55 protein-coding genes and 2 tRNA genes (2 of these 57 running past the window's edge) are annotated in these 55,564 nt (G+C 70.9%); 22 read left to right on the forward strand and 35 right to left on the reverse strand.

Going from position 1 to position 55,564, the window contains the following annotated elements; genetic code table 11:
• The 3 genes in view from ACWD4O_RS17530 to ACWD4O_RS17540 are tightly spaced (at most 49 nt apart) and all read right to left on the reverse strand, a layout consistent with a single transcriptional unit that may run on beyond the window.
• On the reverse strand, positions 1-860 hold the 5' portion of the coding sequence (locus tag ACWD4O_RS17530) for an ABC transporter ATP-binding protein (RefSeq protein ID WP_451280693.1). It extends 208 nt beyond the left edge of the window; the window shows 860 of its 1,068 coding nt (coding positions 1-860); the start codon lies at positions 858-860; its stop codon lies beyond the left edge, outside the window.
• Between the two features lie 5 nt (positions 861-865).
• Positions 866-1,630: an ABC transporter permease gene (locus tag ACWD4O_RS17535; RefSeq protein WP_451280872.1), complete on the reverse strand. Its 765-nt coding sequence runs from the start codon at positions 1,628-1,630 to the stop codon at positions 866-868.
• 49 nt (positions 1,631-1,679) lie between these two features.
• Positions 1,680-2,480, reverse strand: a complete 801-nt coding sequence (locus tag ACWD4O_RS17540; RefSeq protein ID WP_451280694.1) for an ABC transporter permease — start codon at positions 2,478-2,480, stop codon at positions 1,680-1,682.
• 242 nt (positions 2,481-2,722) lie between these two features.
• Between ACWD4O_RS17540 and ACWD4O_RS17545 the strand changes: the two genes are divergently transcribed.
• On the forward strand, positions 2,723-5,122 hold the full coding sequence (locus ACWD4O_RS17545) for a transglycosylase domain-containing protein (RefSeq protein WP_451280695.1): 2,400 nt from the start codon (positions 2,723-2,725) through the stop codon (positions 5,120-5,122).
• A gap of 22 nt (positions 5,123-5,144) precedes the next feature.
• Here ACWD4O_RS17545 and ACWD4O_RS17550 read toward each other — a convergent pair whose 3' ends face one another.
• The 3 genes from ACWD4O_RS17550 to ACWD4O_RS17560 form a co-directional block, all read right to left on the reverse strand.
• The gene (locus ACWD4O_RS17550; RefSeq protein WP_451280696.1) at positions 5,145-5,465 is read right to left on the reverse strand and encodes a DMT family transporter; all 321 of its coding nucleotides are present in this window, start codon (positions 5,463-5,465) and stop codon (positions 5,145-5,147) included.
• 181 nt (positions 5,466-5,646) lie between these two features.
• Complete coding sequence (locus ACWD4O_RS17555) at positions 5,647-5,949, reverse strand: GroES family chaperonin (RefSeq protein WP_398425392.1); 303 nt, start codon at positions 5,947-5,949, stop codon at positions 5,647-5,649.
• A 97-nt stretch (positions 5,950-6,046) separates the two neighbouring features.
• Positions 6,047-6,376: a DUF3618 domain-containing protein gene (locus ACWD4O_RS17560; RefSeq protein WP_451280697.1), complete on the reverse strand. Its 330-nt coding sequence runs from the start codon at positions 6,374-6,376 to the stop codon at positions 6,047-6,049.
• Between the two features lie 105 nt (positions 6,377-6,481).
• Here ACWD4O_RS17560 and bcp point away from each other — a divergent pair, with 105 nt between their 5' ends.
• Both bcp and ACWD4O_RS17570 read left to right on the forward strand, forming a co-directional pair.
• Entirely contained in the window at positions 6,482-6,949 is a 468-nt protein-coding gene (gene bcp, locus ACWD4O_RS17565; protein ID WP_363171421.1) for a thioredoxin-dependent thiol peroxidase, read from the forward strand.
• 121 nt (positions 6,950-7,070) lie between these two features.
• Positions 7,071-7,154 (forward strand) — tRNA-Leu (locus ACWD4O_RS17570).
• Positions 7,155-7,209: 55 nt separating this feature from the next.
• Here the strand turns inward: ACWD4O_RS17570 and rdgB are convergent.
• The 4 genes from rdgB to ACWD4O_RS17590 form a co-directional block, all read right to left on the reverse strand.
• Positions 7,210-7,812 (reverse strand): RdgB/HAM1 family non-canonical purine NTP pyrophosphatase, encoded by a 603-nt coding sequence (rdgB, locus tag ACWD4O_RS17575; RefSeq protein ID WP_451280700.1) that lies wholly within the window; start codon positions 7,810-7,812, stop codon positions 7,210-7,212.
• 48 nt (positions 7,813-7,860) lie between these two features.
• Positions 7,861-8,277: a hypothetical protein gene (locus ACWD4O_RS17580; RefSeq protein ID WP_451280702.1), complete on the reverse strand. Its 417-nt coding sequence runs from the start codon at positions 8,275-8,277 to the stop codon at positions 7,861-7,863.
• 89 nt (positions 8,278-8,366) lie between these two features.
• Positions 8,367-9,104 carry a ribonuclease PH gene (rph, locus tag ACWD4O_RS17585; RefSeq protein ID WP_451280703.1) on the reverse strand — a complete coding sequence of 246 codons (738 nt, stop codon included), beginning with the start codon at positions 9,102-9,104 and terminating at the stop codon, positions 8,367-8,369.
• A 77-nt stretch (positions 9,105-9,181) separates the two neighbouring features.
• Positions 9,182-9,451: a glucose PTS transporter subunit EIIB gene (locus tag ACWD4O_RS17590; RefSeq protein ID WP_450945637.1), complete on the reverse strand. Its 270-nt coding sequence runs from the start codon at positions 9,449-9,451 to the stop codon at positions 9,182-9,184.
• A 98-nt stretch (positions 9,452-9,549) separates the two neighbouring features.
• Here ACWD4O_RS17590 and ACWD4O_RS17595 point away from each other — a divergent pair, with 98 nt between their 5' ends.
• Both ACWD4O_RS17595 and ACWD4O_RS17600 read left to right on the forward strand, forming a co-directional pair.
• Positions 9,550-10,848 (forward strand): PTS transporter subunit EIIC, encoded by a 1,299-nt coding sequence (locus ACWD4O_RS17595; RefSeq protein ID WP_451280705.1) that lies wholly within the window; start codon positions 9,550-9,552, stop codon positions 10,846-10,848.
• Between the two features lie 125 nt (positions 10,849-10,973).
• The gene (locus ACWD4O_RS17600; protein WP_451280707.1) at positions 10,974-12,224 is read left to right on the forward strand and encodes a PTS transporter subunit EIIC; all 1,251 of its coding nucleotides are present in this window, start codon (positions 10,974-10,976) and stop codon (positions 12,222-12,224) included.
• Between the two features lie 85 nt (positions 12,225-12,309).
• On the opposite strand, the gene ACWD4O_RS17605 is transcribed toward ACWD4O_RS17600, so the two are convergent.
• On the reverse strand, positions 12,310-13,062 hold the full coding sequence (locus tag ACWD4O_RS17605; RefSeq protein ID WP_451280709.1) for an MBL fold metallo-hydrolase: 753 nt from the start codon (positions 13,060-13,062) through the stop codon (positions 12,310-12,312).
• A 217-nt stretch (positions 13,063-13,279) separates the two neighbouring features.
• On the opposite strand from ACWD4O_RS17605, the gene ACWD4O_RS17610 reads away from it, so the two are divergent.
• Positions 13,280-13,750, forward strand: coding sequence for a type II toxin-antitoxin system PemK/MazF family toxin (locus ACWD4O_RS17610; RefSeq protein WP_451280711.1), 471 nt, complete (start codon positions 13,280-13,282; stop codon positions 13,748-13,750).
• A 93-nt stretch (positions 13,751-13,843) separates the two neighbouring features.
• Here ACWD4O_RS17610 and ACWD4O_RS17615 read toward each other — a convergent pair whose 3' ends face one another.
• The 6 genes from ACWD4O_RS17615 to ACWD4O_RS17640 form a co-directional block, all read right to left on the reverse strand.
• The gene (locus tag ACWD4O_RS17615) at positions 13,844-14,794 is read right to left on the reverse strand and encodes a PLP-dependent cysteine synthase family protein (RefSeq protein ID WP_351911753.1); all 951 of its coding nucleotides are present in this window, start codon (positions 14,792-14,794) and stop codon (positions 13,844-13,846) included.
• Between the two features lie 7 nt (positions 14,795-14,801).
• The gene (locus ACWD4O_RS17620) at positions 14,802-15,080 is read right to left on the reverse strand and encodes a MoaD/ThiS family protein (RefSeq protein ID WP_351911825.1); all 279 of its coding nucleotides are present in this window, start codon (positions 15,078-15,080) and stop codon (positions 14,802-14,804) included.
• A gap of 93 nt (positions 15,081-15,173) precedes the next feature.
• Complete coding sequence (locus ACWD4O_RS17625) at positions 15,174-15,269, reverse strand: putative leader peptide (RefSeq protein WP_351911754.1); 96 nt, start codon at positions 15,267-15,269, stop codon at positions 15,174-15,176.
• Between the two features lie 82 nt (positions 15,270-15,351).
• Positions 15,352-16,383 (reverse strand): LacI family DNA-binding transcriptional regulator, encoded by a 1,032-nt coding sequence (locus ACWD4O_RS17630; RefSeq protein WP_451280714.1) that lies wholly within the window; start codon positions 16,381-16,383, stop codon positions 15,352-15,354.
• A 58-nt stretch (positions 16,384-16,441) separates the two neighbouring features.
• Complete coding sequence (locus tag ACWD4O_RS17635; protein ID WP_451280716.1) at positions 16,442-17,026, reverse strand: nicotinamidase; 585 nt, start codon at positions 17,024-17,026, stop codon at positions 16,442-16,444.
• A gap of 93 nt (positions 17,027-17,119) precedes the next feature.
• A complete protein-coding gene (locus tag ACWD4O_RS17640) occupies positions 17,120-18,454 on the reverse strand; it encodes a nicotinate phosphoribosyltransferase (protein ID WP_451280718.1) in 1,335 nt (444 codons plus the stop codon).
• Between the two features lie 57 nt (positions 18,455-18,511).
• Here ACWD4O_RS17640 and clpS point away from each other — a divergent pair, with 57 nt between their 5' ends.
• The 4 genes from clpS (at position 18,512) to ACWD4O_RS17660 (ending at position 21,783) form a co-directional block, all read left to right on the forward strand.
• Positions 18,512-18,829, forward strand: a complete 318-nt coding sequence (gene clpS / locus ACWD4O_RS17645; protein WP_450945922.1) for an ATP-dependent Clp protease adapter ClpS — start codon at positions 18,512-18,514, stop codon at positions 18,827-18,829.
• Between the two features lie 33 nt (positions 18,830-18,862).
• Complete coding sequence (locus ACWD4O_RS17650; RefSeq protein WP_451280720.1) at positions 18,863-19,471, forward strand: DUF2017 domain-containing protein; 609 nt, start codon at positions 18,863-18,865, stop codon at positions 19,469-19,471.
• Between the two features lie 276 nt (positions 19,472-19,747).
• The gene (locus ACWD4O_RS17655) at positions 19,748-21,199 is read left to right on the forward strand and encodes an amino acid permease (protein WP_451280722.1); all 1,452 of its coding nucleotides are present in this window, start codon (positions 19,748-19,750) and stop codon (positions 21,197-21,199) included.
• Positions 21,200-21,360: 161 nt separating this feature from the next.
• Complete coding sequence (locus ACWD4O_RS17660) at positions 21,361-21,783, forward strand: Mov34/MPN/PAD-1 family protein (protein ID WP_451280724.1); 423 nt, start codon at positions 21,361-21,363, stop codon at positions 21,781-21,783.
• 49 nt (positions 21,784-21,832) lie between these two features.
• On the opposite strand, the gene ACWD4O_RS17665 is transcribed toward ACWD4O_RS17660, so the two are convergent.
• Entirely contained in the window at positions 21,833-22,186 is a 354-nt protein-coding gene (locus ACWD4O_RS17665) for a hypothetical protein (protein WP_451280725.1), read from the reverse strand.
• Between the two features lie 121 nt (positions 22,187-22,307).
• On the reverse strand, positions 22,308-24,659 hold the full coding sequence (locus ACWD4O_RS17670) for an immune inhibitor A domain-containing protein (protein WP_451280727.1): 2,352 nt from the start codon (positions 24,657-24,659) through the stop codon (positions 22,308-22,310).
• A gap of 355 nt (positions 24,660-25,014) precedes the next feature.
• Here ACWD4O_RS17670 and ACWD4O_RS17675 point away from each other — a divergent pair, with 355 nt between their 5' ends.
• A complete protein-coding gene (locus ACWD4O_RS17675; RefSeq protein WP_451280729.1) occupies positions 25,015-25,365 on the forward strand; it encodes a hypothetical protein in 351 nt (116 codons plus the stop codon).
• A 103-nt stretch (positions 25,366-25,468) separates the two neighbouring features.
• On the opposite strand, the gene ACWD4O_RS17680 is transcribed toward ACWD4O_RS17675, so the two are convergent.
• Together ACWD4O_RS17680 and ACWD4O_RS17685 are read right to left on the reverse strand one after the other, a co-directional pair.
• On the reverse strand, positions 25,469-26,146 hold the full coding sequence (locus tag ACWD4O_RS17680) for an RDD family protein (RefSeq protein WP_451280731.1): 678 nt from the start codon (positions 26,144-26,146) through the stop codon (positions 25,469-25,471).
• 82 nt (positions 26,147-26,228) lie between these two features.
• A complete protein-coding gene (locus tag ACWD4O_RS17685) occupies positions 26,229-27,764 on the reverse strand; it encodes an RDD family protein (RefSeq protein ID WP_451280733.1) in 1,536 nt (511 codons plus the stop codon).
• Positions 27,765-28,049: 285 nt separating this feature from the next.
• Here ACWD4O_RS17685 and ACWD4O_RS17690 point away from each other — a divergent pair, with 285 nt between their 5' ends.
• Positions 28,050-28,526 (forward strand): SsgA family sporulation/cell division regulator, encoded by a 477-nt coding sequence (locus ACWD4O_RS17690; RefSeq protein WP_451280735.1) that lies wholly within the window; start codon positions 28,050-28,052, stop codon positions 28,524-28,526.
• Between the two features lie 24 nt (positions 28,527-28,550).
• Here ACWD4O_RS17690 and ACWD4O_RS17695 read toward each other — a convergent pair whose 3' ends face one another.
• On the reverse strand, positions 28,551-29,921 hold the full coding sequence (locus ACWD4O_RS17695) for an FAD-binding oxidoreductase (protein ID WP_451280737.1): 1,371 nt from the start codon (positions 29,919-29,921) through the stop codon (positions 28,551-28,553).
• A 98-nt stretch (positions 29,922-30,019) separates the two neighbouring features.
• On the opposite strand from ACWD4O_RS17695, the gene ACWD4O_RS17700 reads away from it, so the two are divergent.
• Entirely contained in the window at positions 30,020-31,441 is a 1,422-nt protein-coding gene (locus ACWD4O_RS17700) for a tetratricopeptide repeat protein (RefSeq protein WP_451280738.1), read from the forward strand.
• Between the two features lie 26 nt (positions 31,442-31,467).
• Here the strand turns inward: ACWD4O_RS17700 and hppD are convergent, their stop codons facing one another.
• Positions 31,468-32,613 carry a 4-hydroxyphenylpyruvate dioxygenase gene (hppD, locus tag ACWD4O_RS17705; RefSeq protein WP_451280739.1) on the reverse strand — a complete coding sequence of 382 codons (1,146 nt, stop codon included), beginning with the start codon at positions 32,611-32,613 and terminating at the stop codon, positions 31,468-31,470.
• Between the two features lie 126 nt (positions 32,614-32,739).
• Between hppD and ACWD4O_RS17710 the strand changes: the two genes are divergently transcribed.
• From ACWD4O_RS17710 to ACWD4O_RS17730, 5 genes are all read left to right on the forward strand, one after another.
• Positions 32,740-33,216: an Lrp/AsnC family transcriptional regulator gene (locus ACWD4O_RS17710; RefSeq protein WP_451280741.1), complete on the forward strand. Its 477-nt coding sequence runs from the start codon at positions 32,740-32,742 to the stop codon at positions 33,214-33,216.
• 39 nt (positions 33,217-33,255) lie between these two features.
• Entirely contained in the window at positions 33,256-33,903 is a 648-nt protein-coding gene (locus tag ACWD4O_RS17715; protein ID WP_451280743.1) for an ABC transporter permease, read from the forward strand.
• Complete coding sequence (locus ACWD4O_RS17720) at positions 33,896-35,140, forward strand: betaine/proline/choline family ABC transporter ATP-binding protein (protein ID WP_451280745.1); 1,245 nt, start codon at positions 33,896-33,898, stop codon at positions 35,138-35,140. The genes ACWD4O_RS17715 and ACWD4O_RS17720 overlap by 8 nt, the downstream gene beginning before the upstream one ends.
• 77 nt (positions 35,141-35,217) lie before the next feature.
• Complete coding sequence (locus tag ACWD4O_RS17725; RefSeq protein ID WP_451280874.1) at positions 35,218-36,003, forward strand: ABC transporter permease; 786 nt, start codon at positions 35,218-35,220, stop codon at positions 36,001-36,003.
• Between the two features lie 65 nt (positions 36,004-36,068).
• Positions 36,069-36,950 (forward strand): glycine betaine ABC transporter substrate-binding protein, encoded by an 882-nt coding sequence (locus ACWD4O_RS17730; RefSeq protein ID WP_451280875.1) that lies wholly within the window; start codon positions 36,069-36,071, stop codon positions 36,948-36,950.
• Between the two features lie 39 nt (positions 36,951-36,989).
• Here ACWD4O_RS17730 and ACWD4O_RS17735 read toward each other — a convergent pair whose 3' ends face one another.
• From ACWD4O_RS17735 to ACWD4O_RS17760, 6 genes are all read right to left on the reverse strand, one after another.
• Positions 36,990-37,781, reverse strand: coding sequence for a YlbL family protein (locus tag ACWD4O_RS17735; RefSeq protein ID WP_451280747.1), 792 nt, complete (start codon positions 37,779-37,781; stop codon positions 36,990-36,992).
• 89 nt (positions 37,782-37,870) lie between these two features.
• Positions 37,871-38,521 (reverse strand): IclR family transcriptional regulator, encoded by a 651-nt coding sequence (locus ACWD4O_RS17740; protein ID WP_351911782.1) that lies wholly within the window; start codon positions 38,519-38,521, stop codon positions 37,871-37,873.
• Between the two features lie 308 nt (positions 38,522-38,829).
• Positions 38,830-40,626: a DEAD/DEAH box helicase gene (locus ACWD4O_RS17745; protein WP_451280749.1), complete on the reverse strand. Its 1,797-nt coding sequence runs from the start codon at positions 40,624-40,626 to the stop codon at positions 38,830-38,832.
• Between the two features lie 133 nt (positions 40,627-40,759).
• On the reverse strand, positions 40,760-41,131 hold the full coding sequence (locus ACWD4O_RS17750) for a type II toxin-antitoxin system death-on-curing family toxin (protein ID WP_451280751.1): 372 nt from the start codon (positions 41,129-41,131) through the stop codon (positions 40,760-40,762).
• The gene (locus ACWD4O_RS17755; protein WP_371660291.1) at positions 41,128-41,325 is read right to left on the reverse strand and encodes a hypothetical protein; all 198 of its coding nucleotides are present in this window, start codon (positions 41,323-41,325) and stop codon (positions 41,128-41,130) included. The genes ACWD4O_RS17750 and ACWD4O_RS17755 overlap by 4 nt, the downstream gene beginning before the upstream one ends.
• Before the next feature lie 32 nt (positions 41,326-41,357).
• Complete coding sequence (locus tag ACWD4O_RS17760; protein WP_451280753.1) at positions 41,358-42,818, reverse strand: MFS transporter; 1,461 nt, start codon at positions 42,816-42,818, stop codon at positions 41,358-41,360.
• Positions 42,819-43,080: 262 nt separating this feature from the next.
• On the opposite strand from ACWD4O_RS17760, the gene ACWD4O_RS17765 reads away from it, so the two are divergent.
• The 4 genes from ACWD4O_RS17765 to ACWD4O_RS17780 all read left to right on the forward strand — a co-directional run bounded on the left by ACWD4O_RS17765 (position 43,081) and on the right by ACWD4O_RS17780 (position 47,818).
• Positions 43,081-43,152 (forward strand) — tRNA-Cys (locus ACWD4O_RS17765).
• A gap of 202 nt (positions 43,153-43,354) precedes the next feature.
• Positions 43,355-43,903 (forward strand): hypothetical protein, encoded by a 549-nt coding sequence (locus tag ACWD4O_RS17770; RefSeq protein ID WP_451280754.1) that lies wholly within the window; start codon positions 43,355-43,357, stop codon positions 43,901-43,903.
• A complete protein-coding gene (locus ACWD4O_RS17775) occupies positions 43,900-45,174 on the forward strand; it encodes a hypothetical protein (protein WP_451280756.1) in 1,275 nt (424 codons plus the stop codon). Before ACWD4O_RS17770 ends, ACWD4O_RS17775 begins: the two co-directional genes overlap by 4 nt.
• A gap of 265 nt (positions 45,175-45,439) precedes the next feature.
• A complete protein-coding gene (locus ACWD4O_RS17780) occupies positions 45,440-47,818 on the forward strand; it encodes an endonuclease/exonuclease/phosphatase family protein (protein WP_451280877.1) in 2,379 nt (792 codons plus the stop codon).
• 92 nt (positions 47,819-47,910) lie between these two features.
• Here the strand turns inward: ACWD4O_RS17780 and ACWD4O_RS17785 are convergent, their stop codons facing one another.
• The 6 genes from ACWD4O_RS17785 to ACWD4O_RS17810 all read right to left on the reverse strand — a co-directional run.
• Positions 47,911-49,185: an SUKH-4 family immunity protein gene (locus tag ACWD4O_RS17785; protein ID WP_451280758.1), complete on the reverse strand. Its 1,275-nt coding sequence runs from the start codon at positions 49,183-49,185 to the stop codon at positions 47,911-47,913.
• 227 nt (positions 49,186-49,412) lie between these two features.
• Positions 49,413-49,577, reverse strand: a complete 165-nt coding sequence (locus tag ACWD4O_RS17790) for a hypothetical protein (RefSeq protein WP_451280759.1) — start codon at positions 49,575-49,577, stop codon at positions 49,413-49,415.
• Positions 49,574-51,883, reverse strand: a complete 2,310-nt coding sequence (locus tag ACWD4O_RS17795) for a xanthine dehydrogenase family protein molybdopterin-binding subunit (RefSeq protein ID WP_451280761.1) — start codon at positions 51,881-51,883, stop codon at positions 49,574-49,576. The genes ACWD4O_RS17790 and ACWD4O_RS17795 overlap by 4 nt, the downstream gene beginning before the upstream one ends.
• The gene (locus ACWD4O_RS17800) at positions 51,880-53,652 is read right to left on the reverse strand and encodes a 2Fe-2S iron-sulfur cluster-binding protein (protein ID WP_451280763.1); all 1,773 of its coding nucleotides are present in this window, start codon (positions 53,650-53,652) and stop codon (positions 51,880-51,882) included. The genes ACWD4O_RS17795 and ACWD4O_RS17800 overlap by 4 nt, the downstream gene beginning before the upstream one ends.
• Positions 53,649-54,542 carry an FAD binding domain-containing protein gene (locus ACWD4O_RS17805; RefSeq protein ID WP_451280765.1) on the reverse strand — a complete coding sequence of 298 codons (894 nt, stop codon included), beginning with the start codon at positions 54,540-54,542 and terminating at the stop codon, positions 53,649-53,651. Before ACWD4O_RS17805 ends, ACWD4O_RS17800 begins: the two co-directional genes overlap by 4 nt.
• 236 nt (positions 54,543-54,778) lie before the next feature.
• Positions 54,779-55,564, reverse strand: the 3' end of a protein-coding gene (locus tag ACWD4O_RS17810) for a beta-N-acetylhexosaminidase (RefSeq protein ID WP_451280767.1). Its footprint extends 858 nt past the window's final position; the window shows 786 of its 1,644 coding nt (coding positions 859-1,644); its start codon lies beyond the right edge, outside the window; the stop codon is at positions 54,779-54,781.

The following is a 55,564-nucleotide window of genomic DNA, read 5'->3' on the forward strand; positions in this document are numbered from 1 at the left end:
ACCTTCACCACCCGCGCCGCCTCCCCCACATCGATCGGCGGCAGCTCCCGCTCCAGGTCCACCACCAGCGTCCGCTCGCCGTCGCCCGCCTCGTGCAGCCCGGCCAGCGCGCCGTCGTAGACGAGCCGCCCGTGGTCGATGACCATCACCCGGGAGCAGAGCTGCTCGATGTCCTGGAGGTCGTGCGTGGTGAGCAGCACCGTCGTGCCGCGCTCGGCGTTCAGCTCCCGCAGGAACTCCCGCACCCGCGCCTTGGAGACGACGTCCAGACCGATCGTCGGCTCGTCGAGGTAGAGCACCTCGGGATCGTGCAGCAGGGCCGCCGCGATGTCGCCGCGCATCCGCTGACCGAGCGAGAGCTGACGGACCGGGACGTCCAACAGGGCTCCGAGGCCGAGGAGTTCGACCAGGCTGTCGAGGTTCTCCCGGTAACGGGCCGCCGGGATGCGGTACATGCGGTGCATCAGCCGGTAGGAGTCGATCAGGGGCAGATCCCACCACAGGGTCGTGCGCTGACCGAACACCACCCCGATGCGGTGCGCCAGCCGCGTCCGCTCGCGGGAGGGGTCGATGCCGGCCACCCGCAGCCGGCCGCCGCTCGGGGTCAGGATCCCCGTCAGCATCTTGATCGTCGTCGACTTCCCGGCGCCGTTCGGACCGATGTAGCCGACCATCTCACCGCGCGCCACCGTGAAGGAGATCGCGTCGACCGCCCGCACCTGCCGCAGCTCCCGCTTCAGGAAGCCGGCCTTCTTCCGCACGTCGAAGACCTTCTCGACGCGGTCCAGCTCGATGAAAGCGTCCGTGGCGCCCGTACCGTCCGCAGCCGCCGCCGTGTCCATGGTGTCCCTGCCGCCCATCGTGGCTAACTCCCCGTACTCCGATACGACCTGAGCCCCGTCCGCCAGGCCAGTCCCGCCGCCGCACAGCACGCGGCCGCCACCAGCGGCGGAGTGAACGCCGCCCACTCCGGCAGCCCCAACGGGTACGGCCGCCCCAACACATAGGCCGCGGGCACCCAGTTGACGAAAGCCAGCGGAAACACGAAGGTCACCCCCCGCACCAGCTCCTTGCCGAAGACCGTCGGCGGATACTGCAACAGCGTCTGGCCGCCGTACGTGAACGCCGACTGCACCTCCGACGCGTCCTGCGCCACGAACTGGAAGGCCGCGCCCGCCACCAGCACCGCGGAGAAGATCACCCCGCCGCAGACCAGCGTCACCGGCACCAGCAGCGCCTTCACCGGCGTCCACGCCACGTCCATCGTCACCAGCGCATAGCCCAGCACCAGAGCGCCCTGCATGATCCGGCTGACCCGGCGCAACGCGAACCGGTCCGCCGCGACCTGGGCCAGCAGCGGCGCCGGCCGCACCAGCAGCGTGTCCAGCGTGCCGTCACGCACGCGCGTGCCCAGCCGGCCCGCCGACCCGATCGCCAGGTCCGCCAGCCCGAACGACATCGCCGACAGCCCGTACAGGAACGCGATCTCGGGCAGCGTGTACCCGCCGAGCGTGTCCACCTGCGAGAACATCAGCAAGATCGCGACAAAGTCCAGACCGGTCACCAGCAGCCCGCCCACCACGGTCATCACGAAGGACACCCGGTAGGTCAACGTCGACCGGATCCACATCCCGGCGATCAGCCGATAGGCCCGCAACCCCTCCGCCAGCCGCCCGCTCTCACCCACCCTGGACCACCACCCGCCGCGTCGCCGCCCCCTGCAGCACCCGCCCCACCGCCAGCAGCACCACCGCCCACACCGCCTGGAACGCGAACGCGGGCAGCGGATCGGCCTCGCCCATCAGCACATCGGCCGGCATCTGCAACAGCGCCGCCCACGGCAGCAACGCCACGATGTCCCCGTACGGCTGCGGAAACGCGTTCAGCGGCAGCGCCATCCCCGAACAGAACATGCCCGTCACCATCAACACCTGCAGCGCGCCCGTGCCGTCCAGCAGCCAGAACCCGCTCAACGCCACCAGGAACCGGATGCCGTAACTGACCAGCATCGCGAGCGCGACCGCCACCAGGAACGCCAGCCAGGTCACCGGATCGTCCGGCAGCGCCGTGGGAAAGACCAGCGCCCCGAACACGAACGGGATCACCCCGCGCCCCAGCAACTGGAACAACGCCCGCCCCATGTCGCTCGCCAGCCACCACACCTGAAGGTCGGCGGGCCGGTACAGGTCGATGGCGATCTCACCCGTGCGGATGCGCGCCATGAGGTCGGCCTCGAAGCCGCCGCCCTGGATCGCCAGCGTCGCGAAAAGCGCCTGCCCCAGCCACACATAGGTGACCGCCTGCGCCTGGTCGTAGCCCCCCAGGTGCGGCCGCTCGTCCCACAACGCCAGGTATGTGTAGACGAGGATCAGGCCGAAAACGGTGTTCGTGAACACACCGGCGGCCGTGGCCACCCGGTAGGTCGCGTACCTTCTGAAACCCCCCGCCGCGACGGCCGCGTACAACCGCGCCGATCCCAAGGCAACCGTCCCTTCTCGCCCGCTGGGCACCCCTGGCACCCGCACGACACCGAAGCGCAGGAGCCTAGTGCGCCGGTCCGGGCGCGTGCCATGCGTTTTCCGCCGCAACACGCGCCGATTGTCGGGAACGGAACGCTTGGTGCGAGAGTCTTCAAGAGGGGGCGCAGAACGCGTACGCGAAGTATGGGAACGAACGACGACGTACGGAAACGTACGGTGCGAAACAGGAGTCCGAGCAACACATGAGTGACGAGCCACAGCCGCAGCAGCCGACCGAGGGCTCAGCACCCGGAAAGCCGGAGGCCTCAGACGGGGGGAGCACCGCAGTGGGGAAACGACCGCGACGCACCGGCTGGCGCCGGCTCCTGCCCACCTGGCGGATGGTGCTCGGCATGTTCGTCCTCGGCGCCGCCGTGCTCGCCGGCCTGTTCTTCCTCGGCTACTCGATGGTCAAGATCCCGCCGGCCAACGCGCTCGCCACCAAGCAGTCCAACGTCTACCTCTACGCCGACGGCACCGAGATCGCCCGCGACGGCACCGTCAACCGTGAGAACGTCGACCTCGCGCAGATCTCCAAGGACGCCCAGCACGCCGTCCTGGCCGCCGAGGACCGCGACTTCTACACCGAGTCCGCGATCGACCCCAAGGCGATGCTCCGGGCCGGCTGGAACACCGCCACCGGCAAGGGCAAGCAGTCCGGCTCCACCATCACCCAGCAGTACGTGAAGAACTACTACCTCGCGCAGGAGCAGACCGTCACCCGCAAGGTGAAGGAGTTCTTCATCTCGATCAAGCTGGACCGCGAGAAGTCCAAGGACGACATCCTCGAGGGCTACCTCAACACCAGCTACTTCGGCCGCAACGCCTACGGCATGCAGGCCGCGGCCAAGGCCTACTACGGCGCCGACGCCTCGAAGCTCACCCCCGCCCAGGGCGCCTACCTCGCCGCGCTCGTCAACGCGCCCAGCGAGTACGACATCATCGCCCACCCCGAGAACAAGGCGGCCGCCGAGGCCCGCTGGAACTACGTCCTCGACGGCATGGTCACCAAGGGCTGGCTCAGCCAGGCCAAGCGCACCGGCATGGCGTTCCCGGCGGTCAAGGAGACCTCCGGCGCCGACACCGGCATGTCCGGGCAGCGCGGCTACCTCGTCACGGCGATCAAGGACTACCTGAAGAACAACAAGATCGTCACCTCGGACGAGCTGGAGGCGGGCGGCTACCGCATCACCACCACCCTGGAGAAGGCCAAGCAGGACGCCTTCGTCGACGCCGTCGACGACCAGCTCATGTCCAAGCTCGACACCAAGAAGCGCAAGGTCGACTCGTACGTCCGCGCGGGCGGCGCCGCCGTCGACCCCAAGACCGGCAAGATCCTCGCCATGTACGGCGGCATCGACTACGTCAAGCAGTACACCAACAACGCCACCCGCCAGGACTTCCAGGTCGGCTCCACGTTCAAGCCGTTCGTCTTCACCTCGGCCGTCGAGAACGACTCCACCACCCAGGACAACCGCCAGATCACCCCCAACACGATCTACGACGGCACCAACAAGCGTCCCGTGCAGGGCTGGACCGGCAGCGTCTACGACCCCGAGAACGAGGACTACGTCAACTACGGCGACATCAGCGTGCGCACCGCCACCGACAAGTCCGTGAACTCGGTGTACGCGCAGATGGCCGTCGACGTCGGCCCCGCGAAGGTCAAGCAGACCGCGATCGAGCTCGGCCTGCCGACCGACACCCCCGACCTCCAGCCCTACCCCTCCATCGCCCTCGGCACGGCCAACGCCAGCGTCCTGGACATGGCCCAGGCGTACGCGACCCTCGCCAACCACGGCAAGCACGGCACGTACACGATGATCGAGAAGATCACCAAGGACGGCTCCGACGTGCTGGAGCTGCCCGAGCAGAAGGCCTCCCAGGTCATCAGCCGCGAGGCCGCCGACACCACCACCTCCATCCTGCGCAGCGTCGTCCAGCAGGGCACCGCCACCGAGGCCCTGGCCGCCGACCGCCCCGCCGCCGGCAAGACCGGCACCGCCGAGGAGGACCAGGCCGCCTGGTTCGCCGGCTACACCCCCGACCTCGCCACCGTCGTCGCGGTCATGGGCCAGGACCCGGAGACCGCCCACCACAAGTCCCTCAAGGGCGTCATGGGCCTGGCCCGCATCAACGGCGGCGGCGCGCCCACCCAGATCTGGGCCCAGTTCACCAAGAACGCCCTGAAGGGCACCCCCGCCACCGACTTCAACCTCCAGATCCAGGAGGGCGGCGAGGAGTCCGCCTACCCCTCCGCCCCGGCCACCGACGAGGCCAGCGCCAGCCCGGACGACAGCGCCACGCCCGGCGCCGAGACCGCCCAGGGCCAGACGCAGGGCCAGGGCAACACCCCGGGCACGACGACCGGCACCACCAACGCCGGCACCACCGCGGGCAACACCTCCACCGGAACGACCACCGAGGGCAGCACGACCGACGGCAGCACCTCCACCGGCACCACCGCCGGCGACACCAGCGCAGGCACCACCACCGAAGGCAGCACGACCGAGGGCAACACCTCCACCGGCACCACCGTCGGCGCCTCGGGAGGCACCCCGGGCGGGGACAGCACGGGAACGACGACGGGCGCCAGCCCATAGCGTCCGCGGAGAGCGTGGCAGGTCAGTGCCCGCCGGTCGCCTTGAGTCCCACCACGGCGACCAGCAGCAGACACACGAAGAAGATCCGGGCGGCGGTCGCCGGCTCCCCCAGCACCACCATGCCGAGCACCGCCGCCCCGGCCGCCCCGATCCCCACCCACACGCCATAGGCGGTGCCGATGGGAAGGGTCCTGGCGGCGTGCGACAGCAGGACCATGCTGGCGACGATGCCGGCGCCGGTGAACAGACTGGGGACGAGCCGGGTGAACCCGTCCGTGTACTTCATCCCGATCGACCAGCCGACCTCGAGCAGACCGGCGACGACAAGCAGAACCCAGGCCATGACAGGCACCTCCGAGACACGAACTCCATCAGGGGTGCGTCGTCTTTGCGGCGCCGGCAGGTCCTGGCAGACCGGCCTGCGGCTTCCCGGTACGGCGCGTCTCGTCGGGCTCCTTCGAATGTAGCAAAGAAACGACAAAAAGGGCCGGTGACGATGGTCACCGGCCCTTACGACTGCAGATTTACAGATACAACCCGGTGGTGTCCTCGGACCCCTCGAACCGGTCCGCCGCCACCGCATGCAGATCGCGCTCCCGCATCAGCACGTACGCGACACCCCGCACCTCGACCTCCGCACGGTCCTCCGGGTCGTACAGCACCCGATCCCCCGGCTCCACCGTCCGGACGTTCTGCCCCACCGCGACGACCGCCGCCCACGCCAGCCGGCGACCGACGGCCGCGGTGGCGGGAATCAGGATGCCGCCACCGGAACGCCGCTCGCCCTCACCGGCCTCCTGCCGCACGAGCACACGGTCGTGCAGCATCCGGATGGGCAGCTTGTCGTGCTGGGAACTGGGGTCGATTCTGTTGGCGCTCACAGCACTGAACCTACCTGCCCGAAGCGGAAACGTAAGCGCGAGGTCAGCCCTTGCGGCGACGGGCGCCGAACGCAAGCAGTCCGACGACGCCGACGACCACCAGCGCAACGGGCACGACACGCTCCAGCCGCGGCGCGCCCTCCTCGTCCACGAACTGCGCCCGCACCTCGCTCACCACCCGGTTGACCTGCACATAGGCCTTCCCCAGGGTGTGATCGACGTTGGCGACGACCTTCGCCTTCGCATCCCCGACGATGGTCTTCGGATGCACCCGCACCCCGATCTCGTCCAGCGTCTCCGCCAGCACGTCTCGGCGGGCCCTGATGTCCGCCTCGATCTGCGCCGGGGTTCTGGTGTCCGACGTCTCCGCCACGGTCTCGGCCTCCGAAGGTCAGATGCTGCGTTTTGCTGCTGCTCCGGACAGTCTGTCAGTTCTTCCGTGCGCCGCACTGTCAGGACCCCCCGATACGCTGGAGGGATGAGCGAGCGACTCGAGCCCGGGGACGTGGCCCCCGCCTTCACCCTGTCCGACGCCGACGGCAACCAGGTGTCCCTGTCGGACCACAAGGGCCGCAAGGTCATCGTCTACTTCTACCCGGCCGCCCTGACCCCCGGCTGCACGAAGCAGGCCTGCGACTTCACGGACAACCTGGACCTCCTGGCCGGCGCCGGTTACGACGTCATCGGGATCTCCCCGGACACCCCCGAGAAACTGGGCAAGTTCCGCGAGAAGGAGTCCCTCAAGGTCACCCTCCTGGCCGACCCCGACAAGACCGCGCTGGACGCGTACGGCGCGTTCGGCGAGAAGAAGAACTACGGCAAGACGTACATGGGCGTCATCCGCTCCACGATCGTCGTGGACGAGGAGGGCAAGGTCGAACGAGCCCTCTACAACGTCCGCGCGACAGGCCACGTAGCAAAGATCATCAAGGACCTGGGCATCTGAGGTCCCGCCTACGCCGGTCAGCGGCCCGTATCGGAACGACTCCGACGCGGGCCGCTCTACGCGTGCGCGTACTGCACGGCAGAAGGCGGCAAGCAACTCCCGGTACGATGACAGGCAGCCAGCGGCGGTGGTGCAATGGCGACACAGCAGACTTAGGATCTGTGGCCCTTGATCGGGCTTGAGGGTTCGAATCCCTTCCGCCGCACATGAACGGCCTGCGAATCGAAGGATCGATGCGCAGGCCGTTTCCGTGCGATGACTCAGCCCAACAGCTCCCGCACCACCGGTACCAACCCCCGGAACGCCTTGCCCCGGTGGCTGATCGCGTTCTTCTCTTCCGCCGTCAGTTCCGCGCAGGTGCGCGTCTCGCCGGTCGGTTGGAGGATCGGGTCGTAGCCGAAGCCGTTCGTGCCGGTGGGGGTGTGGCGGAGGGTGCCCGTGAGGCGGCCTTCGACGACGCGTTCCGTGCCGTCCGGGAGGGCGAGGGCCGCGGCGCAGGCGAAGTGGGCGCCCCGGTGTTCCTCCGGGATGTCGGAGAGTTGGGCCAGGAGCAGGTCGAGGTTGGCCCTGTCGTCGCCGTGGGTGCCGGACCAGCGGGCCGAGAAGATGCCAGGGGCGCCGTTCAGGACGTCGACGCAGAGGCCCGAGTCGTCGGCGACGGCCGGGATGCCGGTGGCCTGGGCGAGGGCGTGGGCCTTGAGGAGGGCGTTCTCGGCGAACGTCACTCCCGTTTCCTTGACGTCGGGGATCTCGGGGTAGGCGTCCGCGCCGACGAGGTCATGGGGCAGGCCTGCGTCGGCGAGGATCGACCTGAGTTCGGTGATCTTTCCGGCGTTGCGGGTGGCGAGGATCAGGCGGGTCATGTCCCCCAGTATCCCCAGTCCCCCAAGGGGTTTCCTACGGCGTATCTCTTACGGCGTGCAGACCTTCGTCAGTTCGCCTGCCGCGTCCGTGACCGGGCTGAGGTCGGGGGTGTTGTCGCCGCTCTCGACCGCCTTGCGGACGTTGGTGACGGCCTCCTGGAGGTCGTCGACCGCCTTGTTGACGTCGGTGTTGTCCGTCTTGTCGCCGATCTCGTCGAGGTTGTTCTCGATGGAGGTGAGCGACTCCTCGGTCTGCGTGGGGTCGTTCGCGGCGTTCTCCACGGCCTGCTGGAGGTCGGTGACGCTGTCGGCGATGGCGTCGGCGGTCTGGACGCAGTCCAGGGCCTTGTTGACTGCGTCGCAGCCGGTCGTCGTCAGACCCAGGCTCAGGGCGACGGCCGCCGTGGTGGCGGCTATGACGGTACGACGACGCCGGTGTGGGCGTCGGCTCGCGGCCGTGGACATATAGGTGTTCCTCCCCGTCGGTGTACTGGCAAAGACGCCCTGACGGGCGGGCCGGTTGCCCGCGTCGCCAGGACGTCTTGGTGTTCCCTTTACTTTTCCAGGACCGTATCAAGTGCCGTGCGCTGCAGGACAGCCAGTTCCGCGCAGCCGGAAACGGCCAGATCGAGGAGGGAGTTGAGTTCGTCGCGGGCGAACGGCTCGGCCTCGGCGGTGCCTTGGACCTCGACGAAGCGGCCGTCGCCGGTGCAGACGACGTTCATGTCGGTCTCGGCGCGGACGTCCTCCTCGTAGCAGAGGTCCAGGAGCGGGATGCCGCCGACGATGCCGACCGAGACCGCGCTCACCGTGCCGGTGAGGGGCTGGCGGCCGGCCCTGATCAGCTTCTTGCCCTGGGCCCAGGTGATCGCGTCGGCGAGGGCGACGTACGCGCCGGTGATGGCGGCGGTGCGGGTGCCGCCGTCGGCCTGGAGGACGTCGCAGTCGAGGACGATGGTGTTCTCGCCGAGCGCCTTGTAGTCGATGACCGCGCGCAGGGAGCGGCCGATGAGGCGGGAGATCTCGTGGGTGCGGCCGCCGATCTTGCCGCGGACGGACTCGCGGTCGCCGCGGGTGTTGGTGGCGCGGGGGAGCATGGAGTACTCGGCGGTGACCCAGCCCTCACCGCTGCCCTTGCGCCAGCGGGGGACGCCCTCGGTGACGGAGGCGGTGCAGAAGACCTTGGTGTCGCCGAAGGAGACGAGGACGGAGCCCTCGGCGTGCTTGCTCCAGCCGCGTTCGATGGTGACGGGGCGGAGCTGTTCGGGGGTGCGGCCGTCGATGCGTGACATGGGATCGAGCCTAGCGGGACATGCGGGAGGGGCTCCGCCCACATGGGAAGGAGCCCCTGCCGGGGGAGCCGGGCGGCTCACATCATGTCTTCGATCTCCGCTGCGATCGGGTCTGCGTCGGTGCCGATGACGACCTGGATGGCGGTGCCCATCTTGACGACGCCGTGGGCGCCGGCGGCCTTCAGGGCGGCTTCGTCGACCAGCGCGGGGTCGTTGACCTCGGTGCGCAGCCGGGTGATGCAGCCCTCGATCTCTTCGATGTTGTCGAGGCCGCCGAGTCCGGCGACGATCTTCTCAGCCTTGGTGGCCATTTCGGTCTCCTTACACGTGACGCACAGTTGGCCCATCTTCGCGAGCGATTGCGCCGTGTGTCCCGAAGGATGACCTCACAGCAACCCAATCGTCCGTAGCTGGTCTACACCACCTGACAGGCGGTCGCCAAACGATGAGTGCCGAGAGCGCCGGGACGGCCGTCAGTCCCGCCCGTCAGCGCTGGAACAACGCGTTCCAGGGGTTGCAGAAGATGGGCCGCAGTCTTCAGCTGCCGATCGCCGTGCTGCCGGCCGCGGGCATTCTCAACCGGCTGGGCCAGCCTGATGTGTTCGGGGACGACGGGCTCGGCTGGACGAACGTGGCGAAGGTGATGGCGGGTGCGGGTGCGGCGCTGCTCGACGGCTCCCTGGGGCTGCCGCTGCTGTTCTGCATCGGTGTGTCCATCGGCATGGCGAAGAAGTCGGACGGTTCGACGGCGCTGGCGGCGGTGGCGGGGTTCCTCGTCTACTACAACGTGTTGCGGCAGTTCCCGGAGGACTGTGGGCCGGGTTCGAAGGTGATCCCGAACATCGGGTGTCAGGCGACCGACAACACGGTGGGGGCGTTCGCGTACCAGAATCCGGGGGTCTTCGGCGGGATCGTGATGGGTCTGCTGACGGCCTTCTTCTGGCAGCGCTATCACCGCACGAAGCTGGTGGACTGGCTGGGCTTCTTCAACGGCCGGCGGCTGGTGCCGATCATCATGGCGTTCGTCGCGATCGCGTTCGCGGCGTTGTGCCTGTGGGTATGGCCGCCGATCGGTGACGCCCTGGAGAGTTTCAGCGACTGGCTGGACGGGCTGGACGCGTGGGGCGCCGGCATCTTCGGCCTCGCGAACCGGGCGTTGCTGGTGATCGGTCTGCACCAGTTCCTGAACGTGCCCATCTGGTTCCAGTTCGGCAGCTACACCAAGCCGGACGGCACGGTGGTGCACGGTGACATCAACATGTTCCTGGCGGGCGATCCGGACGCGGGGCAGTTCACCTCGGGTTTCTTCCCGATCATGATGTTCGCGCTGCCCGCGGCGGCGCTGGCCATCACGCACTGCGCGCGGCCGGCGCGGCGCAAGGAGGTCGGCGGTCTGATGCTGTCGGTCGCGCTGACGTCGTTCGTCACCGGCATCACGGAGCCGATCGAGTACTCGTTCCTGTTCGTCGCGCCCTTGCTGTACGTGGTGCACGCGGTGCTGACGGGTGTGTCGATGGCGGTGACGTGGGGGCTGGGCGTGCATGACGGTTTCAGCTTCTCCGCGGGGCTCATCGACTACGTCATCAACTGGAATCTGGCGACGCGGCCGTGGGCGATGATCCCGATCGGTCTGGGTTTCGCGGTCGTCTACTACGGGGTCTTCCGTTTTGCGATCACGAAGTTCGATCTGAAGACGCCGGGGCGGGAGCCGGAGGAGGAGCGGGAGGACGTCACGAAGGCGTAATGGAGCGGTAGCTCAACGTAGTTGAACGGTTGCGGGAACAGTGGGTTCCTTATGCCGCCTTCATCGTGCTACAACATGGTCTACACCACTGAGTGGTGTAGACCACCACCCGATGGAGGAAGTCTATGAGCACCGCCACCGCGCCCACGGCGGCCCCCGCGAAGAAGTGGGGATCCGGTCTGTTCCAGGGCCTGCAGAAGGTCGGCCGCAGCCTGCAGCTCCCGATCGCCGTGCTGCCGGCGGCGGGGCTGTTGCTCCGGTTCGGCCAGCAGGACATCCACGACAAGCTGAACCTGCCCGACAAGGTCACGGCGGTGTTCGCCACGGCCGGCGGTGCGATCTTCGACAACCTGCCGATGCTCTTCTGTATAGGCGTCGCGATCGGCTTCGCCAAGAAGTCGGACGGCTCCACCGCGCTGGCCGCCCTGGTCGGCTTCCTGGTCTACGCCAACGTCCTCAAGGCGTTCCCGGTCAGCGAGGCGAAGGTCCAGGCGGGTGCGGACATAGCCGCGACCTACAACAACCCCGGGGTCCTCGGCGGCATCGTGATGGGTCTGCTCAGCGCCGTGGTGTGGCAGCGCTACCACCGCACCAGGCTGGTGGACTGGCTCGGCTTCTTCAACGGCCGCCGGCTGGTCCCGATCATCATGGCCTTCGTCGGCACGGTCATGGGCGTCTTCTTCGGTCTGGTCTGGGAGCCGATCGGCGAGGTCATCTCGAACTTCGGCGAGTGGATGACGGGCCTCGGCGCGTTCGGCGCGGGTCTGTTCGGTCTCATCAACCGCGCGCTGATCCCGGTCGGCATGCACCAGTTCGTGAACACCGTCTCCTGGTTCCAGCTCGGCGACTTCACCAACGCGGCCGGCGAGGTCGTCCACGGCGACCTCAACCGCTTCTTCGCCGGTGACCCGACGGCCGGTCAGTTCATGTCCGGCTTCTTCCCGATCATGATGTTCGGCCTGCCGGCCGCCGCCCTGGCCATCGCGCACACCGCCCGTCCCGAGCGCCGCAAGGCCGTGCTGGGCATGATGATCTCGCTCGCGCTGACCTCGTTCGTCACCGGTGTGACCGAGCCCATCGAGTTCTCGTTCATGTTCATCGCCCCGCTGCTCTACGCGATCCACGCGGTGCTGACCGCCCTGTCCATGGCGATCACCTGGGCCCTCGGCGTGCACGCCGGATTCACGTTCTCCGCGGGCTTCATCGACTACGCGCTGAACTGGAACCTGGCGACCAAGCCCTGGATGATCATCCCGATCGGTCTCGTCTTCGGCGCGGTCTACTACTTCGTCTTCCGCTTCGCCATCACCAAGTGGAACCTCCCCACCCCGGGCCGCGAGCCCGAGGAGGAGGTCGAGGACCTCACCAAGGCGTAGCCGTCGGCCCGCACGCGAAGACCCCCGGAGCCCTGAACTGCTCCGGGGGTCTTCTGCATGACGTGCTCGTCAGATCTCGTGCTCGTCAGATCTCGTACGTCACCCGCGGCGCCGCCAGCTCCACCGGGCCGTCGAACACCGCGCGGGCGTCCGCCAGGTTGACCTGGGGGTCGGTCCACGGCGGGATGTGGGTCAGCACGAGCTTGCGCGCCCCCGCCCGGCTCGCCGTCTCGCCCGCCTCGCGGCCGTTGAGGTGCAGGTCGGGGATGTTCTCCTTGCCGTACGTGAAGGCGGCCTCGCACAGGAACAGGTCGGTGTCGCGGGCGAGATCGGTCAGGGCCGGGCTCACTCCCGTGTCACCGGAGTACGTCAGGGACTTCCCGCCGTGTTCGACGCGGATGCCGTACGCCTCCACCGGGTGCGCCACGCGTTCCGTGTGCACGGTGAACGGTCCGATGTCGAAGGTGGACGGCTTGACCGTGTGGAAGTCGAAGACCTCGCTCATCGAGGAGGCCGACGGGGTGTCCGCGTAGGCCGTGGTCAGACGGTGCTCCGTGCCCTCCGGTCCGTAGACCGGGATGGGGGCGCAGCGGCCGCCGTCGTGGCGGTAGTAGCGTGCGACGAAGTACGCGCACATGTCGATGCAGTGGTCGGCGTGCAGATGGCTCAGGAAGATCGCGTCGAGGTCGTAGAGACCGCAGTGGCGCTGCAGCTCGCCCAGGGCGCCGTTGCCCATGTCGAGAAGCAGCCGGAAGCCGTCGGCCTCTACGAGGTAGCTCGAACAGGCCGATTCCGCGGACGGGAACGACCCCGAGCAGCCGACGACGGTGAGCTTCATAAAGCAGAAACCTCCGCTGGCGGGACGAATGATCGTGAATGGGGCGACGGGGGTCGTGCGGTTCGTCGAGCGTAAGGCGCAAAACCCCGGGTCGCTCCTCCGCCAGGGGCTGTTGTGGGGGAACTCACCTGTGGTGTCACCGGTTCGGCTGGACCCGAGGCGCGTGGCCCGGGACAGAGGGCGCGCGGTGGTCGTCGTGCGCCGGTAACGTCGTCCTATGGACACGTCGTGGTGGCTCGCGCTCGCGGCGCTGGTGCTGCTCGCGCTGGTCGCCACGCTCGTCGACGGATGGGGGCGGGGACGGCGGCGGCAGGGGTCGCGGACGCGGCCGCCGGGCCGGGCGACGGGGCGGCCGGGCCGGGGGCGCGGGCTCGCCGGGAAGCCGCGGCCCGCGGAGATCTGGTGGGCGAACGTGCCGTTCGAGGACGGGCCGGGGGACAAGGACCGGCCGTGTCTGGTGTTGATGGTGCGCGGTGACCGGGTGACCGTCGCGAAGATCACCAGCAAGTACCACGACGAGCGGGCCGGGGTGATCCCGTTGCCGCCGGGTGCGGTGGGCGATGCGCAGGGGCGGGCCAGTTTTCTGGAGACGGGCGAGCTGCGCGAGGTGCGGGTGGGGGACTTCCGGCGGCGGGTGGGGGTGGTGGACCCGATCCTGTGGGACCAGGTCCGTCACCTCACCACCTGAGCCGCACCACCTGACCGCCCGGCGGCCTCACCATCTGAGCCGCACGGCCGCCTGACCGCCTGACCGTCCGGCCGCCTCACCACCTGACGGCGGCTATGCCCAGAGTTGGCCCTGCAGCGTCTCGATCGCTTCCTCTGTCGTCGCCGCCGTGTAGACGCCCGTCGACAGGTACTTCCAGCCGCCGTCCGCCACGACGAACACGATGTCTGCGCTCTCGCCGGCCGCCAGCGCCTTCTTGCCGACGCCGATCGCCGCGTGCAGGGCCGCGCCCGTGGAGACGCCCGCGAAGATGCCCTCCTGCTGGAGGAGTTCCCGGGTGCGGGTCACGGCGTCCGCCGAGCCGACCGAGAAGCGGGTGGTGAGGACGGAGGCGTCGTACAGCTCCGGGACGAAGCCCTCGTCGAGGTTGCGCAGGCCGTAGACCAGGTCGTCGTAGCGCGGCTCGGCGGCGACGATCTTCACGTCCGGCTTGTTCTCGCGGAGGTAGCGGCCGACGCCCATGAGCGTGCCCGTGGTGCCGAGGCCCGCGACGAAGTGGGTGACGGAGGGGAGGTCGGCGAGGATCTCCGGGCCGGTCGTCGCGTAGTGGGCGCCCGCGTTGTCGGGGTTGCCGTACTGGTAGAGCATCACCCAGTCGGGGTGCTCGGCGGCGAGTTCCTTGGCGACGCGCACGGCGGTGTTGGAGCCGCCGGCGGCCGGGGAGGGGATGATCTCTGCGCCCCACATACGGAGCAGGTCCCGGCGTTCCTGCGAGGTGTTCTCGGGCATCACGCACACCATGCGGTAGCCCTTGAGCTTGGCCGCCATGGCGAGGGAGATGCCGGTGTTGCCGCTGGTCGGCTCCAGGATGGTGCAGCCGGGGGTGAGACGGCCGTCCTTCTCCGCCTGCTCGACCATGTGCAGGGCGGGGCGGTCCTTGACCGAGCCGGTGGGGTTGCGGTCCTCCAGCTTCGCCCAGATGCGGACGTCGGCGGACGGCGAGAGCCGCGGCAGGCGCACCAGAGGGGTGTTGCCCACCGCGGCCAGCGGGGAGTCGTAGCGCATGCCGGTGTCAGGCCATGCCGCCGGCGACGGCCGGCAGGATCGTGACGGTGTCGCCGTCGGTCAGCTTGGTGTCGATGCCGTCGACGAAGCGGACGTCCTCGTCGTTCAGGTACACGTTGACGAAGCGGCGCAGCTTGCCGTCGTCCACGATGCGGGCGTGGATGCCCGCATGCCGGGTCTCGAGGTCGGTGAACAGCGCGGCGAGGGTGTCACCGTTTCCCTCCACCGCCTTCTGACCGTCGGTGTACTGGCGGAGGATGGTCGGGATGCGGACCTCGATGGCCATGGCTGAGGACTCCTGTCGGAAGGTGTGGGCAGCGCGATACGTCATGTGAGACTCCCCCAGGCTCGCGGGCCCGGCGGCAGAGCAATGCGGGCGTCAACAGATGGCGCTGGCGAGCCTGCACAGGTCGACGTGCAGCCGCGCCACGAGCAGCGTGCCCGGCGTCTTCTCGCTCACGTCGTTCAGAACCATGGGCTCATCGTATCGATTCCCGGTCCGGCTACCGGAGTGTGATCCCACATGATGGACGGTTTAGGGCCGGGGGCTGAGATCCCTAGGCGGAGGCGCGGCGCACCAGGCGGGTCGGGACGACCACCGAGGGCGGCTGCGGTGCGTCGTCGCGGACGAGCAGCCGGGCCAGCAGCCGCCCCATCTCCGGGACGTCCTGGTGGACGGTGGTCAGGGGCGGGTCGGTCGACTCGGCGATGGAGGTGAGGTCGTCGAAGCCGACGACGGCGACGTCCTCGGGCACCCGGCGGCCGCGCTCGCGCAGGATCTGCAGCGCGCCGGACGCCATGAGGTCGGAGGCGACGAAGACGGCGTCCAGGTCGGGGCGGCGGTCCAGCAGCGCGGCCATGGCGTCGGCTCCGCCCTGCCGGGTGTAGTCGGCGCGCTCGACGAGTTCGGCCGGGGCGCCGAACAGGACGTCGTGGTAGCCGGCGAGCCGGTCGGCGGCGGAGTGCTCCTGGTCGTAGGGGCCGGCGACGGTCGCGATCCGCTGCCGTCCGAGCGCGACCAGATGCTGGACGGCCTGGCGGGCGCCGCCGCGGTTGTCGCCGTCGACGTAGGCGTGGCGGTGGACGGTGTCGCCGTCCCGGAGCAGGGGGCGGCCGCCGAAGACGGCGGGCAGGGCGAGCCGGTCGGTCATCTCGGCCAGGCGGTCGCCGGGGCGCAGGGAGAACAGGATCGCGCCGTCGACATGGCCGCCGCCGAGGTAGTCGGCCACGCGCGCGTAGTCGTCGGGTTCCTCCACGAAGAGCAGGACGGCCTGCGCGCCGTGCAGCGCGAGTTCGCGGCGGATGCCGCGCAGGAGGAGGTCGAAGAACGGGTCGAGGAAGAGCCGGTTCTCGGGCTGTGCGGCGACCACGGCGACGGCGCCCGTGCGGTGGGTGACGAGTTGCCGGGCGGCCTGGTTGGGCACGTATCCCAGCTCGGAGACGACGCGCCGGACCCGGTCGACGACCTCCGCCCGCACCCGGGCCTCCCCGTTGATCACCCGCGAGACGGTCGACTTCGAGACCCCCGACCGCCGGGCGACATCCTCGAGCGTGGGGCGCCGTACGTGCGAGCGTTGCGTCAACACCATCTCCGTGGGGGCGAGTCGGGAACTGCACCTGGCGGAGACGCTATCCGGGGGGAGCGTGTCAGACGACCGGCTTTCCGGTGAGTTCCACGCCCGCCGCGCGCAGCTCCTCCAGGGCGCGGTCGGTGCTCTCCTCGGCGACTCCGGCGGTGAGGTCCAGCAGGACCTGGGTGCGGAAGCCCTCGCGGGCCGCGTCCAGGGCGGTGGCCCGCACACAGTGGTCGGTGGCGATGCCGACGACGTCCACCTCGTCGATTCTGCGGGCGCGCAGCCAGTCGCCCAGGGTGACGCCGTTCTCGTCGGCGCCCTCGAAGCCGCTGTAGGCGGCGGCGTAGGCGCCCTTGTCGAAGACGGCGTCGACGGCGCCGGAGGCGACGGCCGGGGCGAAGTTGGGGTGGAAGCCGACGCCCTCGGTGCCGGCGACGCAGTGCGCGGGCCAGGAGTGGACGTAGTCGGGGTTGTCGGCGAAGTGGCCGCCGGGCGCGATGTGGTGATCGCGGGTGGCCACCACATGCCGGTACCCGGCGGGGGCCTGCCCGATCAGCTCGGTGATGGCGGCGGCCACGTCGGCACCGCCGGTCACCGCGAGACTGCCCCCCTCGCAGAAGTCGTTCTGCACGTCTACGACGATCAAGGCGCGGCGCATGGTCGGTGTCCTTCGACTGAGGATGAAGTAATTGAGCCTAGAGACTTTGTCGGCGGTGCGGGAGGGGGCCTGCTCCGTGGCGTACCCCGTGGCCTACTCCGTGGCGTACTCCGTCGGGATGACGGGTTCGCCGCGGGAGAGCTGGGTCGCGGAGAGCGGGAGGCGGGCGCGGGCCGCCGTGTGGCGGTCGCGGACGACGTCCAGCGGCTCGCGGGCGACGACCTCGCCGCCCTTTATCAGCTCGACGAGCAGTTGGTGGTCGGCCAGCGCGGCGGGGACCGGCCCGGTGCCGACGACCTCGGCCTGTGCGACGCCCTGTGCGTCGGGCCGGCGGGCCGCCCACTTGCGGCCGCCGACGGAGGTCTTGCCGCCGGACGACTTCTTCGCCACTGGCGCCAGCGGGGCCTTGGGGTCGGCGGACTCGGCGCGGGCGACCAGCTTGTAGACCATCGAGCAGGTGGGGTGTCCGGAGCCGGTGACCAGCTGGGTGCCGACGCCGTACGCGTCCACGGGGGCCGCGGCGAGCGAGGCGATCGCGTACTCGTCGAGGTCGGAGGTGACGATGATCCGGGTGCCCCGCGCGCCCAGCTCGTCGAGCTGCCGGCGGACCCGGTGGGCCACGAGCAGCAGGTCGCCGGAGTCGATGCGGACCGCGCCGAGCTCGGACCCGGCGACCTCCACCGCCAGCCGGACGGCCTCGGCGACGTCGTAGGTGTCCACGAGCAGGGTGGTGCCGCGGCCGAGGGAGTTCACCTGGGCCTGGAAGGCGTCGCGCTCGGTGTCGTGCAGCAGGGTGAAGGCGTGGGCGCTGGTGCCCACGGTGGGGATGCCGTAGCGGAAGCCGGCGGCCAGGTCGGAGGTGGTGGTGAAGCCGCCGACGTACGCGGCGCGGGAGGCGGCGACCGCGGCCAGTTCGTGGGTGCGGCGGGCGCCCATCTCGATCAGGGGTCGCTCGCCGGCCGCGGAGGACATCCGGGAGGCGGCGGCCGCGATCGCGGAGTCGTGGTTGAGGATGGAGAGGATCACGGTCTCCAGGAGCACGCACTCGGCGAAGGAGCCCTCGACCCGCATGATCGGCGAGCCCGGGAAGTAGACCTCGCCCTCCGGGTAGCCCCAGACGTCACCCGAGAAGCGGTATCCGGCGAGCCAGTCCAGGGTCTCCGCGTCGACGATGTTCCGCTCGCGCAGGAAGCCGAGGACGTCCGCGTCGAAGCGGAAGTTCTCGACGGCGTCCAGGACGCGCCCGGTGCCGGCGACGACGCCGTAGCGCCTGCCGTCCGGCAACCGCCGGGTGAAGACCTCGAACACGCTGCGCCGCTCGGCCGTGCCCGCTTTCAGGGCGGCCTGCAGCATCGTCAGCTCGTACTGGTCCGTGAAGAGCGCGGTAGAGGGAACGTCCACCGGGAGCCCAAGGTCCGCTGTGTTCATGACGACAGATGCTACTCCCTTTTCGTCGGTGTGACGATTTCCGGGATGCGTGGCAGCATGGGCCATGTGACGTCACCCGCTCCCCTTGAGATCGAACGCACCGAGTCGGCGGAGGAGGTCTTCGCCGTCCCCGAGCCGGACGTCCCGTGGGTCACGATCGTCCACAACGACCCGGTCAATCTGATGAGCTACGTGACCTATGTCTTCCAGACGTACTTCGGCTACCCGAAGGACAAGGCCACCAAGCTCATGATGGACGTCCACCACAAGGGCCGGGCGGTCGTCTCCAGCGGCTCTCGCGAGGAGATGGAACGCGACGTGCAGGCCATGCACGGCTACGGCCTGTGGGCCACCCTCCAGCAGGACCGGAAGTAGACCGGAAGCAGACCGGAGTAAACGACCCCACTGATGCCTGGACAATTCGAACCGATCCCCGGCGGCGGCGCGGCCGTCGCACTCGACGACGTCGAGATCTCCATCATCCGGTCGCTGGCCGTGCAGCTCCTGGAGCTCATCGGCCCCGGCCCCGCCGAGGACGCCGGCGACGACCCGCTCGCCGAGCTCTTCGCCGAGGGACCGAGCGAGCCCCCCGCCGACCCGGTGCTGCGGCGCCTGTTCCCGGACGCCTACACCGACCCGGAGGGCTCCTCGGGTCCGAAGCAGGCGGACGAGCAGAAGGCGCACTCGGCCGAGTTCCGCCGCTTCACCGAGAACGATCTGCGGGCCGGCAAGCGGGAGAACGCCCTCGCGGTGGTCCGCTCGCTGGACGCGCTGGCCTCCGAGTCGGCCGGCGAGGGCGGGGCGGTGCTGAAGCTGTCCCCGGCGGAGTCCCAGCAGTGGCTCCGCGCACTGAACGACCTGCGGCTGGCGATCGGCTCCCGGCTGGAGATCACCGAGGAGGACGACACCGACCTCCTCTACCGGCTGCCGGACGAGGATCCGCGCAAGCCGATGGTGATGGCGTATCTCTGGCTGGGCGGGCTCCAGGAAACCCTCGTGACGACCCTTTTGCCCTAGTTCGCCGGTCATTTCGTTCGCTCAGCGGACGCTCAAATCCGAATAACGATCGCGTTACCTCCCCGGCCGGTTATGCCGTCCGGGGATGCGTTTTGTCCGCTTCTTCCTGTGGTGTGCGCCACATGTCCTGCCGGTGATCAGTGTTGCGGGCGTGATAAATCTTCACGACCGCCCGGCGGACGCCACCCATGTCCCGCCGGGTGCGCCGTATGGCCGACGGACCGTCGGCCGGGCAGCTCCAGTACGCGGGGGGATTCGGAGAAAGGCGCACCACACATGACCTCTGAGAAGGTCACCGGCACAGCTGTCACCGACACGGCTGCCACCGACACTCCCGAAGAGGGATACGAACGCGGGCTCGGCAGCCGCCAGGTCCAGATGATCGCGATCGGCGGCGCCATCGGCGTCGGCCTCTTCCTGGGCGCCGGGGCGAACATCGCCAAGGCCGGTCCCAGCCTCATCCTGATGTACGCCCTCGCGGGCGCGATCGTCTTCTTCATCATGCGGGCGCTCGGCGAGCTGCTGCTCTACCGGCCCGTCTCGGGTTCGTTCGCGGAGTACTCCCGTGAGTTCCTCGGCCCGTTCTTCGGCTACTTCACCGGCTGGACGTACTGGCTGATGTGGGTCGTCACCGGCATGGCCGAGCTGACGGCCGCCGCGATCTACGTCAACTACTGGTTCCCGGCCGTCCCCCAGTGGGTGACGGCGCTGGTCTTCCTGGTGATCCTGTTCGGGGTCAACCTGATCTCCGTGAAGCTCTTCGGCGAGCTCGAGTTCTGGTTCTCGATGGTCAAGGTCACCGCGCTGATCGGCATGATCGTGATCGGCCTGGGCGTGCTGACCTTCGGTTTCAGCAGCGCCGGCGACACGGCCGCGGTCTCCAACCTGTGGGAGTTCGACGGCTTCTTCCCCAAGGGCGTCGGCTCGTCCCTGATGACCCTGCAGGGCGTCATGTTCGCCTACCTCGCGGTCGAGCTGGTCGGGGTCACGGCCGGTGAGTCGGAGAACCCGGAGAAGACCCTCCCCAAGGCGATCAACACGCTTCCCTGGCGCATCGCGCTGTTCTACGTCGGCGCGCTCACCGTCATCCTGTGCGTGGTGAAGTGGACCGAGTTCGCGCCGGGCGTCTCGCCGTTCGTCGAGGCCTTCGCGAAGATCGGCATCCCGGCGGGCGCCGGCATCGTCAACTTCGTCGTGCTGACCGCGGCCCTGTCCTCCTGCAACTCGGGCATGTACTCCACGGGCCGCATGCTGCGGAACCTGGCCGACAGCGGCGAGGCCCCCGCGGTCTTCCGCAAGCTGTCGTCGACCAAGACCCCGGCCTTCGGCATCGCGGTCTCCGTCGCCTTCATGGGCATCGGCGTGGTCCTGAACTACGTCGTCCCGGAGAAGGCCTTCGGCTATGTGACCTCGGTGGCCACCGCGGCCGGCATCTGGACCTGGCTGATGATCCTGATCAGCCACGTCCTCTACCGCCGCGCGGTCGTCGCGGGCCGACTGCCCGCGTCCAGCTTCCCCGCCCCGGGCGGTTCGGCGTTCAGCTGGGTGGCCATCGCGTTCCTGCTCTTCGTGACCTGCCTGATCGCGTACGACGCCGACTCGCGCGTCTGCCTCTACGTGATGGCGGGCTGGGCGGCCGCCCTCGGCATCGGCTGGGCGGTCCTCAAGGGCCGCAACCCCGACGTCACCGCCCGGCGCGAGCCGGAGCTGGAGAAGATCGGCGGCTGAGAGCCCTTTCCCAGGACGTCCGGCCGCAGGGAGCACTCGTGGCGCCCTCTGCGGCCGCCGCTCAGGACGTCCGCGATGTGGGCCGTTCCGTACCACTCCCCGGTACGGAACGGCCCCTTCGGCTGTCCGGTCCGCGGTCCGGTCTGCTTATCCTGACGACCATGCTGACCATTACCCAGGACCTCGTCGACAAGATCGTCGCGCATGCGCGCAAGGACCACCCCGACGAGGCGTGCGGCGTCGTCGCGGGCCCGGAGGGCGCGGACCGCCCCGAGCGCTTCATCCCGATGCTGAACGCGGCCATGTCGCCCACGTTCTACGAGTTCGACTCCGGTGACCTGCTGAAGCTCTACCGCGAGCTGGACGACCGCGACGAGGAGCCGGTGATCATCTACCACTCCCACACGGCCACCGAGGCGTACCCGTCCCGCACGGACATCTCCTACGCGAACGAGCCGGGCGCGCACTACGTGCTGGTGTCGACGGCGGACACGGACGGCGGAGGCGAGTTCCAGTTCCGCTCGTTCCGCATCGTGGACGGGGTGGTCACGGAGGAAGACGTGAAGGTCGTCGAGTCCTACTGAGCGCCGAAGGCGTCCGCCCTCGGGCCCGCCGCGTCCAGGCCCGCCGCGTTCAGGCCGCCGCCTTCCGCAGGAGTGCTCGGATGGGGCGCCAGAGCTCCGGTACGACCGTCACGTCCAGGGGGACGGCGTTGTCCGGGGCGGTGCGCCATATCAGGCCGTCCGGGTGATGGAGGACGGCCGTGATCTCGTCGGGGGTGGGCGGGGCGGCGTTGCCGCGCAGATAGACGGCGCGCAGGCCCAGGTTGCGGAGCCTGGTCAGGGCCCGGGCCCGGTTCTGGGCGTGGACGAGCACACGGACGTCCGCCAGGGGCCCTGGGAGGCCCTCTCGGGCGCTGGGGCTGGGCAGGTTGACCGCCACCACCACCATGCCGTCGGGCAGCTTGCAGAAGCCTCCTGCGGCCATGTGGTCACGCCCCCGTGCGAGTCGACGTCAATAAGAGAATCACAGGAGGCACCTAAACACGATCGGCGGCAACCCGCCAGGGGGCTGCCGCCGATACGCCTTTGACCTGCGATTATGTCGGCTACTTCGCCGACGGACCGACCTTCACCTTGATCGTGGAGCCGTTCAGGGCCTCCTTGACGATCTTGATCGAGGTGTTGGTGTCAGTGACCTTGACGCCCGCGAGCGGGGTCAGCGCGTCGGAGTACGTCGACTTTCCGTCGTCGAAGACGCCGACGCCCGGACGGGACTTGATCTTGACCGCGACATCGGCCTTGTGGAGCGTGATCGCGTCCGTGCGGTACAGGCTGAACGGCGAGTCGAAGCTCTGCAGACGGGCGTTCATCGCGGTGCCGTTCGCCCACTTCAGCGCGGTGGGGTGCGAGTCGATCGGAAGGATCAGGCCCTCACCCGGGTGGACGCTGGTGTTGTCGTCCGCCTGGGAGGTGTCCCACTTCCAGATCAGCAGGCCGTTCTGGTACGGGTAGTGCTCGACCCAGTCGGGGCGCGTCGTCGAGAAGCCGAAGTTGTACGGGCCGACCTTGAGGGTCTTGTCGTACGACACGTACTGGCGGTTCTCGGCGATGTAGTACTGCGCGTAGTCGTCCGTGATGGACGCGCCGATGCGGGAGAAGCCGCTCGCCGTCCAGGCCGCGTCGGCGCTCTCCGCGTTGTCGGAGAACAGCGTGGCGCCGTCCGCCGTCACGGTGATCTCGTCGGCCGTGAAGCCCTTCTGGGCCACGCCGCCGTCGGTGGCGTAGCGGAAGCGCAGGCTGATCTGCTTGCCCGCGTAGGCGTTCAGCGGGAACGTCAGCTTCTGGTGGGCGTCGACCGTGCCGGTGAGGGCCGGCTTGCCGCTGCCGTCACGCGGGATCGCGCTGCCGTCGGCCAGCGTGCCGTCGATCGGCGTGTAGTTCGCGCCGCCGTCGGTGGAGACCTCGGTGTACAGGTAGTCGTAGTCCTGCTCGATGTCCCACCAGCCGTCCAGGGAGAGGGCGGCAGCGGTCTTGCCGGTCAGGTCGACCGTGCGGGTCAGGGTGTTGCGCAGGTTGTCGCCGCTGCCGCTCCACCACTGCGTGGCGCCCTCGGCCGGGGCGACCACCTCGGTGGTGACCTCCTTCTCCGGCAGCTGGACCACGAGGGCCTGGGCGTTCTTGGTGTTGTACTCCGCGACGCCGAGCGTGTGGGTGGACTTCACGCCGGCCTTGGCGACGTCGTAGTCCAGCCAGCCGAGCTGCAGCTTGTCCCAGGCGTTCATGTCGCCGGGCAGGTCGCCGATGGCCTCCTTGCCGGTGCCGAGCCAGGAGCCGGACGACATCAGCGTCCAGAAGCCGGTGGAGTTCTCGCCGCCGCCGGAGGTGTCGTACTCGTCCGGCAGGCCGAGGTCGTGGCCGTACTCGTGGGCGTAGACGCCGAGTCCGCCGTTCTCCGGCTGGATGGTGTAGTCGCCGACCCAGATGCCGGTGTCGCCGACCTGGGCGCCGCCGAGCTTGTTGGTGTCCGGGCCGGTGGAGCCAGCGTCGGTGCCGAAGGCGTACCAGCGGTGGGCCCAGATGGCGTCCGCGCCCTGGGCGCCGCCGCCCGCGGACTCGTCCTCGCCGGCGTGCACGATCTGGAAGTGGTCGATGTAGCCGTCGGACTCGTTGAAGTCGCCGTCGCCGTCGAAGTCGTAGCGGTCCCACTGGTCGAACTCGGCCAGCTCGGCCTTGATCTCGGCGGGGGTGGCGCCGGCCGCCTCGCGCTCGGCGACCCAGGCATTGACGCCGTCCTGGACCGCGTACCAGGCGCCGGTGGAGGCGTCGTTGGAGCCGTAACGGGCCTCGTTGTAGGGGACCTTGACCCAGTCGGTCACCTCGCCCTCGACCGAGTAGCGGCCCGAGGACTGCTTCTCGTAGTACTTCTTCAGCGACTCGGTGTTCTTGCCGGTGCCGAAGTACAGGTCCTGGAAGTGCGCCTGGTTGTAGTCCGCCTGCCAGGCCGTGCTGTTGTCCTTGGTGCGGTCCGGCGCGGCTATCTGGTTGTGCAGCGGGCCGACCGTGCCGCCGTAGCGGGGGTCGACCTGGTCGCCGAACTCGACGAGGATCGTGAAGATCTTGTCGGTCTTCTCGCGGCCGAGCTCGACGTACTTGCTGTCGCCCTTGCGGCTGTCGAGCTGGACGACCTTGGAGCCGTCCCGGTCCTTGACCGTGGCCTCGCCGGATATGACCTGCTTGAGGGCCTCCTCGCGCTGGGCTTCCTGGGTCTTGCTGAGCGGCCCGTCGAAGTCGTGCTCGTGGGCCTTCTCGGGCTGCGGGTCCTGCCGGTCCGCCGCCGGGGCCTTCGCCGAGCCGTTCTCGGCGGCCTGCGCCACGGCGAACGTCGTGAACGTCGCCGAGGCCGCCGCAAGGGCGACGACCGTCGCGGCCGTTCTGAACGTCCAGGTTCTACTGCTCACTTGATGTCCTCCCACGCACGCGCCCGTGCGCGCGGTAGGGGGGATTCCCTGTCAAGGAAGGTCCGCGCGCTGTTATACGCGTGTAGTCAAGTGACGCCATTTGACTACTGGTTTGGAAGAAAAGACAGACCTTGACTTGAACAAGTCAATTGCATTATCAGGACCGGCTGTTCGCATTGCGGACATATGACTGTTACATGACGGGCGCGCACGCCAGTCCACTGGGTGGACGTCATGACTCCGTGCGCCCCCTGTGCACCGGCACCGTGGGTTAGGTCACGCTTACCGTTCGTTCCACTCGGGCATGCAGCCGAATAGAGTCGAGACCGCCCCCGCTTCCGAGGACACGATTGCCATGCCTCGTCCGAACCTCGCACAGCTCACGTACGGTTCCTGCACCGTCATCTTCTCGACGCTCGCCATGCTGCTGCTGTCACAGACGAGTTCGGGCCCCGGCATCGCCGTCATCGTCGTCGCCGCAGTCGCGCTCGGCGTGCTCGTCGCCATGACGGTACCGGCGCAGAAGTCGCCCGGGACCATCGTGGCCCGCTCCGCGGCGAAGAAGCCCGCGAGCAGGCCCGAGCCCGTCTCCGTTCCCGTCACCCCGGTCACCGTCGCCGTTCCGGTGCACGCGCCCGCGAACGCGCCCGTGCCGGCTTCGGTCGCCGCCGCGCCCGAGCCCGTCCGGGAGCGCACGGCCCCCTGACACCCGGCTGTACCCACGGCCAGGGCCGACGCCTCCTGCGAGGCGTCGGCCCTGGCCGTGCGTGCTGCCGGCTGTGCTGCCGTGCGTGCTGCCGGAGGGTGCGTCAGCCGGTGCTGACCACCACCGTCTTGGCCGCCTTGTCGTGCAGGCCCTGCTTGTAGGGCTTGTCGAAGAAGCTCCAGCCGCCGCAGATCGCCGTCCACAGACAGGCGCAGCAGAACGCGAACGGCACCCACAGCACCAGCGCCCGGATCAGCGACGTCTGCGCGGAGGGCGTGGAGCCGTTGTCGAGGTTGGCCACCCGCATGCCGAGCCACTTCTTGCCCAGCGTCTGGCCGGACCGGGCGGTCAGGACCGTGTCGTACGCGACGTACAGGATCGCGGTGACCAGCTCCCGCCCGAAGGTCTTGCCGAACTCGATGTCGTCCGTGTCCACGGTGTACTGCGCGACCCCGAACGCCCATGACAGCAGCGCCACCACGATGAAGACGAGGATCATGTCGATGATCCGGGCCAGCGTGCGCTTGCCGCTGTCGGCGAGCGGCGGCATCCCGGCGAGCGGGTCCGCGGGGTAACCCCCGTAGGGGTCGCCGCCGTACGGACCGCCGCCCCCGTACGGGCCGCTGCCGCCGAACGGTTCCTCCGGCCCCTGCGGGCCGTGCGGGGTGTCGTACGGCGAGCCCTGCCCCTGGTCGTGCGGGGGCTGCGGCGGCCGCTTCCTGAACGGGTCGTCCTCCGGCGGCTCGCCGCCGCCTGAGCCGGGGGGCGGTTCGGTGGTCATGCCCCCGAGTCGACCGCGAACCCCCCGGCTCCGCATCCGGCGAGCGGCCGTCCGGGGTACCGGTCCCGGCCGGTCGTACCGGTCAGCCGGCGACGAAGGTGTGCGCCGCCTTGTCGTGCCAGCACTGCCGCCACGGCTTGTCGAACAGGCCCCAGAAGACGCCCACGACACCGACGACGAGCAGACCGGGCACGCTGTAGACGAGCCAGCGGCGCAGGGCCGCCCCGAAGGACGGCGGCGAGCCGCCCTCGATGTCGCGCACCTCCAGCCCGAACAGCTTCTTGCCCAGCGTGCGGCCCCACTTGGCGGTCGGCAGCGCCTCGTACACCACCCCGAAGACCAGCAGGACGGCGAGGACGATCCCCAGGTACACCGACGTCGTGCCGTCGAGCAGCCAGACGGTGACGGTCTCGCCGGTGAGCTTGGCCGCGTCGATCTTGTCGTTGACGTGGTCGAGGGCCTTCAGGCCGAGCGGCACGGCGGCGGCGCCCGTGACGGCCGCGAGGACGACCGTGTCGACGAGCCGGGCCGCGAACCGCTTGCCGAGGCCGGCCGGACGCGCCTCGGACTGCCGCCGGGCGGCCGCCTGGAAGATGTCCTCGACCGGCGGCTTCCACGGCGCGACGGGCCCGTCCTCGCCCGCGAGCCGATGCACCTGCTGCGCCCAGGAGGGCTGCCCGCCACCGGAACCGGGGATCGTCGGCACGGCGGGCTGCGGCGACGCGGGAATCGGGCCGCCGGGACCGGCCGCCTGCTGCGGGAGGCTCGGCGCGACCTGCTGGGCGGCGGCGGCCGGGAAGGCCGCGGGGCCCTGCGGGGCGGGGACGGCCGCCTGGGCCGCCGCGCGTTCGGCGGCGGCCTTGCCCGCGCCGAAGCCGGGCTTGGCGGAGGCGGCGGGCGTCGCCGGGGGCGCTGGCGGAGCCGTCGTCGGGCCCTGGGTCCCGGGGGCGTAGCCCGCGACGGGGCCGGGGGCGGCGGCCGGCGTGCTCCCGGGGGGCGCGCCGGGCGCGCCGTCCTGGTGGCCCGTGCGCGGGGCCGGCGCACGGAAGGCGGCGGCGCCCTCGTCGGGGACGGGGCCGGCGGGACCGGAGGGGGCCGCGCCCGCGTCGCCCGCCGTCGGCCGGCGGAAGACGAACGTGCCCCCGGAGACCACGTCCCCGGCGCCCGCGCCGTCGGCCGCCGGCTCGGCGGGCGGGATCGTCGTCATGCCGTCCGTGCTCGTCGACTGGCCCTCGGGCTGGGCCGGCGCGGGCACTCTCGGGTCGGCGGCCTGCGGGGAGCCCCAGGAGACCCGGCGGTCCTGGTCGCCGCCGAAGCCGGACTGACGGGAGCGGTCGGCGCCCCACGCGGAGGCGGGCTCGGGGCCGCCGCCGTACGGGTCGGCGGGAGCCACGGCCGGGTCCTCGTCGAAGAAGTGCGGGCCGGTCTCCTCCACGGAGGCCGCGGGCCCGCCGCCGGGCGGGGGCGTGAGCGGCCGGCCGTCGGACGGCGCCGGTCGGCTGGTGCCCGGTACCCAGGAGGCACCGTTCCAGTACCGGACGTATCCAGGGATGGACGGGTCCGGGTAATACCCTTCGCGGGGCCGGTCGTCGCCGGGTGCCGGGGTTGGGGCGCTCATGTCCGTCGTCCCGTATCTGCTCGGGGGTGGGATGGGGGGCTCCACATCTATCAGACCGACGCAAGCCTCACCGCCAGTCCTGCCGTACCCGCTCGTTTCCGGGCAACCCCGTGCAGGCTCTTCACACGTTCGGAACCGGACCATGTCCTCGGCCGCCGCCCGGGGACGGGAACTCACAGAAAAAAGTTCTCCGAACCCGCGTAATGGTTCCGGCTCCCCTCGCTCTCCACTCGTACGGGCCCACCCGCGGGCCCGTGCGAGGCCCGTTTCGAGAGGAGAACCGACATGCATCACACGGTGGTGGAGCGCGAACTGGAGCTCAGGCTCATCCTGTCGCCGGAGCGCAGCATCCCGGTCCCGGCCCGGCTCAGCTTCCGCAGCGACGACCCCTTCGCCGTCCTCGTCACCTTCCACATCAACTCCGAGCAGCCCGTCAACTGGACGTTCGCCCGTGAGCTGCTGGTGGAGGGCGTGTTCCGGCCGTGCGGGCACGGGGACGTGCGGGTGTGGCCGACGAAGGCGGAGGGGCGCAGCGTCGTGCTGATGGCGCTGAGCTCACCCGACGGCGACGCCCTTCTCCAGGCGCCCGCGCCGCAGGTCTCGGCCTGGCTGGAGCGGACGCTGCGGGTGGTGCCGCCGGGGACCGAGGCCGATCAGCTCGGCATCGACGACGGCCTGGCGGAGCTGCTCGCCCCGACTCCGGCGGACGAGCTGTGGCTCTCCGACCCGTGGCCGGGGGACGGGTCCCGCGACGGAGAGTGAGGGGGTGTGAGGGAGAGTGAGTGATCAGAACAGTTTGCCCGGGTTGAGGATGCCCAGCGGGTCGAAGGCCGCCTTCACGGCCCGCTGCATCTCCACTCCGACGGGTCCGAGCTCGCGCGCCAGCCACTCCTTCTTGAGCACGCCCACGCCGTGCTCGCCGGTGATGGTGCCGCCGAGTTCCAGGCCGAGGCCCATGATCTCGTCGAAGGACTCGCGGGCGCGCCGGCACTCGTCGGGGTCCTGCGCGTCGAAGCAGACCGTCGGGTGGGTGTTGCCGTCGCCCGCGTGGGCGACGACCCCGATGGTCAACTCGTGTTTCTGCGCGATGCGTTCGACGCCTTCGAGCAGCTCGCCGAGTCGCGACCGGGGCACGCACACGTCGTCGATCATCGTCGTGCCCCTGACGGCGTCCAGGGCGACCAGCGCCGACCGCCGTGCCTGGAGCAGGAGTTCGGACTCGGCGAAGTCGTCGGCGGGCACGACCTGGGTGGCGCCGGCCGCCTCGCACAGCGCGCCGACGGCGGCGAGGTCGGCGGCCGGGTCGGGGGTGTCGAAGGCCGCCAGCAGCAGCGCCTCGGTGGTCTCCGGAAGTCCCATGCGGGAGAGGTCGTTGACGGCCCTGACCGTCGTACGGTCCATGAGTTCGAGGAGCGACGGGACGTGCCCGCCGGCCATGATCCGGCAGACGGCGTCGCACGCGGCGGCCCCGGAGGCGAACTCGGCCGCCAGCACCAACTGCCGCGGGGGCCGCGGCCGCAGCGCCAGGATCGCCCGGACGACGATGCCCAGCGAGCCCTCGGAGCCCACGAACAGCCGGGTGAGGTCGTACCCGGCGACGCCCTTCGCGGTGCGCCGGCCGGTGGTCATCAGCCGGCCGTCGGCCAGGACGACGTCCAGGCCGAGGACGTACTCGGCCGTCACCCCGTACTTCACACAGCACAGGCCGCCCGAGGCGGTGCCGATGTTGCCGCCGATCGTGCACATCTCCCAGCTGGAGGGGTCCGGCGGGTAGTACAGACCGAGTTCGTCGACCGCGCGGGAGAGGGTCGCGTTGACGACGCCCGGCTCTACGACGGCGATGCGGTCGACCGGGTTGATCTCGAGGATGCGGTCCATCTTGACGAGGGAGAGGACGATGCAGCCCTCGGAGGCGTTGGCGCCGCCGGACAGGCCGGTGCGGGCGCCCTGGGGAACGACCGGGACGCGCAGTTCGGTCGCCGTGCGCATGACGTGCCGGACCTCTTCGGCCGTGCGCGGCAGCACGACCACGGCCGGGGTGCCGGCCGGGCAGAAGCCGGCCATGTCGTTGGCGTAGGAGACCGTGACGTCCGGGTCGGTGAGGACGGCCTCGGCGGGCAGGCCGGTGAGCAGACGTTCTACGAGGCTACGGCTCATGATCACAGGTTCGCACCCGGGGCCATCGGTGTGAACCCCGTCCGCCGGACGCTTCGGCTGACGTCATACGGTCGTCGTACTGGCGCACAGTGAACGCCATGGAGAACGACGCCATGGAGAACGAACAGCGCACCGAAAAGACGTTCCGGCCACGGCGGCGGCTGATCGTCGGCTCGCTCGTCGGGTGTCTGGTGCTGGGCGGCGGGGTGCTGATGTTCCTGCCCGGCGGAGGGTCGGGGCAGCGGGCGCCCGCACCGGCCGCGGGGGCGCAGGCGGCCACGGCGGTCCGGGCCGGGGTGCCGGCCGCGCTGTCCGACCTGGCGGTGCTGATCGACGAGCGCGAGAGCCGGGTGCGGGAGCATCCGCGGGACGCGCGGTCCTGGGCGGTGCTCGCCGCGGCCTACGTCGAGCAGGGCCGCCGCACCGCCGAGGTGGCCGTCCAGTACCCCAAGGCCGAGCAGGCGCTGCGGACCTCGCTGAAGGTGCGCCCCAGGAACAACGCCGACGCCCTCGACGGGCTGGCCGCGCTGGCCAACGCGCGCCGTGACTTCCGGGCCGCCCTGAGCTGGGGCGAGGCCGCGCGCAAGCTGGCGCCGAAGCGCTGGACGACGTATCCGCAGCTCATCGACGCGTACACGGGGCTCGGCGACTACAAGAAGGCCCGCAGGTCCCTGGACCGACTGCTGGCGCTGCGCTCCGGGCCGGCCGTGCGGGCGCGGGCCGCGGGCGTCTACTGGGAGCGCGGCTGGCGCGAGGACGCGCAGGCGGCGCTGGCGGACGCGGCGGCCGGCGCCTCCTCCCCCGCCGAGCAGGCGGCCTGGCTGGAGCGGGCCGGGCAGCTCGCCTGGGAGCGCGGCGACCGGGAGGACGCGCTGCGGCACTTCCAGGAGGCGGTCCGGATCGACCCCGACCAGCGGGCCGCGCAGGCCGGGCAGGGCCGGGCGCTGGCTGCGCTGGGGCGGACCTCGGAGGCGCTGAGCGCGTACCGGGCGGCGCTCGCCAGACAGCCGCTGCCGGGTTACGCGCTGGAGCTGGGCGAGCTGTACGAGTCGCTGGGGCTCACCCAGGCGGCGCATGTGCAGTACGACCTGCTGCGAACCCGGGTGCGGCAGGAGGCGGCGGGCGGGGTCGACGGGGAGCTGCTGCTCGGCCGGTTCGAGGCGGACCACGGGGACCCGGTGTCGGCGGTGCGGCGGCTGCGGGCCGAGTGGCGACGCCAGCCCGGGATCGCGGTCGCGGACGCGCTGGGCTGGGCGCTGCACCGGGCCGGCGACGACAAGGCGGCGCTGGGGTTCGCCCTGATCGCCACCGACCGGGTGCACGGCGGCGCGGTGCACAGCGCGCCGTACCTCTACCACCTGGGCATGATCGAGCGGAAGCTGGGCAAGGACGGGCCGGCCCGGCGGCATCTGCGGGAGGCGTTGCAGATCAACCCGTACTTCTCGCCGCTGCTCGGCCCGGTGGCCCGGGAGGCGCTGGCCCAGCTGGGCGAGGTACCCGAACGCCCGCTGCCCGAATGACGCCTCTCCCGGCCGGCGCGTGACTTCTACAGGTTGCCGCGCTTCTCCTGCTCGCGTTCGATCGCCTCGAACAGGGCCTTGAAGTTGCCCTTGCCGAAGCCCATCGAGCCGTGCCGTTCGATGATCTCGAAGAAGACGGTCGGGCGGTCCTGGACCGGCTTGGTGAAGATCTGCAGCAGATAGCCGTCCTCGTCGCGGTCGGCGAGGATCTTCAGCTCGCGCAGGGTCTCGACGGGGACGCGGGTGTCGCCGACCCACTCGCCGAGGGTGTCGTAGTAGGAGTCCGGGGTGTCGAGGAACCGCACGCCGGCCGCCCGCATCGTCCGTACCGTCTGCACGATGTCGTTGGTGTTGAGCGCGATGTGCTGGACGCCGGCGCCGCCGTAGAACTCCAGGTACTCGTCGATCTGGGACTTCTTCTTGGCGATGGCGGGCTCGTTGATCGGGAACTTGACCTTGAGGGTGCCGTCCGCGACGACCTTCGACATCAGCGCGCTGTACTCGGTGGCGATGTCGTCGCCCACGAACTCCTTCATGTTCGTGAAGCCCATGACCTTGTTGTAGAAGCCGACCCACTCGTTCATCCGGCCGAGCTCGACGTTGCCGACGCAGTGGTCGATCGCCTGGAAGGTGCGGTGGGAGGGCGGTTCGACGATCGGGTCCGCGGCTGTGAACCCCGGCAGGTACGGGCCGTCGTAGCCGGAGCGGTCGACGAGGGTGTGGCGGGTCTCGCCGTAGGTGGCGATCGAGGCGAGGACGACCGTGCCGTGCTCGTCCTTCAGCTCGTGGGGCTCGGCGATCGAGCGGGCGCCGTGCTCGACGGCGTAGGCGTACGCGGCGCGCGCGTCCGGGACCTCGATGGCGAGGTCGACGACGCCGTCGCCGTGCTCGGCCACGTGCTGGGCGAGGAAGTGGCCCCAGGCGGTGGCGGGCTTGACGACGGAGGTGAGGACGAACCGGGCCGAGCCGTTCGTGAGCACGTACGAGGCGGTCTCGCGGCTGCCGGTCTCCGGTCCGGAGTAGGCGACCAGCCGCATGCCGAAGGCGGTGGAGTAGTAGTGCGCCGCCTGTTTGGCGTTGCCCACGGCGAAGACGACCGCGTCCATTCCCTTCACCGGGAAGGGGTCGGCCTGCCGGGCGGTGTCGGGAGTGCGGTGCGTGGTCTGCGTCATAGCGAAAGCCTCGCTCCGGCTCGCAAGGTGCGCAATAGTTCCCGTGTCGGCTGGACAATATGCCCAGTGGCGCGACGGTTTCGGCGGGCTTTCTGTACAGGGTGACCATCTCGGAGGCGGGCGCATATGGCGATCGATCAGCTGGACGGCCGGATCATCGTGCTGCTGGCCCGGGAGCCGCGTCTGGGGGTGCTGGAGATGTCCCGGCGGCTGGGGGTGGCCCGGGGGACCGTGCAGGCGCGGCTCGACCGGCTTCAGTCGAACGGAGTCATCCGGGGATTCGGACCGCAGGTCGATCCGGCGGCCCTCGGCTATCCGGTCACCGCGTTCGCCACCCTCCAGATCCGGCAGGGGCAAGGGCCCGACGTACGGGCGCACTTGGCATCGGTGCCGGAGGTGCTGGAGCTGCACACCACCACCGGCGGCGGGGACATGCTGTGCCGGCTGGTGGCCCGGTCCAACGCCGATCTCCAGCGGGTCATCGACCGGGTTGTCGGTTTTGATGGCATTGTCCGGGCGTCCACCGCGATCGTGATGGAGAACCCCGTTCCGCTGCGGATCATCCCGCTGGTGGAACAGGCCGCCGAGGACGCACGGGAGTAGGACCCAGTCGATCCGGTCGATGTCGGGCGGTGAACGCGTGTGAGCTTCTGGGAGTATCTGGACAGCCGTCACCAGCAGCTCCTCACCGACGCCTGGCAACACGCCAGCGTCGTCTTCCAGTGCATGGTCGTGGCGACCCTGGTGGGCGTGCTGATCGGGACCGTCTCCTACCGCAGCGAGTGGGGCGGCAGCCTCGCCACCACCGCCACCTCCACCATCCTGACCGTCCCGTCGCTCGCCATGATCGGTCTGCTGATCCCGGTGGTGGGCCTGGGCGTGCCGCCGACGGTGATCGCGCTGACCCTGTACGGGCTGCTGCCGATCGTGCGGAACTCCATCGTCGGACTGCGTGGCGTCGACCCCGCCCTGGTGGACGCGGCGACGGGCATCGGGATGTCCCGGCTGACCCGGCTGGCGCGGGTCGAGCTGCCGCTGGCCTGGCCGCCGATCCTGACCGGGATCCGGGTCTCCACCCAGATGCTGATGGGCATCGCCGCCATCGCCGCGTACGCCTCCGGGCCCGGCCTCGGCAACGAGATCTTCCGTGGCCTCGCCTCGCTGGGCAGCAAGAACGCGCTCAACCAGGTCCTCGCGGGCACGCTCGGGATCATCGCCTTGGCCCTGCTCTTCGACGCCGCGTACGTCCTGCTCGGACGGCTGACGATTCCCAGGGGGATCCGTGTCTGACGCCCGGTCCGAGTCGCATGGCGCGTCGATCGAGCTGGAGAACCTCAGCAAGCGGTATCCCGGCAACCCCCACCCGTCCGTCGACAGCGTCAACATGGAGATCAAGGCCGGTGAGACGGTCGTCTTCGTCGGGCCGTCGGGGTGCGGGAAGTCGACCACCCTGAAGATGATCAACCGGCTGATCGAGCCGACCGGCGGGCGGATCCGGATCGGCGGCGAGGACGTCACCGACATCGACCCGGTGAAGCTGCGCCGCAAGGTCGGCTACGCGATCCAGTCCTCCGGGCTCTTCCCGCACATGACGGTCGCGCAGAACATCGCCCTCGTGCCGAGGATGATCGGCTGGCCCAGGACCCGGATCCGGGACCGCGTGGAGGAGATGCTCGACCTGGTCGGGCTCGACCCCGGCGAGTTCCACGGCCGCTATCCGCGCCAGCTGTCCGGCGGGCAGCAGCAACGGGTGGGCGTCGCCCGGGCCCTGGCGGCGGATCCGCCGGTGCTGCTGATGGACGAGCCGTTCGGGGCCGTCGACCCGATCACCCGCGACCACCTCCAGGACGAGCTGATCCGGCTCCAGCACGAGCTGCACAAGACGATCGTGTTCGTCACCCATGACTTCGACGAGGCGATCAAGCTCGGCGACCGCATCGCGGTGCTGCGCGAACGCTCGCACATCGCCCAGTTCGACACCCCGGAGGCGATCCTCACCAACCCGGCGGACGACTTCGTCTCCGGGTTCGTGGGCGCGGGGGCCGCCCTGAAGCGGCTCAACCTCAGCCGGGTACGGGACGTGGAGATCACCGACTACCCGACGGTGACCGTCGACGACCCGCTGCAGACCATCTTCAACCGGCTCCGCTCCAGCGGCACCAACGAGATCCTGCTCCTCGACAAGCGGCGCCGGCCCTACAAGTGGCTGCGCCGCGGCGACCTGATGCGGGCCAGGGGCTCGCTGGCGCGGGCGGGAACCCTGGTCAGCGACACGGTGACCCGGGACGCCACCCTGCGCGACGCGCTGGAGGCGGTGCTGACGGACAACACCGGACGCGTCGTGGTCACCGGGCGGCGCGGCGAGTACACCGGGGTCGTCGACATGGAGACGCTGATGAACTCCGTCCACGAACTGCTGGAGGCCGACCGGCTGGAAGCGTTGGAGGCGCAAGCCGAGCTGGAGGAGGCCCGGGCCGCGCAGACGCACGCGGAACAGGAGGGCCCGGCCGGGGAGGCGAAGGCATGAGCACTCCGGAGCTGGACGAGACCCCCGGGCCGGACGGCGTGCTCGGACCGGACGGCGTGCTCCTGCCGCCGGAGGAGATGGAGACCGCGGTCCCGCCGCCCCCGCCGCCCCCGCCGTCGCCCCTGCGACGCCTCACCTGGCAGCAGCTGACCCTCGTGCCCGCCTTCATCGTCGCCCTGATGCTCGCGACCTGGCTGTGGTTCGTGCAGGCGGACCTGGACGCGATCTCCAAGAACGCGCTGTCCGACGGGCAGGTGTCGAAGGCGCTGTGGCAGCACGTGGAGCTGACGGCGATCTCCACGTTCTTCGTGCTGATCATCGCCATCCCGCTGGGCGTCCTGCTGACCCGCCGGGCGTTCCGCAAGGCCACCCCGATCGTCATGACCGTCGCCAACATGGGCCAGGCCACCCCCGCGATCGGGCTGCTCGCCCTGCTGGTGATCTGGCTGGGCACCGGCATGAAGGCCGCCCTCATCGGCATCATCGCCTACGCCATCCTGCCCGTGCTCTCCAACACCGTCGCGGGGCTGAAGGCCAACGACCCGACGCTGCTGGAGGCGGCCCGCGGGATCGGCATGTCGCCGACGGGCGTGCTCAGCAGGATCGAGATGCCGCTCGCCGTCCCGCTGATCCTGGCCGGCGTGCGCACGGCCCTCGTCCTGAACGTCGGCACGGCGACGCTCGCGACCTTCGGCGGGGGCGGCGGCCTGGGCGTGCTGATCACGACCGGCATCACCACCCAGCGCATGCCGGTACTGGTACTGGGCTCGATCCTCACCGTCGCCCTGGCCCTGCTGGTCGACTGGCTCGCCTCGCTGGCCGAAGTGCTGATGCGGCCACGGGGGCTGGAGGTGGACCGGTGAAGCGCCCCCCGGCCGTGGCGGCGCTGGCGCTGCTCGCCGGCTGCGGGCTGACCAGCGGCTCGCCCATGGTCGACGACGTCTCGCCCGGCTCGATCGGCCGGGGCGAGCCGCTCAAGGGCGCCCATCTCACCGTGACGTCCAAGTCCTTCACCGAGAACCTCATCCTCGGCGCGATGATGGGCATCGCCTTCGAGGCGGCCGGCGCGGACGTCCTGGACCGCACCGGCATCCAGGGGTCCATCGGCTCGCGCGAGGCGGTCCGCAAGGGCGACGCCGACGGCATGTACGAGTACACGGGCACCGCCTGGATCACCTACCAGGGCAACAGCAAGCCCATCGCCGACCCCCAGGCGCAGTGGCAGGCCGTGCACGACGCCGACCTGAAGAACGGGGTGACCTGGCTGCCCCCGTCACGGCTGAACAACACCTACGCGCTGGCGATGAACCAGGACGCCTACCGCAAGTACGGCACGAAGACCCTGTCGGACGTGGCCGCCCTCGCCAAGTCGGACCCCGGCGCGGTGACGCTGTGCGTGGAGAGCGAGTTCGCCAACCGGGCGGACGGGCTGCCGGGTATGCAGAAGGCGTACGGGATGAACGTGCCGGCGTCCCGGATCACGCAGATGGACACCGGGATCATCTACACCCAGGTGCAGAAGGGGAGTTGCACGTACGGGGAGGTGTTCACCACCGACGGGCGCATCAGGTCCATGAACCTGGTGGTGATGGCCGACGACAAGAAGTTCTTCCCCAACTACAACGCCGCGCCCGCGATCAACTCGAAGACCTTCAAGAAGTGGCCGGCGATCGCGGAGGTCCTCAACCCCGTCACGAAGAAGCTCACCAACAAGGTGGCGCAGGAGCTGAACGCCAAGGTCGACGTCGACGGGGAGGACCCGCATCAGGTGGCGCTGGACTGGATGAAGAAGGAGGGGTTCGTGAAGTAGGCCCGCTGTCGGCCCGCTCTGGGCCCGCTGTCGGCCCGGTCAGCAGGCGGGTACGGAGCCGGTGCCCTGCTCCAGCGCGACCAGCGCGCTCACCGCGCCCTTGAGCGTGGTGACCGGGATCAGCCGCAGCCCCTTGGGCAGCTCGGACTTGGCGTCGCCGCACTCGTCCTTCGGCACCAGGAAGACGGTCGCGCCGTCCCGCCGGGCGGCCTGCGTCTTCAGGGCGACGCCGCCGACCGCGCCCACCGTGCCGTCGGCCTCGATCGTCCCCGTGCCGGCGATCGACCGGCCGCCGGTGAGGTCGCCGCCGCTGCCGTCGCCGTCGAGCTTGTCGACGATGCCCAGCGAGAACAGCAGCCCGGCGCTCGGGCCGCCGACGTCGGACAGCTTCAGCGTGACCTTGACGTCGTCGTCGGAGAGCTTCAGGTACTTCAGCGCGGCCTCGGTCGCGGCGTCCTGGGACTGCTCCATCTGCTCGGTGTTGTGCTGCTCGATCTCCTTCGTGCTCTCCCCGCTGGGGTAGACCGAGTCGCGCGGCATGATCGCCTGGTCGGCACGGAACCAGCCGTCGATCACATCGCCGAGGGTGACGTCCGTGTCGGGGCCGGTCGCCTCGATCGTCGTCATCCGCAGCTGCCCGCTGGTGTCCCGGGTGGGCGCGCCGGAGATCGTGATCACCTGGGCGCCCTGGTTCTCGCCGAGGACGTTCGCCGTCATGCCCGGCTGCGCCACCGCGAACGGCAGCGGCGCGAACGCGGCCGTGGCGAGCAGCGCCACGAGGGGCAGAGCGCAGACTACGAGGGCCTGGGGGCGTGAGAGGCGTGAGAGCACGGGGTCAATCTAACGTGGCCATGCGTGCGGGCCCGCGGCTGGATGTCGTCGTCGTCCGGCCGCGGGCCGCCGTACCTCTGCGACCGCGCTCAGCGCAGTGCCTCCGCCACCTCCCGTGCCGCGTCCACGACCCGCGGGCCCACGCGCTCCGGCACCGCGTCGGCGAGCATGACCACGCCCACGCTGCCCTCGACGCCGGTCACACCGAGCAGCGGGGCGGCCGCGCCGCTCGCGCCGGCCTCCAGCTCGCCGTGGGTCAGCGTGTAGCCGGGCTCGTTCGGCGGCGGCGCCGGCTTCTGCCGGGCGGAGAGGATCGCCCGGCCGGCGGCCCCCCGGTCCAGCGGATGCCGGAACCCGGCCCGGTAGGCGACGTGGTAGTCCGTCCAGGTCGGCTCGACGACGGCGACGGCGAGCGCCTCCGTCCCGTCCACCAGGGTGAGATGCGCGGTCGCGCCTATGTCCTCGGCCAGCGAGCGCAGGGCGGGCAGGGCGGCCTCCCGCACCAGCGGATGCACCTGCCGGCCGAGCCTGAGCACTCCGAGACCGACCCTGGCTCGCCCGCCCAGGTCGCGCCGTACGAGTGCGTGCTGCTCCAGGGTGGCGAGCAACCGGTACACGACGGTCCGGTTCACACCCAGTTTGTTGGAAAGTTCGGTGACGGTCAGCCCGTGGTCGGTGTCGGCCAGCAGCTTGAGGACCTTCAGTCCTCGATCGAGCGTCTGGGAGGTCTCCGCGGTCACGACTCCCACTCCTTAAGTGGTGAGGTCGGCAACCCCCGTCGCGGCGGATGCGTCACCGAGTCCCGTCAGTGACGCGCTTCAGAGGCCGCCGATCGACAGATGGGCCCGGCGTGTCCGGGCCCAGTCGCTTCACGGCTGCGCTCCGCGGCGGCGCTGCCACGGGGCGTGTGCGTAGCGGGACAGTAGCGAAGCAGGTTCGCTGAGCGGAAGGCTCCGTCCAGAATCCGGTCATTGGCCGGTATGGACTACTTGTATTTATCCCGATACGTACGGAGCGTGACTCCTCTGCGAGCGCCCTCGCAGAGGAGTCACTTCATCCGGGTGGCCCACTCCTGCACCTTGGCGATGCGCTGCCGCAGCTGTCCCGCCGTCGCCTCCGCGCTCGGCGGTCCGCCGCACACGCGCCGCAGCTCGGTGTGGATCACACCGTGCGGCTTGCCGCTCTGATGGACGTACGCGCCGACCATCGTGTTGAGCTGCTTGCGCAGCTCCATCAGCTCCTTGTGCGAGACGACCGGCCGCCGCTCGGCCGGCAGCTCCAGCAGATCGGCCTCGGCGTCCGGCCGCTTCTTGCTGTGCGCGATCTGCTTGGCCTGCCGCTTCTGCAGCAGCAGCTGGACCTGGTCGGGTTCGAGGAGCCCCGGGATGCCGAGGTAGTCCTGCTCCTCCTCGCTTCCCGGGTGGGCCTGCATGCCGAACTCGGCGCCGTTGTACATCACCCGGTCGAAGACGGCCTCGGACTCCAGCGCCTCGAAGGCGAACTGCTCCTGCTCGCCGGTGTCCTCGTCCTGCTCCTTGTTCGCCTCGTCCATCTCCTGCTCGGACTCGGCGTACGGATCCTCCTCGCCCTCCTTCTTCGGCTTGTCGAGGGCGTGGTCGCGCTCGACCTCCATCTCGTTGGCGAAGGTGAGCAGGTCGGGCACGGTCGGCAGGAACACGGAAGCGGTCTCGCCGCGCCGCCGGGACCGCACGAAACGGCCGACGGCCTGGGCGAAGAAGAGGGGGGTGGAGATGGTGGTGGCGTACACGCCGACGGCCAGCCGGGGCACGTCGACGCCCTCGGACACCATCCGCACCGCGACCATCCACCGGTCGTTGCCGGCGCTGAACTCGTCGATGCGGTTGGACGCGCCGGTGTCGTCGGACAGGACGACGGTCGCCTTCGACCCGGTGATCTCGCGGATCAGCTTGGCGTAGGCGCGGGCGGAGTCCTGGTCGGAGGCGATGACGAGCGCACCGGCGTCCGGGATGGCCTTCCTGACCTCGGTGAGCCGCTGATCGGCGGCGCGCAGCACGCTCGGCATCCACTCGCCGCGCGGGTCGAGGGCCGTCCGCCAGGCCTGGCTGATCGCGTCCTTGGTCATCGGCTCGCCGAGCCGGGCCGCGATCTCGTCGCCGGCCTTCGTCCGCCAGCGCATCTGGCCGCTGTAGGAGAGGAAGATGACCGGCCGCACGACGTTGTCGGCGAGCGCGGACCCGTAGCCGTAGGTGTAGTCGGCGGAGGACCGCCGGATCCCGTCGTTGCCCTCCTCGTACGTCACGAAGGGAATGGGATTGGTGTCCGACCGGAACGGGGTACCGGTCAGCGCCAGCCGCCGGGTGGCGGGCTCGAACGCCTCGAGGCACGCCTCGCCCCACGACTTGCTGTCACCGGCGTGGTGGATCTCGTCGAGGATGACGAGCGTCTTGCGCTGCTCGCTCCGGTTGCGGTGCAGCATCGGGCGGACGCCGACGCCCGCGTACGTCACGGCGACGCCGTGGTAGTCCTTGCTGAGCGGTCCGGCGCTGTACTCGGGATCGAGCCGGATGCCTATCCGGGCCGCGGCCTCCGCCCACTGCTTCTTCAGATGCTCGGTCGGCGCGACCACGGTCACCTGCTGCACGACATGGTGGTGCAGCAGCCAGGAGGCGAGGGTCAGCGCGAACGTCGTCTTGCCGGCACCGGGGGTGGCGACGGCGAGGAAGTCGCGTGGCTGCTCCTGGAGGTACCTCTCCATCGCTCCCTGCTGCCAGGCTCGCAGCTTGCCGGCGGTGCCCCAGGGGGCCCGGCCGGGGAAGGCGGGCGAGAGGTGATGGGAGTGCGAGTTGGCGGCGGCGGTAGTCACGGTCTCCGTTGGGTGGTCGAGCGGCTCGGCTACGTATGACAACCGGGCCACCCTACCGGCGGCCCGCTCCTGTCAACGTGCGTACGAGGCGGGGTGCCCGGGGATGGGACTCAGCTCACAGCATCCGCAGGGGTCAGCGCGCGAAGCGCGGCAACCGGGCAGCGATCTTCGGCACGTCGAGGGCTCCTTGGCAGACATCGAGGACGAACGCCTCGGCCTCGTCCACGTCGAACTCCGCGTCCAGCGGATGTCCGTCCATGTGCAGGAAGACCCAGGTCGCGTACCAGGCGATGCGCTTGTTCCCATCGATGAGGGCGTGATTGCGGGCGAGGGACTCCATCAGCGCCGCGGCCTTCTGCCAGACGTCCGGATAGGCGTCCTGCCCGAACACACTCGACTGAGGGCGCACGAGGGCCGAGTCCAAGAGCCCGAAGTCGCGCACGTCGTCAGCCTCGAGCCGCTTCGCGAGGTTCAGCAGTTCGGGCAACCTCAGGTAGTGCGTCAAGCGAGCCTCCGGTTCAGCTCGGCACTCGCCTTCAGTACGTGGTCAGCGGCCTCGTTGAACAGTCTCGAATGCTCGTTTATGGCCGCGATCACGGCGTCGTGCGCGAACGCCTGCATGCTGCGCCCCTCCGCTGCCGCACGTTCGCGCAGCGCGTCGAGCTCATCGTCCGAAAACCGCAGATTCAGTCCAGCCATGCCTCAACGGTACTGCGTGGTACCAGATAGTGTCACCGCGATTCCGCCCGCAACCGCGTAGTCACCCACGCCCCGAACAACGCCACGCCCGCCATCGGCAGGAAGACGGCGACGAACGCGGCCGGATGCGAGGACCCGCCGGCCGTCGTGGCCGTGTGCGAGACGGCGCCTCCGCCGAGGGCCGCGAAGGCGGCTCCCCCGACGGCCAGCAGCAGCACATTGGACAGCCCGTCCGAGATCTGCAGCGCGGCGGAGTTGGCCCCCGCCTTCTCGGGAGCGGAGAGCTGCAGCAACAGCACGCTGGTGGAGGAAATGACGAGCCCCATCCCGAAGCACCCGACCCCCCAGGCGACGGCCACGATCCAGGCGGGCACGGAGTGGATCAGCACGCTGGGAGCGGAGGCGATGGCGACAGCGGTCAGCACCATCCCGAGCGCCATGAACCGCTCCCGGTACGGCTCCACCCGCGGCCGCGACTGCACCCACGACCCGAGCGCCCAGGTCCCCCCACCGGCGGCGAGCGAGAGCCCGGCAAGGGTCGGACTCAGCCCCCGCTGCGTCACGAGCATCAACGGCACGAACGAATCGGCGGCGATGAAGGACCCGGCGGCCACCCCGCGCAACAGCACGACGGACGGCAGCCCCCGGGCGGCCCGCCAGGTACCGCGCGGAAGCAGCCCGAGCACGGCAGGCGCGAGCAGCGCGACACCGGCGGCGGCCGGAACCACCGACACGGGCCTCAGATCCTGGGCGGCGTACTGCAGAAGCCCGGCCCCGAGAGAGATCCCGAGGGCGAGCCGAATCCGCCGCCGGTCGAAGCCCGCCCCGGACGCCCCCTCCACGGGCCCACCGGCCCGCCGCCGTATCTGAGGCAGCGCGAGCGCAAGCGGAAGGACGACGAGGACGGGTATCCCGAGAAACACCCACCGCCACCCGAGCTGCTCGGTCACCGTCCCGGCGGCAAGCGGCCCGACGACGGACGGCACGACCCAGGCGGCAGCGAACGCGGCCATGATCGCGGGCCGCAGCCGCTCCGGATAGGCGCGCCCGACGACGACGTACAACGCGACGACCACCAGCCCGCCCCCGAGCCCCTGCACGGCCCGCCCGAGAATGAACACCCACATGACCCCGGCGCTCCCGGACAGCAGCAGCCCGGCCCCGAAGGCGACGATCCCCCCGCCCAACGCCCCGAGCGGCCCCCGCCGATCGGACCACTGCCCGGCGAACACCATCCCGAACAGGCTGGTCGTGAAGTACCCGGAGAACGCGAACGCGTACAACGACACCCCGTCGAGCTCCCGCGCGGCGACAGGCATGGCCGTCCCCACCGCGGTGGCCTCGAACGCGATGAGCAACACGACGGAGACGATCCCGACGCTGAGGGCCCGATAGGACCGCCCGAGGACGGTCTCGGTCTCAGGGTGACTCTCCACTGCAGAGGAAACGGGGTCGTCTGCGACACCGGCGTCGCGAGGTTCGAGGGCAGCCATGGCCGCCAGCGTAAGGTCCACAATCGCCGTTGACCCCTGTCGGAAGACGGGACCCCACCCGAGACCTTGGTCGTAGGCCTGCTGCACCCCTTTCGCCGCTGCACCCCTTTTGCCGCTGCTCCGCTCCTCCGCTCCTCCGCTTCATGAACGGCGTATGGCAGTCCCATTGCAGCGCGCCCGCGCCCCTTGAGCGACGTCCGGACCGGACCGTACGGTCGACCTACCAAGTTCGGAACGGGGCCTCAACCCCCCACCCCGACCTGGCCGTGTGCCCGAGTGGCTTAGGGACTCGCCTGCAAAGCGAGGTACGTGGGTTCAATTCCCGCCACGGCCTCTGACCGGCCTGACCAGGCAGAACGAAAGGGCGGCACCCCACATGGGGTGCCGCCCTTTCGGCCGTCCGTCTCCGTGCTTGAACTTGATCGTGTGAGACGACTGCTGACCGGCTTTTGCGATGTCCTTTGTTCTCCCGGCAGTCGGGGTCGCGTGGTGGGACTCTGTGGGCGCTTCTTCGGAATGGGCGGTGGGAGGGGTCGATGGGGATCGTGGGGCCTGGTCGGGGTGTCGTGTGGGCCGCCGTGGGGGTGGCGGGGGTGGGGTCGGCAGGGCTCGTGTCGCTCGCCGTCCTGGGGGATCTGAATGCCGCGGGGCAGGTGGCGAGTGTCGTCGGCGCGGTGGTCGGGTTGGCCGGGGTGGTGATCTCCGTGCTCGCTCTGAACGGTGCTTCAGGCAACGGTGCTTCAGGCAACGCCGCCCCCGGCAATACCCCCGATACACCCGATACACCCGATACACCCAGCACTCCCGACGCCCCTGGCAGCGCCCCGGACCGCCACCCCGACGACGCCGACAACGCCGACGACGCCGGCCGCCCCCAGCGGCTCGTGCGGGCCGAGCGCGGTGGGATCGCGGCCGGCGGGGACCTCGTCGGGAACGCGATCGGGCACGGTGCCGTGGTTTCCGGGCCGCGCACGCCCAGGCGGCGGGCAGCCGGGGGCCGGGGTGAGGTTCAGGCCGGGCCGGACTCGGTGGCCGCCGTCGGGGACATCGTCGACAACGCGTTCGGAGACGACAGCCGCCGATGACCGGACAGCCCTGGCCCCGCAGAAAACGCCCCGCCGAGACCGACCCCGTCCCCGCCTCCCCCGTCGACGGCCCCCGCCATCTGCACGTGGGCCCCGACGCCATCGGGGTCGGCGGCAGTGTCGAGAACTCCGCGTGCGCCCCGGACAGTCGGGTCACCAACATCGGTGAGCTGCACATCCACCACGCGGCTGCCGGCGCCGAGCCGCAGGGAGGGGCGCTGCCGGAGATCGAGTCGGCCCTCGCCGACCTCCAGCGACACGCCGACCGACTCGCCACCCACGCCGAGCGACTCGCCGCGCTCGAACGCGGGCCCGCCCCGCACGCGGACGCCGCCCTCGCCGACTTCCGGCACTACACGACCCAGGTCGACGCCTACGCCGACCGGCTCCTCACCGTCGAACGCCGACTCGCCGACCTCCAGTCGCACGGGGTCCGACTCGCCGCCTACGCCGAGCGGCTCGCCGCACTCGAAGGCCAACTCGCCGACTTCCAGCAACGCCAGGTCGACACGCTGGCCGCCAACGCGCGGCTGCAGGAGCAGCGCGACGCCGCCTATGCCTCCGCCGCCGCCTCCGAGGCCGACCACCGTGCCGAACGCCGACGCCGTGAGGCCGCCGAAGCCGCCGGACAGCGCGCCGAGTTGCAGGCGGCGGCCGAACGGGCCCGCGCCGACCAGCACGCCGCGGAACGCGACGACGCGCGTCTGCGGCCGCACCAGGAGGAGCGCGAGCCGGTCGCCGTGCTCAGCGGTCCGGGCCCGGCGGCCACTGTCAGCGCCGCTGCCGCTGCCGCCCCGGCAGGCACGGCACGCCCGGGACATGTGCACCAACAGGTGGTGCGGGCCGCCGGGAGCGAGATCGTCTTCGGCAGCTCTCCTTGTGACAGACGCTGGTGCCTGCGCCGCCGCCGACGCCTCGTGCATCACTCGCGCTTCGGGCTGGAGCGCCCGCACATCAAGTACCAGAAGATCGCCGGGATGAGAGTGCCGCGCATCGTGGGCAGTTGCTCGTTGCGCTGGTGCTCACGCTGTTTCCGGCAAGACCACGGCCAAGGGCTCGGGACCACCGTCGCCGTCCTCGGGATGGTCGCCTGTGTCGCGGCCGGAATCGGGCTCTACCGGGTCGGCGCTCCCTGGTGGATCGGGTTCCCGGCCGTGCTCGGTCTGTTCTTCGCCATCCCGTTCGCGGTGGACCGGGTCGACCTGAGCGACCCTCAGCCGAGCCGGTCGGCCCCATCCGGCAAGGACGACACCCCGATCGTTCTCAGCTGACTCCGGCCGGGGCTCCGGCTGGGGCTCCGGCCGGGGCTCCGGGGCTCCGGGGCTCCGTCCGCGACTCCGACGCACCCGGACCAACTCACCTTCCCGTTCCCCGGATTTAACCTACGACCTCTTGGCGATCCCCTCTCTACGCGCGTAACTTGAGCCGACTCCCCCACACCACCATCGGCCGGACCCGACGACGTACGAGGAGATCGCCAGCGTGTCCAGATCTGTAGGTAACAGACCCCGCCGTACCGTCTACGCGCTCATATCCGTGGGTGTGGCGAGCGCGTTCGCCATCACCTCGCTGCCCGCGGCCTACGCGACGCCGTCCGCCTCCGCGGTGATCTCCGAGGTGTACGGCGGCGGCGGGAACTCGGGAGCGACCCTGACGCGGGACTTCGTCGAGCTCGGCAACGCGGGCACGGCGGCCTACGACCTGGCCGGGTTCAGCGTGCAGTACCTGCCCGGCTCGCCGTCCTCCTCCTCGACCTGGCAGGTCACCGCGCTCAGCGGCAGCGTCGCGCCCGGCGGGCGGTTCCTCGTCGGCGAGGGCACCGGATCCGGGGGGACCGTCGCCCTGCCCGCCGTCGACGCCACCGGGTCCATCGCCATGAGCGCCACCACCGGCACCATCGCGCTCGTCTCCGGCACCGCCGCCCTGACCTGCAAGACCGCCGCCGACTGCGCCGCCGACAGCCGGATCGTCGACCTGGTCGGGTACGGCAGCGCCGTCGTGCGGGAGGGCAGCGGGCCGGTCACCGGGGCTTCCAACACCGCCTCCGTCAGCCGCGCGGCCGCCCTCGCCGACACCGACGACAACGCCGTCGATCTCGCGTCCGGGACGCCGTCCCCCGTCAACTCCGCCGGGCAGACCCCGGATTCGGGCAGCGGGGACGGAGACGGGGACGGGGACCCGACCACCCCCGGTACCGTCCGCGTCCATGACATCCAGGGCGCCACCCGGCTCTCCCCGCTCGCCGGGCAGACCGTCACCCGGGTGCCGGGCATCGTCACCGGGGTGCGGACCTCCGGGTCCCAGGGGTACTGGATCCAGGATCCGGCGGCCGACGCCGATCCCCGGACCAGCGAAGGCGTCTTCGTGTACACCGGGTCCACCACGCCGACCGTGGCCGTCGGGGACTCCGTGCTGGTCAGCGGCAAGGTCGCCGAGTACTACCCGAGCAGCACCAGCCAGTCCCTCACCGAGCTCACCGCGCCGACGGCGACCGTGCTGAGCAGCGGGAACGCCCTGCCCGCCGCCGTCACCGCCGACGCGAGCAGCGTTCCGAACGCCTACATTCCCACCGCCGGCGGCGCGAGCATCGAGTCGCTCCCGCTCGAACCCGCCGTCTACGCCCAGGACTTCTTCGAGGCCGCCGAAGGCATGCGCGTCTCGTTCTCCGACGCCCGTGTCGTCGGCGCGAGCAACGAGTACGGCGAGCTGTGGGTGACCGTCAAGCCGGAGGAGAGCACCACGCCCCACGGCGGCACGCTCTACTCCTCCTACGACCAGCCCAACACCGGCCGGCTGAAGGTGATGTCGCTCGACACCGCCGCCGCCTTCCCGGTCGCCGACGTCGGCGACGAGCTGTCCGGCAGCACCACCGGGCCGCTCGACTACTCCACCTACGGCGGCTACAACGTCCAGGCCACCCAGCTGGGCACCCTGGTCGACAACGGGCTGAAGCCGGAGGTGACCCGCCGCCAGAAGGGCGACGAGCTCGCGGTCGCCACGTACAACGTGGAGAACCTGGACGCGCTGGAAGACCAGGAGAAGATCGACCGGCTCGCCCAGGGCATCGCCGTCAACCTCAACTCCCCCGACGTCGTCGCCCTGGAGGAGATCCAGGACGACAACGGCGCGACGAACGACGGCACCGTCACCTCCGAGGCCACGCTGAAGCGGTTCACGGACGCCATCCGCGCGGCCGGCGGCCCCCGGTACCAGTGGCGGTACATCGCCCCGACGAACAACCAGGACGGCGGCGAGCCCGGCGGCAACATCCGTCAGGTGTTCCTGTTCAACCCCAAGCGGGTCTCGTTCACCGACCGGACCGGCGGCGACGCCACCACCGCCACCGGCGTGGTGAAGACCCGCAAGGGCGCCCGTCTCACCTACTCCCCCGGGCGCATCGACCCGACCGGCGACGCCTGGGACAACAGCCGCAAGCCGCTGGTCGGCGAGTTCGTCTTCCACGGCGAGACCGTGTTCGTCATCGCCAACCACTTCACCTCCAAGGGCGGCGACCAGCCCCTGCACTCCCGCTACCAGCCGCCGGCCCGCAGCTCCGAGACGCAGCGTCAGGCGCAGGCCGCCGAGGTGAACGCGTTCGTCAAGTCCCTGCTCGCGGCGGACAAGAACGCCAAGACCGTGGTGCTCGGCGACCTCAACGACTACGAGTTCTCTCAGACCGTCAGCACGCTGACGGACGGCAAGGTCCTCAAGCCGCTGATCACCACCCTGCCGGCCGACCAGCGCTACACCTACGTCTACGACGGCAACTCGCAGACCCTGGACCACATCCTGACCAGCCCGGCGGTCACGCACTTCGACTACGACGTGGTGCACATCAACGCCGAGTTCGCCGACCAGGCCAGCGACCACGACCCGCAGATCGTACGGATCGACGTCAGCCGCTGCCGCCACTAGGCGCTCCGCTGGATGTGCCGCGATGTGCCGTCGTTCTGCTGCGGCGCCGTCGTGGCTGGTCGCGCAGTTCCCCGCGCCCCTTCGGGGCGCAGCTAGGCATACAGCCCGCCGCCCGCCTCGTCCTCGAACATCCCCGGCCAGTAGCGCCAGCCGTCGTCCGCGGGGTTGTTCGGGGTCGGGTCGCAGGCGACCGGGTCGACCGCGGCCAGGGTGCGGGACATCGTCTCGGCGAGCTGGTCGTAGGCCTCGGTCAGCTCGTGGACCGCGTCCAGCGCCCGCTCGCGGCGTATCAGCCAGAGGGTGAACGCCAAGGTGGAGATGTCGGCGTTGAGCGGGCGCAGACCGAGGTCCGGTTCGCTCCAGCTCAGCACCGCGCCCGTGGCGCCGTCGACGACCAGGCTGGTGTCCTCCAGGAGGTGGCCGAGGCGGATCAGGCGGTCGGCGTCGGCCGGGAGCCGCTGCTCGGTGAGGACGCCGCCGCGGTCGTCCTCGCAGTACTCGGCGAGGGTCTGCAGCGGCATGTCGGTCTCCAGCGAGAACCAGACGACCTCCTCCGGCAGGCCCGTCTCGCGCAGGAAGCGGCGGGTCGGGGCGTGCGTGAGCGCGTTGGGGAAGTCGACGTCCTCGAAGCGGACGATCTCGCCGGAGCCGAACTCCTCGTCCAGCAGGCGGACCGGGAGGTCCAGCGCCAGGCCGGAGGTCGTGCCCGGGCCGGCCACCAGCGCCAGCGGGCGGATCACCGCGGCCAGCTTCCAGAAGAGGCCCGAGTCGCCCTCCCGGTCCGCCGCCGCCGCGGTCTCCGCGCCCTCCGCGGCCTCCTCGAAGACGGCGAGCAGCTGACGGGTCGCCTCCGCCACCGCCTTCGGTCCGAGGCGGCCCGCGTAGGAGGCGAACTGGCCGCGCAGGGCCGCCAGTTCGTCCACCGCGGTCGCGTAGCGCAGCAGCTTCTCCAGGGAGGGGGCGAGCGGGCGGGTGTCCATCAGGCCGGGGCGGTCGTGCAGGAAGTACGTCGTCGAGATCTCGCCCGTCATCCCGTCGAGCAGGACCGACTCCGTCTCCCGGCCGTCGGCGCCCAGGATTCCGCCTATGACCAGCCGGTCGCGCAGCTCCGCCGCCAGGAGGCCTTCGGGGTCGCCCGTGGAGTCCGCGACCGTGCGCAGCCCGTCCGTGCGCAGCGCCTCGAACGTCATCAGAGCGCCGTCGCCCGGCAGGGCCGGCAGGCCGGGGCCGGTCAGCCAGCGGCGCGTCGGCGCGTGTGTGATGTACGGGTTCAGCTCGTCCTCGGTGAAGGTGATCGTCGTCATGGCGGTGGCCGTCGTCGTCGTGGCGATGGTGGTCCTGGTCGTGGCGGTGGTGGTCGTGCTCATCGGGTCCCCCGTGCGGAAAGTTGCGTGCGCCGTCCCACTGCTCCGCAGCCTACGCGGCACCACTGACAACGGCCCCGACCAGCGACAACACCCAGCACACGGGACGCCGGACGCCGGTCCCACACACTGACAGACGCCAGAACACCCTCACACGTTCCCTCGGCGACTCAGGTGACGTCTCAGGCGGCGTCTCGGGCGACGTCTCAGGTGACGTCTCAGGTGACGTCTCAGGTCAGGTAGACGCCGCCGAGCACCACGACCACCGCCGCCACCACGAACAGCAGGATCCAGCCCAGCAACTTGCCCACGCTCGGCGGGGGTTCGTACTGCCGGGCGTCCGGATCCGAAGCAGGGGCCGAAGCCGAGGCAGCGGCCGGATCCCGCTCGCTCACCGGTCCGTCACCACCGCGGCCTGGGGCCTTATCGGCAGCCGGTTCACCGGGCGGCCCGTCGCGGCCCGTACGGCGGAGGCGATCGCCGCCGGCGAGGTCACCACCGGGACCGCGCTGGCGGCCTTCGCCCCGAACGGCGCGACGACGTCCCGCTCCTCGACCAGTTTGACGATCTGGATGTCCGGGGCGTCCAGGGCCGTGGGCAGCGCGTAGCCGGTGAGGTCGGGGTGGCGGATCAGGCCTCTGGGGGTGCGCAGGTTCTCGGTGAGGGCGATGCCGACGCCCTGTGTCACGCCCGCCTCGATGCGGGCGGTGAGCTGCGCGGGGTTGAGGATCCGGCCGACGTCCTGGGCGACGGCGAGTTCCACGACGCGTACCGAGCCGAGCTCGATGTCGACGTCGACGACCGCGCGGATCGCGCAGAACGCGAGGCCGACGAAGGCGTCGCCCTGGCCGGCCGCGTCCAGCGGCTCGGTCGGGTGCGGGCGGCACTGTGCCGTCGCCCACAGCTCCTTGCCGTGCATCTCCTCCGTGACGGTCGTCGACAGGACGCCGTCGTACGAGGTGATCTTGCCGTCGGTGATCTGGAGCAACTCCGTGGACATGCCGAACTTGTGCGCCAGGGGCTGGAGCAACTGCGTGCGGACCATCTTGGCCGCGCGTTCCACCGCGCCGCCGGAGACCCAGGTGTGGCGGCCGCGGCAGCCGGGGCCCGCGGGGGGCTGGTCGGTGTCCACGGGCGCCACGTGCACCTCGTCGACGCCGAGCGTCTCCTGGACGATCTGGCGGGCCAGCGTCGTGAAGCCCTGGCCCGTCTCGACCGCCGCGCACAGGACCGTGGCGATGCCGTCCTGGACCTTGACGGTCGCCGTGGAGACCTCGTCCGCGCCCTCCGCGCCCAGCATGTGCACCATGCCGAGGCCGTAGCCCACGCCCCGGCGCACCGCGCCCGGTTCGCCCGCGCCCTCGGGGCCGCCGGGCAGCAGCCAGTCCTCCTCGGGCGTGTCCTTGGGCAGTGCCGGGAGCGGGAACTCCTGGACGGCCTGGAGGAGTTCGGCGACGGGGGCCGGGCAGGTCACGGTCTGGCCGGTCGGCAGGACGTCGCCGGTGGCCATGACGTTGCGCAGCCGCAGCTCCGCCGGGTCGACGCCGAGCTTCTTCGCCAGCTTGTCCATCTGCGCCTCGTAGGCGGCGCACACCTGCATCGCGCCCTCGCCGCGCACATGGCCCGACGGCGGGTTGTTCGTACGGACCGCCCAGCCCTCGATGAAGGCGTTCGGGACGACATAGGGGCCGCAGGCGAAGGAGACGGCGGCGGCCAGGGCCTCGGCGGAGGTGTCGGCGTAGGCGCCCGCGTCCAGCAGGATCTGCGCCTCGACCTTCACCAGCCGGCCCTCGGCGTCCGCGTGGTGGCGGTAGCGCAGCAGGGTGGGATGCCGGTGGGCGTGGCCGAGGAACGACTCCTCGCGCGTGGCCGTCAGTTTCACCGGGCAGCCGGTCTTCAGGGCGAGCAGCCCGAGCGGGAGCTGGAAGCCCTGGTCCTCGCGGTCGGCGGTGGCGCCGGGCACCCCGGTGACGACGATCTTCACCCGTTCGGGTTCGAGGCCGTAGCAGGCGGCGGCCGTGTCCCGGTCGGTGTGCGGGTCGGTGGAGGCCAGGTAGAGCTCGACGCCGCCGTCGGGACGGGGCACGGCGAGGCCGGCCTCGGCGCCGATCGGGGCGGGGTCGGCGCGGCCGATCCGGTACTGGCCCTCGACGACGATCTCGCCGGCCGCGGCCGGGTCGCCGTGGTGCAGCGGGATGTGCCGGATCAGGTTGCCGTCGGGGTGCAGGGGCTCCGCTTCGAAGGCCTGCTCGGGGTCGATCACCGGGTCGAGCGCCTCGTACTCGACGATGACGGCCGCGGCGGCCATCCGCGCGGTGTCCGGGTGGTCGGCGGCGACGGCGGCGATGGGCTCGCCGTGGTGGCGTACGACGTCGGAGGCGAACACCGGCCGGTCGGCCTTGCCGCGACCGTGCAACGCGCGCCCGGGGACGTCCTCGTGGGTGATGACGGCCCGTACACCGGGCATCTCCCGCGCGTGGGACGTGTCGATGGACACGATGCGCGCGTGCGGGTGCGGTGAGCGCAGCACGGCCGCCCACAGCAGGCCCTCGGCCCACAGGTCGGCCGCGTACGGGAAGGTGCCCTCCGTCTTGGCGCGCGCGTCGGCGGGCTGCAGGGACGCGCCGAGGCCGTGCGGGATCGGCTCGGAGGCGGGGGCCGCCTCCGCGGGGTTCGTCGCGGTGGCTGCTTCGTTGCTCACGCCTGGCCTCCGTCCTGGCCCTGGCCCTGGCCGTATGCCGGGTCATGCGGGTGGGGCTGTGCCGGGTTCTCGAACGCCGACACGTGGACGCCGCCCGCGCCCGGGCCGGCCTGGTGGGGAATGCGGGCCTCGTCCCCGTTGGACTCGGCCTCGGCGTGCGCCTCGCGTTCGGCGACGACGTCCTTGACGGCCCGCAGGACGCCCCGGTAGCCGGAGCAGCGGCACAGGTTGCCGCACAGGGCCTGGCGGGTCTCCAGCTCGGTCGGCGCCGGGTTGCCCTCGAGCAGGTCGTGCACGGTCATCGCCATGCCGGGCACGCAGAACCCGCACTGCACGGCCCCGCACTTGGCGAGGGCCCGCTGCACGTCCGAGGGCCGGCCGTCGACGGCCAGGCCCTCGACTGTGCGGATCTCGCTGCCGGCGGTGGTGACGGCCGGGACCAGGCAGGAGGCGACGAGCCGGCCGTCGACCTGGACGTTGCAGGCTCCGCACTCGCCCTGCGAGCAGCCGTCCTTGGCGCCGGCGAGGCCGAGGCGCTCGCGCAGGACGTAGAGCAGCGACTCGCCGATCCAGGCGTCGGTGACGGGGCGGTCGGAGCCGTTGACGCGCAGCACGTAGGCCGCGAGGGGGTGTTCCTCGTGGAACGGCGACGGGGCGTCGTCGGGCGTGTCGGCGGTCTCGGGGGTCGCCTCGTCCGTCTCCGCGTCCGCCTCGGGCGCCGTCGCGCCTTCGGACGGCTCGTCGTCGGGCGTGTCCGCCGGGTCTCGGGGGTCCCCGTGCGCGGCAGCGGGTTCGGCGGACGGCCCAGCGGGGCCGTGGGCGGCCTCGTGGGCGCGCTCCGGGCCCCCGGGGCCCTCGGTGGCCCCGTCGGCCTCAGCGGCCCGCCTAGCGGCCTCCGCGGGGCTGTTCGGGGGCACCGTGTACGCCTCGGCGGAGACCTCCGGGGCGGCCTGGCCGTCCGGGGCGAACGCTTCGGCGGGGTGGGCGTGGTGCTCGGGGTGGCCGGTGTAGTCGGGTGCGGGGTGGCGCCGGTCGTGGTCGGCGGCCGGCGTGTCGTGCTCCGGCGCGTACCCCGTCCCGTGCGCGGGCGTGTGCTGCGGCGCGAGTCCGTACGGGGGCGTGTCCGTCGCCGGTCGCGCCGCCATGTCGGTCTGGTCCGTGGGCCGGCCCCATGCCTGGTTCGCCGTGCCGGTGGTGTCGGTGGTGCCCGTCGCCCAGGGCGCGGACGCGCCGCCGGGCAGGGTGGCCGGGGGCGTGCCGCCCCACTGTTCGACCAGGGCCGATGTGGTGAACTCGCCCGATTCGTCCGGAAGGTCGCCGCCCGCGACGGGGATCGACCACTGGCCGGTCACATCGTGGCCGGGGGCGGGCTGCGGTGCGCCCTGGGCCGCCGAGTTGTCGTCGAAGGACCACTGGCCGGTCGAGCCCGGGCGGTACGAGAACCGGTCGTCGCCCACCGTCTGCGGGGTGCCCTGCGGGGCGGGCCAGTCGGTGCCGCCGGGCGGGGCCGCCCAGGTCGCGGCGTCGTCGGTCGGGGGCGCGACCGCTATCTGCGGCGGCACGTACCCGTGGCCCGGCGCGGCGAGCGGGTCGGCGCCGCGGGCGGCCAGCAGGGCGTCGATGCCGCCTTCGGGGAGCTTCACGAAGGCGGTCGCGCCGTCGTCGTAGTCCCCCTGGGGCAGCGGGTCCCAGCGGCCGCCGCCCTGCGGAGCGCCCTGCTCCCGACCGGTGTCCTGTCCGTGTCCGGGTCCGTGCTGGTCGTCGGTCACGACAGCGCCCTCCCCAGTGCTCGTCGGGCCAGCGCGGCGACGGTGCGCCGCAGGTGCAGTACGGCAGGCGGAAGTTCCGGTACGGAGCCGTCCACGCCCGGCACCGGGTCGGGGATGCAGGCGGCTGCGACGTACTCCCCGAAGGCGGTCAGCGCCTCCGGGACGATCGTGCGGCTGTTGTCCCAGTCGATCAGCCGGGCGACCCACTGCTCGGCCTCCAGGGGCCGCAGCGGCATCGGCGCTATGGCTCCGACGGCGCATCTGACGCCACGCCGGGCGGGGTCGAGGACCAGCGCCACCGAGGCCACCGCGCGGCCCGGTCCGGTGCGGCCGGTGGCCTTCAGGAAGACCTGCGGGGCGTGCAGCAGCGGCACGCGCACGTACCCGATGAGTTCGCCGCCGCGCAGCATCTCCATGCCGGCCAGCAGGTGCGACACCGGGATCTCCCGGCGGGCTCCGCCCTGGCCCGCGATGATCAGGGTCGCCTCCAGCGCGGCCAGTACAGGCAGCGCGTCGCCCGTGGGGGCGGCCGAGGCGATGTTGCCGCCCAGGGTGCCCGCGTTGCGGATCTGCGGCGGGCCCGCGGCGCGCGCGGCGGCGGCGAGCGCCGGGATGAGCGCGGCGAAGTCGGGGCGGCCCATGCGCGCGTGGGTGAGTCCGGCGCCGAGCAGCGCGTGGCCGTCCTGGTACTGCCAGCCGCGGATCTCGCTGATCCGGCCGAGGCCGACCAGCCCGGCGGGCCTGAGCTGCCCGGAGTTGACGGCGGCCATCAGGTCCGTGCCGCCGGCCACCGGAACGGCTGCGGGCATGGCCGCGAGCGCCGCCACGGCCTCGTCCAGCGACGTGGGCAGCGTGACGGCCTGCGCCGCCTGCGGTGCGTGCGTGCTCAAAACCGGCTGCCCCTTCCCGCTGCCCCACCTGGTCCCACCTGTGTTGCCGTACGGTACGTGCTGACAGGGCGGACGTGGCAACTCTGGCACATCTTCGCAACACCCGAACGCGGGGGTCCGCTAGGAGGCATTCGCCCACCTCGCCGTAGAGATGGTCCGTTTTGTACGGCATCACCGGTGCGCGTGAATTGCCACTCTTCGGTGACCCTGCCGGGGTTTTTCCGTGACGCGCGGTATCACCGGTTCGGGGGCGGACCGTCGATCGGACGCCCGAGGACACCGGGCCGCCGCTGCCAGGGCCGGGGCCCGGCCGGCGGGCGGTAGCCGACGCCCGACGCGTCAAGTCGCCCGTAGTGGGCTTCCATCCGTCGCTCGAAGTCGGCGAAGTCCCGGTGGCGCGCGGCGGGCAGGGAACTCCAGGCGACCTCGGCGAAGGCGGCGAGCCGCGGGAAGGCCTGGTAGTCCACGCGCGCGTGGTCCTCCATCACCTCGGTCCACAGGTTGGCCTGCGTGCCGAGCACGTGCCGCGCCTCCTGCGACGTCAACTCCCCGGGAACGGGCTCGAACCGGTAGACGTCCTCCAGGGTGCGCACAAAGCCGATCGGCACGGGCTCGTCCTCGCCGGGCGCCTGCCGGTGGTCCAGGTAGACCTGCTGCTCGGGGCACATCACGACGTCGTGCCCGGCCCGCGCGGCGGCGATCCCGCCCGCGTAGCCACGCCAGGACGACACGGCCGCGCCCTCCGCGAGCCCGCCCTCCAGGATCTCGTCCCAGCCGATGAGCCTGCGCCCGCGCGCGGAGAGCCACTGGTCGAAGTGGCCGATGAACCAGGACTGCAGCTGGTCCTCGTCCGCGAGCCCGAGTTCCCTGATGCGCGTCTGCGCGGTCGGCGACTGCCGCCACTGGTCCTTGGGACATTCGTCACCCCCGACATGAATGAACTCCGAGGGGAACAGCTCCAGCAGTTCCTCGAAGACCCCCTCGTAGAAGCGCAGGGTGTTGTCGGTGGGGGCGAGTACGTT

The organism is Streptomyces sp. NPDC002623 (assembly GCF_053592635.1).

Coding starts and splice junctions, on each gene's coding strand:
- ACWD4O_RS17605 (WP_451280709.1), bottom strand. CDS start 13,062: ATGAAGCTCACCGTCGTCGGCTGCTCGGGGTCGTTCCCGTCCGCGGAA.
- ACWD4O_RS17650 (WP_451280720.1), top strand. CDS start 18,863: ATGCCTGGACAATTCGAACCGATCCCCGGCGGCGGCGCGGCCGTCGCA.
- ACWD4O_RS17730 (WP_451280875.1), top strand. CDS start 36,069: ATGGTCGACGACGTCTCGCCCGGCTCGATCGGCCGGGGCGAGCCGCTC.
- ACWD4O_RS17590 (WP_450945637.1), bottom strand. CDS start 9,451: ATGGGCCAACTGTGCGTCACGTGTAAGGAGACCGAAATGGCCACCAAG.
- ACWD4O_RS17695 (WP_451280737.1), bottom strand. CDS start 29,921: ATGAGCCGTAGCCTCGTAGAACGTCTGCTCACCGGCCTGCCCGCCGAG.
- rdgB (WP_451280700.1), bottom strand. CDS start 7,812: ATGACCCGCCTGATCCTCGCCACCCGCAACGCCGGAAAGATCACCGAA.
- bcp (WP_363171421.1), top strand. CDS start 6,482: ATGAGCGAGCGACTCGAGCCCGGGGACGTGGCCCCCGCCTTCACCCTG.
- ACWD4O_RS17680 (WP_451280731.1), bottom strand. CDS start 26,146: ATGACCACCGAACCGCCCCCCGGCTCAGGCGGCGGCGAGCCGCCGGAG.
- ACWD4O_RS17535 (WP_451280872.1), bottom strand. CDS start 1,630: ATGTGGATCCGGTCGACGTTGACCTACCGGGTGTCCTTCGTGATGACC.
- ACWD4O_RS17660 (WP_451280724.1), top strand. CDS start 21,361: ATGCTGACCATTACCCAGGACCTCGTCGACAAGATCGTCGCGCATGCG.
- ACWD4O_RS17675 (WP_451280729.1), top strand. CDS start 25,015: ATGCCTCGTCCGAACCTCGCACAGCTCACGTACGGTTCCTGCACCGTC.
- ACWD4O_RS17700 (WP_451280738.1), top strand. CDS start 30,020: ATGGAGAACGACGCCATGGAGAACGAACAGCGCACCGAAAAGACGTTC.
- ACWD4O_RS17785 (WP_451280758.1), bottom strand. CDS start 49,185: ATGAGCACGACCACCACCGCCACGACCAGGACCACCATCGCCACGACG.
- ACWD4O_RS17555 (WP_398425392.1), bottom strand. CDS start 5,949: ATGCTGCACGACCGTGTGCTCGTGCGGCAGGAGGCCGGTGAGGGCGAG.
- ACWD4O_RS17775 (WP_451280756.1), top strand. CDS start 43,900: ATGACCGGACAGCCCTGGCCCCGCAGAAAACGCCCCGCCGAGACCGAC.
- ACWD4O_RS17665 (WP_451280725.1), bottom strand. CDS start 22,186: ATGGCCGCAGGAGGCTTCTGCAAGCTGCCCGACGGCATGGTGGTGGTG.
- ACWD4O_RS17755 (WP_371660291.1), bottom strand. CDS start 41,325: ATGGCTGGACTGAATCTGCGGTTTTCGGACGATGAGCTCGACGCGCTG.
- clpS (WP_450945922.1), top strand. CDS start 18,512: ATGGGCCATGTGACGTCACCCGCTCCCCTTGAGATCGAACGCACCGAG.
- ACWD4O_RS17630 (WP_451280714.1), bottom strand. CDS start 16,383: ATGGTGTTGACGCAACGCTCGCACGTACGGCGCCCCACGCTCGAGGAT.
- ACWD4O_RS17710 (WP_451280741.1), top strand. CDS start 32,740: ATGGCGATCGATCAGCTGGACGGCCGGATCATCGTGCTGCTGGCCCGG.
- ACWD4O_RS17635 (WP_451280716.1), bottom strand. CDS start 17,026: ATGCGCCGCGCCTTGATCGTCGTAGACGTGCAGAACGACTTCTGCGAG.
- ACWD4O_RS17655 (WP_451280722.1), top strand. CDS start 19,748: ATGACCTCTGAGAAGGTCACCGGCACAGCTGTCACCGACACGGCTGCC.
- ACWD4O_RS17595 (WP_451280705.1), top strand. CDS start 9,550: ATGAGTGCCGAGAGCGCCGGGACGGCCGTCAGTCCCGCCCGTCAGCGC.
- ACWD4O_RS17760 (WP_451280753.1), bottom strand. CDS start 42,818: ATGGCTGCCCTCGAACCTCGCGACGCCGGTGTCGCAGACGACCCCGTT.
- ACWD4O_RS17725 (WP_451280874.1), top strand. CDS start 35,218: ATGGAGACCGCGGTCCCGCCGCCCCCGCCGCCCCCGCCGTCGCCCCTG.
- ACWD4O_RS17580 (WP_451280702.1), bottom strand. CDS start 8,277: ATGTCCACGGCCGCGAGCCGACGCCCACACCGGCGTCGTCGTACCGTC.
- ACWD4O_RS17615 (WP_351911753.1), bottom strand. CDS start 14,794: ATGCGCTACGACTCCCCGCTGGCCGCGGTGGGCAACACCCCTCTGGTG.
- ACWD4O_RS17640 (WP_451280718.1), bottom strand. CDS start 18,454: ATGAACACAGCGGACCTTGGGCTCCCGGTGGACGTTCCCTCTACCGCG.
- ACWD4O_RS17600 (WP_451280707.1), top strand. CDS start 10,974: ATGAGCACCGCCACCGCGCCCACGGCGGCCCCCGCGAAGAAGTGGGGA.
- ACWD4O_RS17625 (WP_351911754.1), bottom strand. CDS start 15,269: ATGGTTCTGAACGACGTGAGCGAGAAGACGCCGGGCACGCTGCTCGTG.
- ACWD4O_RS17550 (WP_451280696.1), bottom strand. CDS start 5,465: ATGGCCTGGGTTCTGCTTGTCGTCGCCGGTCTGCTCGAGGTCGGCTGG.
- ACWD4O_RS17610 (WP_451280711.1), top strand. CDS start 13,280: ATGGACACGTCGTGGTGGCTCGCGCTCGCGGCGCTGGTGCTGCTCGCG.
- ACWD4O_RS17770 (WP_451280754.1), top strand. CDS start 43,355: ATGGGGATCGTGGGGCCTGGTCGGGGTGTCGTGTGGGCCGCCGTGGGG.
- ACWD4O_RS17690 (WP_451280735.1), top strand. CDS start 28,050: ATGCATCACACGGTGGTGGAGCGCGAACTGGAGCTCAGGCTCATCCTG.
- ACWD4O_RS17685 (WP_451280733.1), bottom strand. CDS start 27,764: ATGAGCGCCCCAACCCCGGCACCCGGCGACGACCGGCCCCGCGAAGGG.
- ACWD4O_RS17545 (WP_451280695.1), top strand. CDS start 2,723: ATGAGTGACGAGCCACAGCCGCAGCAGCCGACCGAGGGCTCAGCACCC.
- rph (WP_451280703.1), bottom strand. CDS start 9,104: ATGTCACGCATCGACGGCCGCACCCCCGAACAGCTCCGCCCCGTCACC.
- ACWD4O_RS17620 (WP_351911825.1), bottom strand. CDS start 15,080: ATGGCCATCGAGGTCCGCATCCCGACCATCCTCCGCCAGTACACCGAC.
- hppD (WP_451280739.1), bottom strand. CDS start 32,613: ATGACGCAGACCACGCACCGCACTCCCGACACCGCCCGGCAGGCCGAC.